Annotated in this window: 52 protein-coding genes (2 of these 52 only partly in view); 20 read left to right on the top strand and 32 right to left on the bottom strand. The window is 72.7% G+C overall.

Annotation, left to right across the window (positions count from 1 at the left end):
- Positions 1 to 1222: the 3' portion of an AMP-binding protein gene (locus G7063_RS02355; RefSeq protein WP_240916162.1), read on the top strand. It extends 29 nt beyond the left edge of the window; the window shows 1222 of its 1251 coding nt (coding positions 30-1251); its start codon lies beyond the left edge, outside the window; its stop codon occupies positions 1220 to 1222.
- Positions 1223 to 1299: 77 nt separating this feature from the next.
- Complete coding sequence (locus tag G7063_RS02350; RefSeq protein ID WP_166412914.1) at positions 1300 to 2169, top strand: 1,4-dihydroxy-2-naphthoate polyprenyltransferase; 870 nt, start codon at positions 1300 to 1302, stop codon at positions 2167 to 2169.
- Positions 2170 to 2250: 81 nt separating this feature from the next.
- On the opposite strand, the gene G7063_RS02345 is transcribed toward G7063_RS02350, so the two are convergent.
- Complete coding sequence (locus G7063_RS02345; protein ID WP_166412913.1) at positions 2251 to 2517, bottom strand: DUF4229 domain-containing protein; 267 nt, start codon at positions 2515 to 2517, stop codon at positions 2251 to 2253.
- Between the two features lie 31 nt (positions 2518 to 2548).
- On the opposite strand from G7063_RS02345, the gene G7063_RS02340 reads away from it, so the two are divergent.
- A complete protein-coding gene (locus G7063_RS02340; RefSeq protein ID WP_166412912.1) occupies positions 2549 to 2932 on the top strand; it encodes a PLD nuclease N-terminal domain-containing protein in 384 nt (127 codons plus the stop codon).
- Positions 2933 to 3036: 104 nt separating this feature from the next.
- The gene (locus tag G7063_RS02335) at positions 3037 to 3705 is read left to right on the top strand and encodes an AIM24 family protein (protein WP_166412911.1); all 669 of its coding nucleotides are present in this window, start codon (positions 3037 to 3039) and stop codon (positions 3703 to 3705) included.
- A 286-nt stretch (positions 3706 to 3991) separates the two neighbouring features.
- Here G7063_RS02335 and ccsB read toward each other — a convergent pair whose 3' ends face one another.
- The 6 genes from ccsB to G7063_RS02305 form a co-directional block, all read right to left on the bottom strand.
- Positions 3992 to 5041: a c-type cytochrome biogenesis protein CcsB gene (gene ccsB, locus G7063_RS02330; RefSeq protein ID WP_166412910.1), complete on the bottom strand. Its 1050-nt coding sequence runs from the start codon at positions 5039 to 5041 to the stop codon at positions 3992 to 3994.
- A complete protein-coding gene (locus G7063_RS02325; protein ID WP_370520729.1) occupies positions 5038 to 6756 on the bottom strand; it encodes a cytochrome c biogenesis protein ResB in 1719 nt (572 codons plus the stop codon). The genes ccsB and G7063_RS02325 overlap by 4 nt, the downstream gene beginning before the upstream one ends.
- Positions 6753 to 7568 (bottom strand): cytochrome c biogenesis protein CcdA, encoded by an 816-nt coding sequence (locus G7063_RS02320; protein WP_240916161.1) that lies wholly within the window; start codon positions 7566 to 7568, stop codon positions 6753 to 6755. Before G7063_RS02320 ends, G7063_RS02325 begins: the two co-directional genes overlap by 4 nt.
- The gene (locus G7063_RS02315) at positions 7565 to 8152 is read right to left on the bottom strand and encodes a TlpA disulfide reductase family protein (protein WP_240916160.1); all 588 of its coding nucleotides are present in this window, start codon (positions 8150 to 8152) and stop codon (positions 7565 to 7567) included. The genes G7063_RS02320 and G7063_RS02315 overlap by 4 nt, the downstream gene beginning before the upstream one ends.
- Positions 8149 to 8829 carry a histidine phosphatase family protein gene (locus G7063_RS02310; RefSeq protein ID WP_166412909.1) on the bottom strand — a complete coding sequence of 227 codons (681 nt, stop codon included), beginning with the start codon at positions 8827 to 8829 and terminating at the stop codon, positions 8149 to 8151. The genes G7063_RS02315 and G7063_RS02310 overlap by 4 nt, the downstream gene beginning before the upstream one ends.
- A gap of 131 nt (positions 8830 to 8960) precedes the next feature.
- The gene (locus G7063_RS02305) at positions 8961 to 9419 is read right to left on the bottom strand and encodes a MarR family winged helix-turn-helix transcriptional regulator (protein ID WP_166412908.1); all 459 of its coding nucleotides are present in this window, start codon (positions 9417 to 9419) and stop codon (positions 8961 to 8963) included.
- Between the two features lie 139 nt (positions 9420 to 9558).
- On the opposite strand from G7063_RS02305, the gene G7063_RS02300 reads away from it, so the two are divergent.
- Both G7063_RS02300 and G7063_RS02295 read left to right on the top strand, forming a co-directional pair.
- Positions 9559 to 10107 (top strand): YceI family protein, encoded by a 549-nt coding sequence (locus G7063_RS02300; protein WP_166412907.1) that lies wholly within the window; start codon positions 9559 to 9561, stop codon positions 10105 to 10107.
- A gap of 298 nt (positions 10108 to 10405) precedes the next feature.
- On the top strand, positions 10406 to 13777 hold the full coding sequence (locus G7063_RS02295; RefSeq protein ID WP_166412906.1) for a S8 family serine peptidase: 3372 nt from the start codon (positions 10406 to 10408) through the stop codon (positions 13775 to 13777).
- A 90-nt stretch (positions 13778 to 13867) separates the two neighbouring features.
- Here the strand turns inward: G7063_RS02295 and G7063_RS02290 are convergent, their stop codons facing one another.
- From G7063_RS02290 to G7063_RS02280, 3 genes are all read right to left on the bottom strand, one after another.
- Positions 13868 to 15895 (bottom strand): anthranilate synthase family protein, encoded by a 2028-nt coding sequence (locus tag G7063_RS02290; RefSeq protein ID WP_166412905.1) that lies wholly within the window; start codon positions 15893 to 15895, stop codon positions 13868 to 13870.
- Positions 15896 to 16119: 224 nt separating this feature from the next.
- Entirely contained in the window at positions 16120 to 16761 is a 642-nt protein-coding gene (locus G7063_RS02285; protein WP_166412904.1) for a redox-sensing transcriptional repressor Rex, read from the bottom strand.
- A complete protein-coding gene (locus G7063_RS02280; protein ID WP_166412903.1) occupies positions 16758 to 17009 on the bottom strand; it encodes a glutaredoxin family protein in 252 nt (83 codons plus the stop codon). Before G7063_RS02280 ends, G7063_RS02285 begins: the two co-directional genes overlap by 4 nt.
- 37 nt (positions 17010 to 17046) lie before the next feature.
- Between G7063_RS02280 and G7063_RS02275 the strand changes: the two genes are divergently transcribed.
- The gene (locus tag G7063_RS02275; protein WP_166412902.1) at positions 17047 to 17910 is read left to right on the top strand and encodes an HAD family phosphatase; all 864 of its coding nucleotides are present in this window, start codon (positions 17047 to 17049) and stop codon (positions 17908 to 17910) included.
- 151 nt (positions 17911 to 18061) lie between these two features.
- Here the strand turns inward: G7063_RS02275 and G7063_RS02270 are convergent, their stop codons facing one another.
- From G7063_RS02270 to G7063_RS02260, 3 genes are all read right to left on the bottom strand, one after another.
- Positions 18062 to 18160 (bottom strand): 30S ribosomal protein bS22, encoded by a 99-nt coding sequence (locus G7063_RS02270; RefSeq protein WP_003792170.1) that lies wholly within the window; start codon positions 18158 to 18160, stop codon positions 18062 to 18064.
- Between the two features lie 150 nt (positions 18161 to 18310).
- The gene (locus G7063_RS02265; RefSeq protein ID WP_166412901.1) at positions 18311 to 18517 is read right to left on the bottom strand and encodes a helix-turn-helix domain-containing protein; all 207 of its coding nucleotides are present in this window, start codon (positions 18515 to 18517) and stop codon (positions 18311 to 18313) included.
- A 136-nt stretch (positions 18518 to 18653) separates the two neighbouring features.
- Positions 18654 to 19853: an acetoin utilization protein AcuC gene (locus G7063_RS02260; RefSeq protein WP_166412900.1), complete on the bottom strand. Its 1200-nt coding sequence runs from the start codon at positions 19851 to 19853 to the stop codon at positions 18654 to 18656.
- 191 nt (positions 19854 to 20044) lie between these two features.
- Here G7063_RS02260 and G7063_RS02255 point away from each other — a divergent pair, with 191 nt between their 5' ends.
- The 3 genes from G7063_RS02255 to G7063_RS02245 all read left to right on the top strand — a co-directional run bounded on the left by G7063_RS02255 (position 20045) and on the right by G7063_RS02245 (position 22736).
- Positions 20045 to 21427 carry a TrkH family potassium uptake protein gene (locus tag G7063_RS02255; protein WP_240916159.1) on the top strand — a complete coding sequence of 461 codons (1383 nt, stop codon included), beginning with the start codon at positions 20045 to 20047 and terminating at the stop codon, positions 21425 to 21427.
- 67 nt (positions 21428 to 21494) lie between these two features.
- The gene (locus tag G7063_RS02250; RefSeq protein WP_166415153.1) at positions 21495 to 22130 is read left to right on the top strand and encodes a TrkA family potassium uptake protein; all 636 of its coding nucleotides are present in this window, start codon (positions 21495 to 21497) and stop codon (positions 22128 to 22130) included.
- Positions 22131 to 22304: 174 nt separating this feature from the next.
- Positions 22305 to 22736 (top strand): hypothetical protein, encoded by a 432-nt coding sequence (locus G7063_RS02245; protein WP_166412899.1) that lies wholly within the window; start codon positions 22305 to 22307, stop codon positions 22734 to 22736.
- Positions 22737 to 22835: 99 nt separating this feature from the next.
- Here the strand turns inward: G7063_RS02245 and G7063_RS02240 are convergent, their stop codons facing one another.
- The 11 genes from G7063_RS02240 to G7063_RS02190 form a co-directional block, all read right to left on the bottom strand.
- On the bottom strand, positions 22836 to 23567 hold the full coding sequence (locus tag G7063_RS02240; RefSeq protein ID WP_166412898.1) for an ABC transporter permease: 732 nt from the start codon (positions 23565 to 23567) through the stop codon (positions 22836 to 22838).
- Positions 23564 to 24283 carry an ABC transporter ATP-binding protein gene (locus G7063_RS02235; protein WP_166412897.1) on the bottom strand — a complete coding sequence of 240 codons (720 nt, stop codon included), beginning with the start codon at positions 24281 to 24283 and terminating at the stop codon, positions 23564 to 23566. The genes G7063_RS02240 and G7063_RS02235 overlap by 4 nt, the downstream gene beginning before the upstream one ends.
- Positions 24284 to 24399: 116 nt before the next feature.
- On the bottom strand, positions 24400 to 25134 hold the full coding sequence (locus G7063_RS02230) for a hypothetical protein (RefSeq protein WP_166412896.1): 735 nt from the start codon (positions 25132 to 25134) through the stop codon (positions 24400 to 24402).
- A 178-nt stretch (positions 25135 to 25312) separates the two neighbouring features.
- On the bottom strand, positions 25313 to 26362 hold the full coding sequence (locus tag G7063_RS02225) for a sugar ABC transporter permease YjfF (protein ID WP_166412895.1): 1050 nt from the start codon (positions 26360 to 26362) through the stop codon (positions 25313 to 25315).
- Positions 26359 to 27468 (bottom strand): ABC transporter permease, encoded by a 1110-nt coding sequence (locus G7063_RS02220; protein WP_166412894.1) that lies wholly within the window; start codon positions 27466 to 27468, stop codon positions 26359 to 26361. Before G7063_RS02220 ends, G7063_RS02225 begins: the two co-directional genes overlap by 4 nt.
- A 1-nt stretch (position 27469) precedes the next feature.
- Entirely contained in the window at positions 27470 to 29011 is a 1542-nt protein-coding gene (locus tag G7063_RS02215; protein ID WP_166412893.1) for a sugar ABC transporter ATP-binding protein, read from the bottom strand.
- Positions 29012 to 29086: 75 nt separating this feature from the next.
- Entirely contained in the window at positions 29087 to 30073 is a 987-nt protein-coding gene (locus G7063_RS02210; protein ID WP_166412892.1) for an ABC transporter substrate-binding protein, read from the bottom strand.
- A 225-nt stretch (positions 30074 to 30298) separates the two neighbouring features.
- Positions 30299 to 31804: an L-arabinose isomerase gene (gene araA / locus G7063_RS02205; protein ID WP_166412891.1), complete on the bottom strand. Its 1506-nt coding sequence runs from the start codon at positions 31802 to 31804 to the stop codon at positions 30299 to 30301.
- 23 nt (positions 31805 to 31827) lie between these two features.
- Positions 31828 to 32526: an L-ribulose-5-phosphate 4-epimerase gene (locus G7063_RS02200; RefSeq protein WP_166412890.1), complete on the bottom strand. Its 699-nt coding sequence runs from the start codon at positions 32524 to 32526 to the stop codon at positions 31828 to 31830.
- Complete coding sequence (locus G7063_RS02195; protein ID WP_166412889.1) at positions 32523 to 34211, bottom strand: FGGY-family carbohydrate kinase; 1689 nt, start codon at positions 34209 to 34211, stop codon at positions 32523 to 32525. The genes G7063_RS02200 and G7063_RS02195 overlap by 4 nt, the downstream gene beginning before the upstream one ends.
- Before the next feature lie 263 nt (positions 34212 to 34474).
- On the bottom strand, positions 34475 to 35512 hold the full coding sequence (locus G7063_RS02190; protein ID WP_240916158.1) for a LacI family DNA-binding transcriptional regulator: 1038 nt from the start codon (positions 35510 to 35512) through the stop codon (positions 34475 to 34477).
- A 99-nt stretch (positions 35513 to 35611) separates the two neighbouring features.
- Here G7063_RS02190 and radA point away from each other — a divergent pair, with 99 nt between their 5' ends.
- Both radA and disA read left to right on the top strand, forming a co-directional pair.
- Positions 35612 to 37015 (top strand): DNA repair protein RadA, encoded by a 1404-nt coding sequence (gene radA, locus G7063_RS02185; RefSeq protein ID WP_166412888.1) that lies wholly within the window; start codon positions 35612 to 35614, stop codon positions 37013 to 37015.
- 52 nt (positions 37016 to 37067) lie between these two features.
- Positions 37068 to 38132: a DNA integrity scanning diadenylate cyclase DisA gene (gene disA, locus G7063_RS02180; protein WP_166415151.1), complete on the top strand. Its 1065-nt coding sequence runs from the start codon at positions 37068 to 37070 to the stop codon at positions 38130 to 38132.
- A gap of 102 nt (positions 38133 to 38234) precedes the next feature.
- Here the strand turns inward: disA and G7063_RS02175 are convergent, their stop codons facing one another.
- Together G7063_RS02175 and G7063_RS02170 are read right to left on the bottom strand one after the other, a co-directional pair.
- A complete protein-coding gene (locus tag G7063_RS02175; protein WP_166412887.1) occupies positions 38235 to 38825 on the bottom strand; it encodes a hypothetical protein in 591 nt (196 codons plus the stop codon).
- A gap of 111 nt (positions 38826 to 38936) precedes the next feature.
- Positions 38937 to 40724, bottom strand: a complete 1788-nt coding sequence (locus G7063_RS02170) for an Ig-like domain-containing protein (protein WP_166412886.1) — start codon at positions 40722 to 40724, stop codon at positions 38937 to 38939.
- 328 nt (positions 40725 to 41052) lie between these two features.
- Between G7063_RS02170 and G7063_RS02165 the strand changes: the two genes are divergently transcribed.
- On the top strand, positions 41053 to 41937 hold the full coding sequence (locus G7063_RS02165; protein ID WP_304610653.1) for an A/G-specific adenine glycosylase: 885 nt from the start codon (positions 41053 to 41055) through the stop codon (positions 41935 to 41937).
- Positions 41938 to 42052: 115 nt separating this feature from the next.
- Here the strand turns inward: G7063_RS02165 and G7063_RS02160 are convergent, their stop codons facing one another.
- Positions 42053 to 42568, bottom strand: coding sequence for an amino-acid N-acetyltransferase (locus G7063_RS02160; RefSeq protein ID WP_166412885.1), 516 nt, complete (start codon positions 42566 to 42568; stop codon positions 42053 to 42055).
- Positions 42569 to 42686: 118 nt separating this feature from the next.
- Here G7063_RS02160 and G7063_RS02155 point away from each other — a divergent pair, with 118 nt between their 5' ends.
- Positions 42687 to 42965 (top strand): hypothetical protein, encoded by a 279-nt coding sequence (locus tag G7063_RS02155; protein WP_166412884.1) that lies wholly within the window; start codon positions 42687 to 42689, stop codon positions 42963 to 42965.
- Positions 42966 to 43044: 79 nt separating this feature from the next.
- On the opposite strand, the gene G7063_RS02150 is transcribed toward G7063_RS02155, so the two are convergent.
- Positions 43045 to 44058: a sugar-binding transcriptional regulator gene (locus G7063_RS02150; RefSeq protein WP_166412883.1), complete on the bottom strand. Its 1014-nt coding sequence runs from the start codon at positions 44056 to 44058 to the stop codon at positions 43045 to 43047.
- A gap of 151 nt (positions 44059 to 44209) precedes the next feature.
- Between G7063_RS02150 and G7063_RS02145 the strand changes: the two genes are divergently transcribed.
- The 3 genes from G7063_RS02145 to glpK all read left to right on the top strand — a co-directional run bounded on the left by G7063_RS02145 (position 44210) and on the right by glpK (position 48479).
- The gene (locus G7063_RS02145; RefSeq protein WP_166412882.1) at positions 44210 to 45961 is read left to right on the top strand and encodes a glycerol-3-phosphate dehydrogenase/oxidase; all 1752 of its coding nucleotides are present in this window, start codon (positions 44210 to 44212) and stop codon (positions 45959 to 45961) included.
- A gap of 152 nt (positions 45962 to 46113) precedes the next feature.
- Positions 46114 to 46848 carry an MIP/aquaporin family protein gene (locus tag G7063_RS02140; RefSeq protein ID WP_166412881.1) on the top strand — a complete coding sequence of 245 codons (735 nt, stop codon included), beginning with the start codon at positions 46114 to 46116 and terminating at the stop codon, positions 46846 to 46848.
- Between the two features lie 113 nt (positions 46849 to 46961).
- Positions 46962 to 48479, top strand: coding sequence for a glycerol kinase GlpK (glpK, locus tag G7063_RS02135; RefSeq protein WP_166412880.1), 1518 nt, complete (start codon positions 46962 to 46964; stop codon positions 48477 to 48479).
- 69 nt (positions 48480 to 48548) lie between these two features.
- On the opposite strand, the gene G7063_RS02130 is transcribed toward glpK, so the two are convergent.
- Complete coding sequence (locus tag G7063_RS02130; protein WP_166412879.1) at positions 48549 to 49469, bottom strand: hypothetical protein; 921 nt, start codon at positions 49467 to 49469, stop codon at positions 48549 to 48551.
- Between the two features lie 102 nt (positions 49470 to 49571).
- Between G7063_RS02130 and G7063_RS15195 the strand changes: the two genes are divergently transcribed.
- Together G7063_RS15195 and G7063_RS02120 are read left to right on the top strand one after the other, a co-directional pair.
- The gene (locus tag G7063_RS15195) at positions 49572 to 50717 is read left to right on the top strand and encodes a hypothetical protein (protein ID WP_166412878.1); all 1146 of its coding nucleotides are present in this window, start codon (positions 49572 to 49574) and stop codon (positions 50715 to 50717) included.
- A gap of 89 nt (positions 50718 to 50806) precedes the next feature.
- Positions 50807 to 52114, top strand: coding sequence for an alpha/beta fold hydrolase (locus G7063_RS02120; RefSeq protein WP_166412877.1), 1308 nt, complete (start codon positions 50807 to 50809; stop codon positions 52112 to 52114).
- A gap of 194 nt (positions 52115 to 52308) precedes the next feature.
- On the opposite strand, the gene G7063_RS02115 is transcribed toward G7063_RS02120, so the two are convergent.
- From G7063_RS02115 to G7063_RS02105, 3 genes are all read right to left on the bottom strand, one after another.
- The gene (locus tag G7063_RS02115) at positions 52309 to 52998 is read right to left on the bottom strand and encodes a hypothetical protein (RefSeq protein WP_166412876.1); all 690 of its coding nucleotides are present in this window, start codon (positions 52996 to 52998) and stop codon (positions 52309 to 52311) included.
- 45 nt (positions 52999 to 53043) lie between these two features.
- A complete protein-coding gene (locus tag G7063_RS02110; protein WP_166412875.1) occupies positions 53044 to 53493 on the bottom strand; it encodes a hypothetical protein in 450 nt (149 codons plus the stop codon).
- Positions 53494 to 53682: 189 nt separating this feature from the next.
- Positions 53683 to 55119, bottom strand: a complete 1437-nt coding sequence (locus G7063_RS02105) for an XRE family transcriptional regulator (protein ID WP_166412874.1) — start codon at positions 55117 to 55119, stop codon at positions 53683 to 53685.
- Positions 55120 to 55256: 137 nt separating this feature from the next.
- On the opposite strand from G7063_RS02105, the gene G7063_RS02100 reads away from it, so the two are divergent.
- Positions 55257 to 56861, top strand: partial view of a phosphoenolpyruvate carboxykinase (GTP) gene (locus G7063_RS02100; RefSeq protein WP_166412873.1) — the 5' portion only. The gene runs 300 nt beyond the window's last position; the window shows 1605 of its 1905 coding nt (coding positions 1-1605); it begins with the start codon at positions 55257 to 55259; its stop codon lies off the right edge, out of view.

Here is a 56861-nt window from a genome sequence, read left to right as displayed (position 1 = left end):
CTCAGGATTCTCGGACCACTCGCTGCCCGACCTCCTGCGGGCGGCCCTCGACGGCTCGGGGCCTGCACTTCTCGCTCAGCCGGTGCCCCCCTCCGACGCTCTGGCGGCCTCGGCCACGGCCCCTGCGGGTGTTCCCGAGGACGTCGCGCTCATCGTCGGCACGTCCGGTTCGACGGGGCTGCCGCGGCGCGTCATGCTCACGGCTGCCGCCCTGCGTGCGTCGGCCGCGGCGAGCGCCGAGCGGCTCGGGGGGCAGGGTTCCTGGCTCCTCGCGCTGCCGACGACGCACGTCGCAGGCATGCAGGTCGTCGTGCGCTCGGTCCTCGCGGGGACGACGCCGACGCTCCTCGAGGGCCCGTTCCGTGCGGCGGCGTTCGTCGAGGCCGTCGGACGCATGCCGGCCCGCACGGCCGCGCCGGGCGGCGGGCGGTTCACGTCGCTCGTGCCGACGCAGCTCCACCGGCTCCTCGAGCCGGGGCCCGACGCCCCCGCGGCGCTCGAGGCCCTGCGGTCGTTCGACGCGATCCTCGTGGGCGGCGCCGCGCTCGCACCCGAGCTTGCGGCGCGCGCCGCCGCCGCGGGCGTCCGCGTCGTCACGACGTATGGCATGTCCGAGACGTGCGGCGGCTGCGTGTACGACGGGATCCCGCTCACGGGCGTGCGCATCCGCACGTCTGCCGAGGGGCACGTCCTCGTCTCCGGTCGCGTCCTGTCGATCGGCTACCTCGACGACGACATCGCTGACGCGCAGTCGTACACGACGATCCACGGCGGCCGCTGGCTGCGCACGCGAGACCTCGGCACGCTCGAGCTGTCCGAGGACACGTCGTTCCTCACCCTCACCGTCCACGGCCGCTCGGACGACGTCATCGTCACGGGCGGCGAGAAGGTCGTCGCGGGTGCCGTCGAGGCGGCGCTCGCCGGCTGGCGGGGGCTCGGCGAGGTCGCCGTCGTCGGGGTGCCCGACGACGAGTGGGGCACGGCCGTCGTCGCCGTCGCGACCCTCGCCCCCGGCGCGGCCGCACCGACGCTCGACGAGGTGCGCGCGCACGTCCGCGCGACCGTCGCCCCGCCCGCCGCTCCCCGCGCGCTCGAGATCGTCGACGCCGTGCCGACTCTCGGCATCGGCAAGCCCGACCGTGACGCGGTGCGCGACCTCGTCGTCGGGCGCCGGCCCGGCACCGTGACGCCGCTGCCGACGCAGGACCTCGGCGACGCCTGAGCGTCGTCGCGCACGTCACGCGGCCAGCACGTACCCGCCTGCCGGGGCACGCGCGACGTGCCGATAGTCTCGGGACCATGGCCACACCAGCGCAGTGGGTCGCCGGAGCGCGTCCCCGCACACTGCCCGCAGCCGCCGCCCCCGTCCTCGTCGGCTCGGGCGCCGCCGCCCACGCGGGCGCGTTCGACGGCGGTCGTGCGCTCCTCGCCCTCGGCGTCGCGCTCGCGCTCCAGGTGGGCGTCAACTACGCGAACGACTACTCCGACGGCATCCGCGGCACGGACACCGACCGGGTCGGCCCGCTGCGCCTCACGGCGTCGCTGCTCGCGCCCGCGAAGCACGTCAAGCGCGCTGCGTTCCTCGCGTTCGGCATCGGCGCTCTCCTCGGCCTGTGGCTCGTCGCGCTCACAGGGCAGTGGTGGCTCGTCGCGGTCGGCGCCGCGTGCGTCGCCGCCGGCTGGTTCTACACGGGCGGGAAGAAGCCGTACGGGTACCTCGGGCTCGGCGAGATCTTCGTCTTCGTGTTCTTCGGGCTCGTCGCGACGATCGGTACGACGTACACGCAGGTCGGCCACGTCACGTGGCCGTCCGTCGTCGGCGCCGTCGCGATCGGTCTCGTCGCGTGCGCGATCCTCATGGTCAACAACATCCGCGACATCCCCACCGACGTCGTCGCGGGCAAGCGCACCCTCGCGGTGCGGTTCGGCGACCGTCGTGCGCGGCGCGCGTACGTCGGGATGATCGCCGGGTCGTGGCTGCTCGCGCTCTCGCTCGCGCTCGCGTCGCCGTGGGTGCTCGTCGTCGGGCTGCTCGGGCTGCCCGTCGTGCTGCTGTGCCTGCCCGTGCTCGCGGGTGCGCGCGGCAAGCTGCTCGTGCCGGTCCTCGGCGGGACGGGCATGTACGAGCTCGCGCTCGGCGCGCTCGTGGCCCTGGGCCTGGCTCTGTAGCGCACCCGGCCCGGCTCTCCGGACGGATTGACGGCTTCCCACCATTGAACGGTCGGAAGCCGTCAATCCGTGGGACGCGGGTCAGAGGTTGTCGGTCTCGGCGTCCTCGGCCTGTGCGTCCGGGTCGTCGGTGCCGTCGGCGATCTTCTGCTTGCGCGCCTCCGCGCGCTCAGCGAGCCACAGCGACGCGCGGTCCCGCTGCGGGCGCAGCACGAGCAGCGAGACGAGGAACGTCAGCACGACGGCGAGCAGCGGCCACAGGACGTCACGAGCTCCGACGAGCCACAGCAGCGGCATGAGCACGACGAAGATGAGCACACGCCACAGCGTGTAGGCGACGAGAGGCACGGCACCAGCCTAGGCGCACTAGGCTGGCCCCATGCGCTACGTCGGGTTCCTGCTGCTCGTCGCCGTCGTCGTCTACACGGTCACGGACATCATCAACGCTCCCGACGAGGACCTCCACGGCCTGCCCCGCGGCATCTGGATCGTCCTCGTCGTCCTCATCCCCGTGCTCGGCTCCGTCGTGTGGTTCGCCGTGAGCCTCAACGGCCGCCGCAGCCGCGGCGAGGCCCTCGGCGGCCCCCGTGGCGGCATGCGCACCGCCCCCGGCGGCGCACCCGCACCCGGTCGCCAGGGACCCGTCGCGCCTGACGACGACCCCGAGTTCCTCTGGCGCCTCGAGCAGGAGCGTCGTCGTCGTGCCGGTGAGGCCGGGACCGACGGCACGACCCCGCCCACCGCGGACGACAGCCCGCGCTGACCTGCGGACGCACCGCACGGGGCGTCCCCGCGCGCATCCACCCCCCGCGTCGATATCTTGTCGACGGAGGTCCCGCACGGGGACCGCGACCCAGGGGGTGCAGCATGACGCTCTACGGAGCCCTGTTCCAGCAGTTCGCCGAGAACACCTCGCAGGACCAGTTCAGCCTGCAGGGCAGCAAGATGCTCAAGATCAACATGGGCTTCGGGCCCGTCTGGTCGCGGTCGGGCGCCATGGTCGCCTACCAGGGCGATGTGCGCTTCGAGAAGAAGAGCCAAGGTGCCGCCCGCTTCCTCAAGTCCGCCGTCACCGGCGAGGGCCTCGACCTCATGAAGTGCTCCGGCGCGGGCCAGCTCTTCCTCGCGGACAGCGCCTCGAACGTCCAGATCATCTACCTCGAGAACGACATGATCTCGATCAACGGCGCCAGCGTCCTCGCGATCTCCGACTCGATCCAGTGGGACATCAAGATGATCAAGCCCGGCGCCGGCATGGCCGCGGGCGGGCTCTCGAACGTCGTCTGCCAGGGCACGGGCTACGTCGCCGTGACGACGGCAGGCGAGCCCGTCGCGCTCAACGTCGCCGAGGCGCCGACGTTCGGCGACCCGCAGGCCGTCGTCCTGTGGACCTCGGGCGTGCAGATGAACGTCAAGGTCGACACGGGCGGCCTCGGTTCGATGCTCCGCGGCGGGTCCGGCGAGACGTTCCAGCTCGCGTTCGGCGGGCAGGGCGTCGTCGTCGTCCAGCCGAGCGAGGGCTTCCACCTCGGTTGAAGGGACCGTCGCCGCGGCGACGGGATCGACCTCCCGTTCGAGGCGATCGGCGAGGCCGCAGGGCACGTGCTCGGCGGGGCGACGAGGGTCGCCGGGCGCGCGGTCGAGGGCCTCGGCGACCTCGTGCCGTAGCGATCCCGCGCGGCGTCGCCTGTCGTCGCGACTCGTAGGTCTGGAGCACCGTCCGATGGTGCTCCAGACCTACGAGTCACCAGGGGCCAGCGACTCGTAGGGCCCCAGCGCCATCGAACGGTGCTGGGGCCCTACGAGTCGTGGAAGTGGGTTGTCAGACGCCCGAGTAGGAGTGCTTGCCGCTGAAGAGGATGTTGACGCCCGTGAAGTTGAACAGGACGCACAGGTAGCCGACGACGACGAACCACGCCGCCCGACGCCCGGACCAGCCGCGCGTCGTCCGCGCGTGCAGGTACGCCGCGTAGACGACCCAGATGACGAACGACCAGACCTCCTTGGGGTCCCAGCCCCAGTAGCGGCCCCACGCGTCCTCTGCCCACACGGAGCCCGAGACGAGCGTGAACGTCCACAGGACGAAGCCGACCGCGTTGATGCGGAAGCTCAGCAGCTCGAGCTGCGCAGCCGTCGGCACCTGGTCGAGCCACGACCACATGCGCGACGCGAGCATCGGCGAACCCTCGTCGCGCGACTCCCGCAGCAGCTGCGTGACCGACGCCGCGAACGCGACCGTGAAGATGCCCGTCGCGAACACCGCGATGCCCACGTGGATGACGAGCCAGTACGACTGCAGCGCGGGCTGCACGCCGGCGGCCGCGACGTGGAACGCGTTGAGCGCGACGACGATCGCGAGCGTCACGAGCCCCGAGACGATGACGCCGAGGAAGCGGATGTCCCAGCGCCGCTGCACGACGAGGAACACTCCCATCGCGAAGAACGCGCCCACGAGCACGAACTCGTAGAGGTTCGCCCACGGCGCGCGCCCGGCGGCGACGCCGCGCGTGACGATGGCGGCGAGGTGCAGCGCGAGGCCCATCCACGCGACCGACATCGCGATGCCGAGCGGCTTCGAGACGCTCCACGCCTTCCACGGGGAGGTGAGGGACGCGGCGCGCCGGGCCGTGGCCTCGGAGACCGCGCCGGCGCTCGTCGTGTCACGGACCGCAGGGTCGACGACGTCCGTGGCGACGGTCGACGCCCCGGACGTCGGCGTCGCGGTTGCAGCGCCGACCGCGACCTCCTCACGGGCGACGGAGCGGACGCCGAGGCGTCCGGAGAGGTCGATCGCGAAGGCGACGAACGCGATGGCATAGGCGCTCGCGGTCCCCCAGGCGAGGAGGTCGCTCATCTCACCGACGGTGGTCATGGGGTGTCTCCAGGGTCGTCGGTCGTCGGACGGGTATCCGGCGCAGGATCATGGGCATCGAGGTACGCGAGCAGGGCGTCTACCTCGGGTTGCAGGCCGGCATCGTCCGTGCGCGCCAGGCCTGCGGTCTCGACCACTGTACGCGCGGTGCCGTCCGCGTCGGAACGGGTGCTCACGCGCAGCCACACGCGGCGGCGCGGCGTGAAGAGCGACAGCATGAGCCCGCCGATCGCAGAGAACGCGAAGATCGCGATCCACGTGAGCGCCGGGTCGTGGCGCAGGTCGAGGGCCACGAAGCGCGGGATGTCCTCGAGCGTGAGCGTGCCGAGGCCGTCAGGCAGGTCGAGCGTCTGCCCCGGCGTGAGCATGAGCGTCACGGGCTCGCCGTCGGACGTTCGCGCCTGCGTCATGTCCTTCGTCTCGAGCTCGTAGACGTTCTGCGGCACGCCGTCGTCGAGACCCAGGTCGCCCGTCCACACGGTGAGGACGACGACGGGGTTGAGCAGGCCCGGGTGCAGCGACCGGACGCCCTGAGCCGTGAGCTGGGCGGTCGGCAGGAGGTAGCCGACGAGGCCGATCTGCTCGCCCGTGACGACGTCGGGCACCTTGACGACGCCGCGCGACGTGTACACCTGGTCCTCGGGGATGAACGGCACCGTGCCCGCGAACGTCACGTTGCCGTCGGCGTCCTTGACCGTGAGGCGCGGCGCGTAGCCGTTGCCCTGGAGGTAGACCTTGGCGCCCTCGATCTTCAGCGGGTGGTTGACCTTCACCGTCTCGGGGCGCGTGCCGGCCGGGTCCGTCACGGAGACGAACGCCGTGAAGTCCTTCGCGACGGGCACGGGGTCGTCCGTGAACGTCGACGTGAACTCGTCGAGCACCATCGTGAACGGCGGCAGGCTCTCCTCGCGGAACCACGGGCCCTTCGCGAAGGTGTCGTACGCGCTCACGGAGTTCGCGAAGCCGCGGCCCTGGACGACGATCGCCTGGCCCCGGTACTGGAACGCCTGCCCGAGCCCCACCGAGATGAGCAGACCGACGAGGGCGAGGTGGAAGAGGATGTTGCCGGTCTCGCGCAGGTAGCCGCGCTCGGCGGCGACGACGTGGACGGGCCCGGGCTCGCCCTCGGGAGCGCGCACGCCGGGGCTCGTCTCGGTGCCGCGCTCGACGCGGAAGCGCGGCAGCGGGCCGCGGCCCCGCAGGTGCGCGGCGGCGGCCTCGGCGACCTGGTCCGGCGTGTACTCGGCCGCGTACGTGCGCGCCCCCTGCGCTGGGTAGCGCCCCAGGCGGCGCGGGGTGCGGGGCGGGCGCGCGCGCAGCGCGACCCAGTGGACCTTCGCGCGCGGCAGGATGCAACCGACGAGCGAGACGAAGAGCAGCAGGTAGATCGCCGAGAACCACACCGAGCCGTAGACGTCGAACATCTGCAGCTTGTCGAGCCACGGTGCGACGTCCGGGTTCTTGTCGAAGAACTCCACGACCTTCGACGGGTCCTGCGGGCGCTGCGGGATGGTCGAGCCGGGCACGGCCGCGACCGCGAGGAGCATGAGGAGCAGGAGCGCAACCCGCATGCTCGTCAGCTGGCGCCAGCCCCAGCGGATCCAGCCGACGACGCCGAGCGCGGGCAGCTCGCCCGAGCCCTTCGACGTGCGCTGCGGCGCGGCGCCGTCCTCGGTGAACGCGTCGTCGATGCCCTCGGGGCGGTACGCGTTCACAGGAGTGTCTCGAATCCGCCGATGGTCCCGGCGAGGGACTGCGTCCAGCTCGCCCACAGGCCTGTGACGAGCGCGAGGCCGATGAGGACGAGCATCACCCCACCCGCCCGGGAGATGCCGACGCGGTGCGCGCGCATGAGCTCCACCATCTTCTTCGAGGAGTCGAGGCCGAGGGCGATGCCGAGGAACGGCAGGCCCAGGCCGAGGCAGTAGGCGATCGCGAGGATCGCGCCACGCGCGGCCGTCCCCTGCTCGAGGGACAGCGCGGAGATCGCGACGAGGGTGGGCCCCATGCAGGGCGTCCAGCCGAGACCGAAGACGACGCCGAGCAGGGGGGCGCCGCCGAGGCCCGCGGTCGGGACGACGGGGAGGCGCACCGTGCGCTGGAGGGGCGCGAACGCCCCGAGGAACGCAAGACCCATGAGGATGACGATCGCGCCGAGCCAGCGGGTGATCGTCGTCTGGTGCTGCGCGAGCTGCGCGCCGACCTGGCCGAAGAGCGCGCCGTACGCGACGAAGACAATGGTGAAGCCGAGGACGAACAGCGCGACGCCGAGCAGGAGTCGGCCGCGCCGCGGGGCCGCGACGGCAAGGGTGCCGTCGGCCGCAGGAACGGGGCGCGCCGCGCCCTGCCCGGCCATGCCGCCGAGGAACCCGAGGTAGCCCGGCAGGAGCGGCAGCACGCACGGCGACGCGAACGACACGACACCCGCGAGGAGCGCGATCGGCAGGGCGAGCAGGAGCGAGCCGGAGAAGACCGTCGTGCCCGCCGACGCGAGGACCGTCGTCACGGCGTCCGCGGGCACGCTCACGCCTGCTCGGCGAGGACGTCGTCGATGAGTGCGTCGAGCGTCGTGCGGTCGAGGAGACCGAGGACGCGGGCCGCGACACGGCCCTGACGGTCGAGGACGAGCGTCGTCGGCGTCGCCGCGATCGGCGCGACGCCCTGGAGCGCGGCGGTCGCAGTGCCCTCGCGGTCGTCGATCGTCGGGTAGGGGATCTCGAACTTCTTCTCGAACGCCTGGGCCGCGCCCGCGTCGTCGGTGCGGTTGATCCCCACGAGGTGGACGCCGTCAGCGGCACGGTCGGCCGCGATCGCGGCGAGGTCGGGCGCCTCGACGCGGCACGGCGGGCACGCCGCGAACCACGTGTTGACGACGACGACGTCGCCGCGCCACGCGCTCGTGTCGACAGGGTCGCCCGCGTAGTCGGTCCCGGTGAGCGTCACGGGCTCGCCGCGCTCGGCGACCGCCCACTGACGCGTCGAACCGTCGCCCGAGACGTAACCCTGGTTGGCGACCTGCTCGCCCACGTCGCCGTCGGCCGTGCAGCCGGCGAGCACGAGCGCGCCGGCCGCGAACGCTGCCGCGAGCGCGAGGGTCCGGCGGCGGCTCACGCCCCGGCGACCTTGTTCGCGCCAGGGAGGAGGTCCGCGGCGGGCTCGGTGTAGCTGAGGCCCACGAAGCGGTCGCCGTCGAAGCGCAGCGACGTCACCGAGGCGAGCGAGCACTCGCGCTTGCGCGGGTCGTGGAAGTAGCGGCGGCCCTCGAACGAGGAGCGCGTGATCCACACGGGCAGCTGGTGAGAGACGAGGACGGCCTCGTGGCCCTCGGCGAGCGCTCGGGCGTCGTCGATCGCGGCGCGCATGCGCGCGACCTGGTCCTTGTAGGCCTCGCCCCACGACGGGCGCCACGGGTTCCACAGCTTGGGCCAGTGCTGGGGGTGGCGCAGGGAGCCGTCGCCGACGCCGAACGTCATGCCCTCGAAGTAGTTGCCGGCCTCGATGAGACGCTCGTCGGTGCCGAGCTCGAGCCCGAAGGCCGCGGCGATGGGGGTCGCGGTCTCCTGGGCGCGCTGGAGCGGGGACGCGATGACGTGCGTGATGTCGTGCCGGATCGGCTTGACGTCGTCGGGGGTCGTCGCGACGCGCTCGCCCGCGAGGTGGGCGGCGACCGTGCGGGCCATCGCGTGGCCGCGCTCGGACAGGTGGTAGCCGGGCAGGCGTCCGTAGAGGATGCCCTCGGGGTTGTGGACCTCACCGTGACGCATGAGGTGGACCGTCGTCAGTGCCATGTCTCCATGCTTCCAGAGTTCGAGGGACCTCGGTCCCGGACGGGGTGTGACGTGGGACGCGTCCGAGGTCCTCAAGCCTGAACGAACGGGACGCGCGGGGGTTCCCGGGTGCGCCGCGGGCGGGGCGCGGCTCAGCGGGCCGAGTCCGCCACGCGGCGCATGATCTCCGTCAGTATCGCCGCCTCGGCGGGCTCGAGGAGGTCGACGAGGTGGCGTCGCACGGACGCGACGTGGCCAGGTGCGGCAGCGACGAGCGCGGCGCGGCCCGCGTCGGTGAGCTCGCAGTTGACGCCGCGACCGTCCGCCTGGCACGCGACACGTCTCACGAGGTCCCGGGACTCGAGGCGGCGGACGGTGTGCGTGATGCGGCTGCGGGAGTGGGCGAGGGAGTCGGCGAGCTCGGACATGCGCAGGGTCTGCTCGGGCGACTCGTCGAGGCGCACGAGGACGGCGTACTCGCCGAGGGTGAGGCCGTGGTCGGTCTCGAGCTGGCGTGTGAGGGCCTCCGCGAGGCGCATCGAGCCCTCGAGGTAGGCGCGCCACGTGGACTGCTCGGCCTCGTCGAGCCAGGGCCCGGTGGTGTCGGGCATGAGGCCTCCGGAAGAAGTTTCGGGCAAATCCGGTCCCAGTGTTGCGGACTCGAGCCGCGCGGGCTAATCTGATTGAAGATTCACTTGAAGCAACAACCGATGCAGGTGGATCGACCACCGCATCTTCCAGGAGGACCCCATGACCGCACTGCCCACGAACCTCACCGCCGGCACCTACGTCGCCGACCCGACCCACACCCAGGCCGGCTTCACCGTCCGCCACGCGGGCATCTCCAAGGTCCGTGGCACCGTGCCCGTCACCACCGCGACGATCGTCGTCGGCGACGACATCGAGTCGTCCTCCGTCACCGCGACGCTCGACGCCGCGGGCATCACCACGGGCGACGCGAACCGCGACGGCCACCTCCGCTCGGCCGACTTCTTCTCGACCGACGAGCACAACACCTGGACCTTCGCCTCGACCTCCGTCACGGCGGACGGCGACGACTACGAGGTCGTCGGCGACCTCACGATCGCCGGCGTGACCAAGCCCGCGACGCTCGCGCTCGAGTACACCGGCTCCGCCACCGACCCGTTCGGCAACCCGCGCGCAGCCTTCGAGGCCACGACGACGATCTCCCGCAAGGAGTGGGGCATCACGTGGAACGCGGCCCTCGAGGCCGGCGGCGTGCTCGTCTCCGACAAGGTCGTCATCGCGCTCGACGTCTCGGCCATCAAGCAGGCCTGACGCACCGCAGCAGCACCGCCGCAGCCCCCCGCACCGTCCGCGTGCGGGGGGCTGCGGCGCGCCCGGGCCCGGACGCGCGGCCACCCGCCCGTCGCGGCCGCGCTCTCACGATCACCCCGCAGGTCATCCTGCCGGGCCGACCGTTCCGATTGCGGGCCCCGAGGGCAGGGCGCACGCTCGACTCGGGACCGGGTGCCCGACGTCGTGCACCCGGGCGCTTCGGCGTGGCTGCGCCGATGCACCCTCGCGCGTGCCCCCTGCGCCCGCGACGGTCCCGCTGACCGACCGGGAGGACCGCATGACTGCTCGCACCTCACGGCGCCCAGGCGCCTGGCTCGTCACCACCGTCACCGCAGCGCTCGCCGTCGGCACCGTCGGTGCCGCCGCCACCGCGACCGCCGCCGACGACCCCGGGGGCACCGCGTCCCCCGTCCCCGCCGCAGCGCCCCGCGCCCTCGGCAAGAACGCGAAGATCCTCGGCGGGCTCGGCACGCTCACCGGGACCCGCTCCGTCTTCGTCCAGCTCGCGGGCGACGGGGCGGCCGACGCCGCCGCGTCCGCCACGGGCACCACCGCCAAGCGCAAGGCCGTCAAGGACCGCCGCGCGGCCGTGAGCCGCACGGCCGACGCGGTCCTCAAGGAGGCCCGCCGCACCGACAAGCGCGCGACGGCGCTCTACGAGGTCGCCAACGCCGTGCCCGGCGTCGCGATCCGCGCCGACGTCGACACGCTCGTGCAGCTCGCCGAGCGCACGGACGTCGTCGCGATCCTGCCGATCATCCCCAAGGAGCCGTCCAACGCCGGCGCGACGTCCCTCACCCGGGCGCTGCAGACCTGGCAGGCCCTCGGCGAGACCGGCAAGGGCATGACGATCGGGGTCATCGACACCGGCATCGACTACACCCACGCGGGCTTCGGCGGCGCCGGGACCGTCGCCGCGTACGAGGCCGCGCTCGCGACGTCGTCGGACGCCTGGACCCCGACAGCCAAGGTCGTCGGCGGCTGGGACTTCGTCGGCGACAACTACAACGCCGACCCCGACGCGGACGACTACCAACCCGTCCCCCATCCCGACCCCAACCCGCTCGACTGCCAGGGCCACGGCTCCCACGTCGCCGGCACCGCCGCCGGGCAGGGCGTCCTCGCCAACGGCTCGACGTTCACGGGCAACTACTCGAAGCTCACCCCGGCCGCGCTGCTCGACATGACCGTGGGGCCGGGCGTCGCGCCCGCCGCAAGCCTCTACGCCCTCAAGGTCTTCGGCTGCACGGGCTCCACGAACGAGGTCATCGCCGCCCTCGACCGCGCGCTCGACCCGAACGGCGACGGCGACCTCTCCGACAAGCTCGACGTCGTCAACCTCTCGCTCGGCTCCGACTACGGCGTCGCCGACGACCCCGAGAACCTCGTCATCGACAAGCTCGCGCGGCACGGCGTCATGCCGGTCCTCTCCGCGGGCAACAACGGCGACCTCACCGACACGGGCGGCTCCCCCGGCAACGCCGTGCGCGGCCTCGCCGTCGCCAGCTCCGTCGACCCCTACCAGCTCCGCGACGGCCTCGTGGTCGACGCCCCCGCGAACGTCGCCGGCACCGCGTCCGGCCAGTTCTCGGTCGCGTACGACTGGTCGAGCGCACCGGTGAGCGGCGACGTCGTCGTCCTCGGCGGGGCGAACGCCGACGGCTGCGCGGCCCTGAGCGCCGCAGACGCCGCGAAGGTCGCGGGCAAGATCGCGTGGCTCACGTGGGACGACAACGACGCGACGCGACGCTGCGGCTCCGCAGGACGCGCCAACAACGTCACGGCCGCCGGCGCGATCGGCTCGATCTTCACCTCGGGCCTCGACGTCTTCGGGGCCGGGATCTCCGGCAACGCGGCGATCCCGATCATCCAGCTGCCTGCCGCGCAGACGGCCCGCCTCCAGCCCGCCGCCTCGGCCGGCACGCTCCGCGTGACCTTCGACGGCTCGCTCCAGGGCACGATCAAGGACGTCACGCCGTCGATCGCCGACACGATCAGCTCGTTCACGTCGCGCGGCGTCCACGGCTCGCTCGGCGTCGTCAAGCCCGACGTCACCGCCCCCGGCGACACGATCACCTCGGTCGGCATGGGCACGGGCTCCGGCTCGATGACGATCAACGGCACGTCGATGGCCGCACCGCACGTCGCGGGCATCGCCGCGCTCGTCCGCGCGACGCACCCCTCGTGGGACGTCGAGCGCGTCAAGGCAGCGATCATGAACACCGCGACGCACGACCTGCACACGTCGGACGGCACGATCTACGGCCCCGCCCGCGTGGGCGCCGGCCGCGTCGACGCGCTGTCCGCCGTGACGACCGACCTCGTCGCGTACGCCTCGGCAGGCTCGGGCGCCGTCTCGGCGTCGTTCGGCGTCGTCGCCGCGCCCATCACGAAGAGCAAGGTCACCGAGCGTCGCACCGTGACGGTCCGCAACACCGGACGCACGACGAAGGACGTCCGCGTCACCTACGAGGCCGCGACGACCCAGCCGGGCGTCAGGTACACGGTCTCGCCGTCCAGCGTGCGCGTGCGCGCGGGCGGCACCGCGAAGGTCACCGTGACGATGACGGTGCAGCCCTCGAAGCTGCGTCGCACGATCGACCCGACGATGGACGCCACGCAGGTCAACCCGTACACGGGCGGCACCGAGGCACGGCAGTTCGTCGCCGACGCGTCGGGCCGCATCGTCCTCACCGCACGGGGCGACGAGCTCCGCGTGCCCGTCTACGGCGCCGCCAAGCCGACCTCGCAGACCACTGCGACCGTGCAGACGTCGAAGAAGGCCGACCCGGTGATCCGCCTGCGCGGCACCGGCATCGACCAGGGCTCCGGCTCGAGCGCGTACACCTCGCTCGCGTCCGTCCTCACGCTCGGCGAGACCTCGGGCAAGCTGCCGAGGTGCACGGCCAAGGTGACGACCGGCTGCGTGTCGATCGCCTCCGAGCGCGCGGGCGACCTGCGGTACGTCGGCGCCGGTTCCGTGGCGGGGTCCGGCGGCTACGCCGACGGCCTGCTCTGGTTCGGCATCGCCACGTGGGGCGACTGGGCGACCATCGGCAACACGACCATCCCGTACGTCGACCTCGACGTCGACGGCGACGGCCGGGCCGACTACGAGGTGTACGTGCAGAACGCCCCGAGCACCGACCTCCTCGAGGCGCTGCTCGTCGACCTCCGCACGGGCGCGCCGGTCTCGATCATCCCGGCGAACCTCGCCGAGGGTGACACCGACACCAACGTGTTCGACTCCAACGTGCTGCTCATCCCCGTCGACCCGGCGGCGATCGGCATGCCCGCGGGGGCCACGTCGTTCCCGGTGACCTACCAGGTCGGCATGTACTCCGGGTACACGGGCGAGGACGTCGACACGTCGGGTGCGATCGCGTACGACGCGGCCGACCCCGACATCGTCGTCGACTCCCCGCTCTACGTCGACGCACCCGGAACCATCGGGTACAAGCTCGGCTCGGGCGTGGCGAAGGGCGCGAAGGCGCTCGTCCTCCACCTCCACGGCGAGGAGGGCGAGCGGGCCCAGGTGCTCACCATGCCCGCGGCGTCGTCGCCGACGAAGCCGCCGAAGGGCAAGAAGCACCACAAGCACCGTGACCACATCACGCGGTCGAAGGGTCACCACTCGTTCGTGAGGTGACCTCGTAGCGCACGGCGCCCCCGCACCCCTTCGAGGGTGCGGGGGCGCCGTGCTGCGCCGGAGGTCCGAGGTGCGACGCTCGGCGGCTCGTCAGACCGCCGGCACGCCAGGTCGCACAGCGAGCGCGTGCCCGACGAGCGTGCGCAGCACCGCGAGGCCGTCGCGCGAGAGGACCGACTCGAGATGGCCCTGGACGCTCGCGAACGCCTCCCCGCGCAGCACGTGGACCTCGCCCGCCGCGCCCGCCGCGACGCGCACCTCGCCGACGTCCGTCGTCAGCGCCTCCGTGCCCGGGGCGACGTACGCCGCGAAGGTGTTGTAGAAGCCGACGAGCGCCTGCTGCCCGTCGAGTTCGATCTCGAGCGGAATCCCCTGCCGCGGCGCGGGCAGCGGCTCGACGGGCAGCCCGAGCCGGTGCGCGACCACCTGGTGGCTCAGGCACACCGCGAGCAGCGGCCTGCGCTGCGCGAGCCGGCGCCCGACGACGTCGTGGAGCCGCGTGAGGCGCGGCGAGCCGTCGCGGGGATCGCCCGGGCCGGGGCCGGCGACGACGAGGTCGGCCGCGTCGAGATCGTCGTCCGTCACGGCGTCCCAGGGCACGACGACGGCCTCGAGGCCGAGGTGACGGAGCTGGTGGGCGAGCATCGTCGTGAAGGCGTCCTCCGCGTCGACGACGACAGCGCGCGTCGGCCTGCCCACAGGCACCGTCGTGGCCGGTGCGTCCACAGGACCGGCCGTCGCGGGTGCGCCCTGGTCCTCGAGCCAGAAGGATGCGAGGCGGGCGTTGCGGGCCGCGAGCGCGGTGAGCACGCCCGGGTCCGTGTGCGCCCCGTCCCGGGACGGGGCGCGCACGGGCCGCGGCACGACACCGAGCGCCCCGAGGACGCCCGACGCCTTCGCGGTCGTCTCCGCCGTCTCCGAGGCGGGGTCGGAGTGGCGCACGATCGTCGCGGCCGCCGGCACCGTGAGCCGGCCGCCCGCGAGGTACGCGGTGCGGATGAGGATCGGGGCGTCGAGGTCGTGGGAGGCGGCGGCCCCCTCGGCGCCCGGGCGCGGCGTGAAGAGCGCCGCGACGCCCGAGTAGTAGCCGCGCCCACGTCCCTCGTGCCGCGTGAGGACCGTGCACGCCGAACGCATGGGCGAGCCCGTGACGGTCGGCGCGAACATCGTCGCGCGCAGCACGTCCCGCGGGTCGAGGTGCGTACGGCCCGTGAGCGCGTACTCCGTGTGCGTGAGGCGCGACATCGGCCGCAGGAACGGTCCCGAGACGCGCCCGCCGTCCGGGCAGACCGCGCTCATCATCTTGAGCTCCTCGTCGACGACCATGAAGAGCTCCTCGGTCTCCTTGGTCGACGCGAGAAACTCGAGCATCTGCTCGCGCGTCGGTGGCTCGGCACCGTGCCGGAGCGTCCCCGAGATCGGCGTCATCGTCACCTCGCCGTCGCGCACCGACACGTGGACCTCGGGCGTCGCACCGACCGCGACGTGCCCCTCCGTGACGATCGCGAACGTCCAGTACGCGCCCGTCTCCGTCGCGAGCAGGCTGCGGAACCACGTGAGCGCCGCGGTCACGGCGTCCGCGTCGACGCGCCCCCGGCGGTCACGGCGCACGACGAAGCTCGAGCCCGACCCACGCCCGATCTCGTCGGTCACGACCCGCCGCACGGTCTGCGCGTACGCGTCGTCGTCGATGTCGAAGCCCTCGTCGACCACGTCGACGGGCTCCGCGGGCAACGCCGCGAGCGCGTCGGCCCGCACAAGGACGCGGCGCTCGTCGACGACGAGGCAGCGCAGCGGGGCGTCGTCGTCGACCGCGTCGAAGCCGAGCTCACGCACCTGCCGGAACGGCACGAGCGCGAGCACCTCCCGCGGACGGCCGGCCGCGTCGTGCAGCGGGATCTCGTCGAGCAGGTCGACGTCGACCGCGGTGCCCGTGAGCACCTCGACGTCGCCGCCCTCGCGGGCGAGGAGCGCGAACGGCGGGCGGAGACTCGCGACGACCGACGCCGGGTCGGCGCCGGGCGCGGGCTCGGCCTCGAGCACGCGGGCATCGCCCGACACACCGGGAGGGGTGGGCTGCGCGGATGCGTCGTCGGCAGGAACGTCGGTCCTGGTCATCATGTCTCCTGGGGTCGGACGGAGGGCCCAGGAACGCACAAGGACCGCCCGTCAGGGGGCGGTCCTTGCTCGTGAGAAGTCGCGAACGCACCGCCTAGAGGCGGTGCCACCAGCTGGTCGTCGCGAACATGTCGGCCAACCTACCCGTGCCCGTCGCCGCACGCCCAGGGCGGTCCCATCCCGTGAGACCGCACGGGCGCGCCAGGGAGTCGGCCGGGACGACGTCAGGGAGCGGTGCGCGGCGGCGACGCCGCGTAGAACGAGAGGATCTGCAGCTCCGCCGCGACGTCGACGATGCGCAGCGCGACCCCGTCGGGCACCACGAGCTGCCCCGGGACGAAGCTGAGGACCGAGCGCACGCCCGCCGCAGCGAGCGCGTCGAGCGACGGCTGCGCGGCGTCCGACGGGACCGCGAGCACCGCCATCGTCGCGGCCGTCGACCGCACGACGTCCGCCAGCTCGTCCTCGTGCCGCACCCTCACGCCGCCGACGACCGTCCCGACGACCTCCGGGTCGACGTCCGTGAGCGCGACGACCTCGAAGCCTCGGGCCCTCAGGCCCCCGTAGCGCGCGACAGCCTGCCCCAGGTGGCCGGCCCCCACGACGACGACGCGGTGCGCGTCCGAGAGGTGCAGCGCCCGACGCACGTGCGCCGCGAGATCCACGACGTCGTAGCCGACGCCCCGCGTGCCGTACGTGCCGAGACGCGAGAGGTCCTTGCGCACCTGTGCGGGCGCGACGCCCGCCAGCTCGGCGACACGCGACGACGACGTCGTCGTCTCACCCTGCCGCGCGAGCTCGTCGAGCACCCGCACGTAGACGGGCAGCCGCTCGAGCGTCGGCGGCGGGAGCGACCGCTCGCTCACCGCAGACCCTGGACGAACAGTCGCAGCCGCTTCTCCGGGATGCGCCAGAAACCCACCTGATGGCCGTCGACGAGCACGACCGGCACGTGCTCGCCGTGCTCCGCGAGGAGGACCGGGTCCTCGTCGACGTCGAGCTCCTCCCACGCGACGCCCTCGTCGGCGCACACGGCGGCCACCGTCTCGCGTGCGGTGTCGCACAACGAGCACGTCGAACGGGTGATGAGACGAACCCTGACCTCGGTCTGCATGAGCCAACCCTACGGAGCGGTCACTAGAGTGGTCGACATGGCACGCACCGAACCCCCGAGCTCGGCCGACGTGCCCCCGGTCCCGGGCGAGGATCCGCGGGGCGTCGTCCCCGAGGCACCAGCGCCCGGCAGCGTCGTCGCCGCGTTCTTCGACGTCGACAACACGATCATCCGAGGCGCGTCGTCCTTCCACCTCGCGATCGGCCTCTACAAGCGCGAGTTCTTCCGCGTCCGCGACATCGTCTTCGCCTCGATGCAGCAGATGCGCTACCTCGCCGTCGGCGAGAACAACGAGCAGATCGGCACCGTGCGGGACCGCGCGCTCCTCCTCATCAAGGGGCACTCCGTCGCCGAGGTCACGGCCGTCGGCGAGGAGGTCTACGAGCAGGCGCTCGTCTCACGGATCTTCCCGGGCACGCGCAAGATCCTCGACGCGCACCTCGCCGCGGGTCACGAGGTCTGGCTCGTCACGGCCGCCCCCATCGAGATCGGTGCGCTCATCGCCCAGCGTCTCGGCACGACCGGCGCGCTCGGCTCGATCGCCGAGCACGTCGACGGCGTCTACACGGGCCGGCTCGTCGGCGAGCTCATGCACCGTGAGTCGAAGGCCGACGGCGTGCTCGCCCTCGCCGAGAAGCGGGGCATCGACCTCGCCGCCTCCTACGCGTACGGCGACTCCGCGAACGACATCCCGCTGCTGTCGACCGTCGGGTTCCCGTGCGCGATCAACCCCGAGCCGCGGCTGCGACGCTTCGCGAGGGAGCGCGGCTGGCCCATGCGCGAGTTCCGTGGCAAGCGTCGGATCGCGAAGAGGTCGCTCAAGACGGCGTCGTGGGCCGGCGCCGCCTGGGTGCTCGGGCTCGTCGCCCGCTCCCTCACGCGCACGGTGCGCGGGCGCTGAGCGCACCCGCCCTCCCGCCGCTGCACGTGGGCCGCGCCTGCGCGCGGTCGAGGAACCCTGTGCCCCGGCACCTCCGCGGCCCTCGCGAGAACGACGACGGCCTCCGTCCCGGTGGGGACGGAGGCCGTCTGTCACGCGCTGAGGCGTGAGGTCACTTCTTGTTACGACGCTGGTGGCGCGTCTTGCGAAGCAGCTTGCGGTGCTTCTTCTTCGCCATACGCTTGCGGCGCTTCTTGATCACGGAGCCCATGGCGTCCCTCGCAGTGTCTCGTCGGATGTGCACGCGCGGCACACCGTGCGGCCACCACGCTGGAAAAAAGTCCTTGTCGATCCTACCTCGCGCGCAGGGGTGCCCGCGACATGCCGCCCAGGGACCGCTCGGCAGGAGCGGGACCGCAGGTCAGGACGTCAGGCGATCCTGGTCGAGCGTCGCCTGGGCGAGGTACTGCTCGAGCGCCGACGCCGGCACGCGGAAGGACTTCCCGACGCGGATCGCTGGCATCTCACCGGCGTGCACGAGCCGGTAGACCGTCATGCGGGAGACCCGCATGGCGTCGGCGACCTCGGCGACGGTGAGGAAGGAAGGACGCGCGGTGGCGTCGGTCATCTGGCCCCTCCTGAGACGGTCGTCGGCCGCACCCAGCGGCCGTTCAGCGACTCACTCTAGGGCCTCGCGCACGCGGGCGGTAGCCCGTCTCACCTGCAACGTCGTGCACAGTCGTCACACGCGTCCCGGCGCTCGCTCAGTGGTCGTCAGGCAGAAGACCCAGGTGCGGGAAGACCGCGGCACGCGTCGCGCGCACCGCCCTGTCGATCGGGTCCGCGGGGTCGTAGCCGCTGTCCCACGACCGGTGGTCCGGGCCGCTCGCTAGGTCCGCGACGTCGTCCCCTCCCATGCGGGAGGGCGCCTCGACGAGGAACTCCTCGAGGACCCGCGCCCGCCACGGCGCCGGCACGGGCGTCTCGGGCGCGACAGGACGGTGCGAGACGACGCCCAGCAGGTTCGTCCACGCAACCGGCACGACGCCGACGATCGCGTAGCCGCCGCCCCCGAGCGCGACCCAACGGCCGTCGCACACCTCGTGCGCAAGCTCGTGCATCCACTCCGCCGCGTGCCGCTGCGCCCTGATACCGACGCGCAGCTCCGAGAGCGGGTCGCGGCCGTGCGCGTCGCAGCCGTGCTGCGTGACGAGCAGCGCAGGCTCGAACGCCCGCACGGCAGGCAGCACCGTCGCCTCGACCGCCCGCAGCCAGCCTGCGCCCTCCGTCCGCGGCGGCAGCGCGACGTTGACGGCCGTGCCCTCGGCGGCAGGCCCACCGACCTCGGTCGGGTAGCCCGTGCCCGGGAAGAGGGTCGCCGGCGACTGGTGCACCGACACCGTGAGAACACGCGGGTCGTCCCAGAACGTGCGTTCGACGCCGTCGCCGTGGTGCGCGTCGAGATCGACGTACGCGACGCGCTCCACGCCCGCGTCGAGCGCGTCCTGGATCGCGACCGCCGCGTCGTTGAACACGCAGAATCCCGACGCGCCGCCCGGCATCGCATGGTGCATGCCGCCCGCGACGTTGATGCCGTGGGCCGCCCGCCCGCTCACGACCGCCCGCACCGCGTCGACGGTGCCGCCGACGATCCGCGCCGCGGCGTCGTACATCCGCGGGAAGATCGGGTCGTCCTCCGTGCCCAGCCCGCGCACCGGGTCCGGGATCCCGCGCTCCGCGGCCGCCCGCACCGCATCGAGGTACGCCTGCTCGTGGACGAGCCCCAGGAGGGCGTCGTCCGCCGGCTCGGGCTCGACGACGAGCGCGTCCGCACCCTCGAGCACGCCGAGCTCGCGCGCAAGCTCGACCGTGAGCCGCAGCCGCACGGGCGACATGGGGTGGCCGAGCCCGAAGTCGTACCCGAGGAGCTGCGGCGACCAGGCCACGTGGACGGTTGCGGACATGTCGTCACCGTAACGTGCGTCACACCGCCCCGCCGTCGTGTCCACGTCCCGTCCACCCGCTGACCGCGCGCCGCGGACGCCGACGCGTCCGCACGGACGCACCGGTCATGTCGGCGCGCGGGCCCCGCAGGTGGCATCGTTGACCAGTGCGGCCCCGTCGGACCGCAGCGCAGAGCAAGGACGGAGACGGCGTGGACGTGGGGCAGAAGCTCAAGGCCGTGGCCTGGGCGGGCCGCGAGCTCGTCGACAGGCTCGCCCGGCACTCCCCCGCGCGCCTCGCGATCATCACGTTCGGCGGCGTCATCCTCGTCTTCACCGGACTGCTCTGCCTGCCCGCCGCGACGTCGACCGGCGTGCGCGCACCCTTCGTCGACGCGTTCTTCACCGCGACCTCGGCCGTGTGCGTCACCGGCCTCGTCACCGTCCCCACCGGCACCTACTGGTCGGGCTTCGGGCAGGGCGTCATCCTCCTCGGCATGCAGGTCGGCGGCCTCGGCGTCATGACGCTCGCATCGATCCTCGGCGCCGCAGTGTCCCGGCGCATCGGCCTCACCCAGAAGCTCCTCACGGCCTCGGAGACCAAGACGACACGGCTCGGCGAGGTCGGCTCGCTCATCCAGGTCGTCGTCATCACGTCGCTGACGCTCGAGGCCGCGATCGCCGTCCTGCTCATGCCGCGCTTCCTCATGCTCAACGAGTCGTTCGGCGAGGCGCTCTGGCACTCCGTGTTCTACGCGGTGTCCGCGTTCAACAACGCAGGCTTCATCCCCACCGCCGAGGGGCTCGCGCCGCACGTCGGCGACTGGGCCCTCCTCCTGCCGATCATCCTCGGGGTGTTCATCGGCTCGCTCGGCTTCCCCGTCATCCTCAACATCGCCCGGCAGGGCCGACGCTTCAGCCGCTGGAACCTCCACGCCAAGCTCACCGTGACGATGTCCGCGACGCTCGTCCTCGTCGGCACCATCGCGTTCGCCGCCCTCGAGTGGCGCAACAAGGACACGTTCGGGCCGCTCGGCTGGGCCGACAAGCTGCTCGCGTCGCTCTTCGCCGGCGTCATGCCACGCTCCGGAGGATTCTCGACCGTCGACGTCGGGTCGATGCACGAGTCGAGCTGGCTCGTCACCGACGCCCTCATGTTCGTCGGTGGCGGCTCCGCGTCGACCGCGGGCGGCATCAAGGTGACGACGCTCGCCGTCATGCTCCTCGCGATCATCTCCGAGGCCCGCGGCGACCGCGACGTCGAGGCGTTCGGGCGCCGCATCCCGCGCGACACCCTGCGCCTGTCCGTCGCCGTCGTCTTCGTCGGCGCGACGACGATCCTCGTCGCCTGCCTCGCACTGCTCGAGATCACCGGATGGACCCTCGACGTCGTCCTCTTCGAGGCGATCTCCGCCTTCGCGACCGTCGGCCTCTCGACAGGCGGCACCCACCTGCTTCCCGACGCCGGGAAGTTCGTGCTCATCGCCTTGATGTTCATCGGGCGCACAGGCACGATGACACTCGCTGCGGCGCTCGCGCTGCGCGACCGGAGCCGCGTCATCCGGCTCCCCGAAGAAAGGCCGATCATTGGCTGACAGGTACACGCAGACGCACGCGAGCCGCTCCGCGACGACCCCCAAGCGGTCCGGCGCGGGCGACGGCATCCTCGTCATCGGCCTCGGCCGGTTCGGCTCCGCGCTCGCCGCGACGCTCGACAGGCTCGGCCAGGACGTCCTCGCCGTCGAGCGCAACACCATGCTCGCCCAGCAGTGGGCCGGCCGGATCCCCCTCGTCGAGGCCGACGCGACCAACCCCGAGGCCCTCGAGCAGCTCGGCGCACGCGACTTCCCCGTCGCCGTCGTCGGCGTCGGATCCTCCCTCGAGGCCTCCGTCCTCATCACCGGCAACCTCGTCGACATGGGCACGCCCCAGATCTGGGCGAAGGCCGTCTCCGCCGAGCACGGCCGCATCCTCCAGCGCATCGGCGCGCACCACGTCGTCTTTCCGGAGGCCGACGCGGGCAACCGTGTCGCCCACCTCGTCTCCGGCAAGCTCATGGACTACATCGAGGTCGAGGACGGCTTCACGATCGTCAAGATGCGCCCGCCGAAGGAGATGCAGGGCTTCACCGTCGAGCAGTCGAAGGTGCGCACCCGCTACGGCGTCACCGTCATCGGCGTGAAGCCTCCGGGCCAGGAGTTCATCTACGCGACGCCGCAGACGCGCATCTCCGCGAACGACCTCCTCGTCGTCTCGGGGCACTCCGAGCTCCTCGAGCGCTTCGCGGCCCGCCCGTAGCCTCGCCCTTCCCTCTCCCCGCTCCACCCTCCCGCCCCTTCCCTCCCGCCCCTTCTCGACGGATTGACGCCTTCCGACCGTTCGATGGTCGGAAGGCGTCAATCCGTGCGGGAGTGGCGGGGCGTGGGGCGTCGGGCGGCGGTTGCTGCTCCGAACCTCAGGGATGATGGAGGGGTGAGCACCGCCGTCGAGATCGTCACGACGATCGCCCTCCTGGCGTCGTCCGTCCTCATGATCGCGGTCGCCGCGACCATGTTCTCCGGCGAACGTCGACGCCGCCCGCGCCCGGTCTCGCGCAAGCTCGCCCCGCTCCTCCAGCCCAAGAGGCCCGAGGACGAGCGTCCGCCCGCGCAGCACGGGATCACGTGGACGACGGTCGCGTACGTCGCGAGCGCGGGGCTCGTCGGGCTCGCGATCGGCATCATCGTCGGGCAGCCGCCGTTCGCCGCGGTCGTCGGCGGGATCATCCTCGGCGGAGTCGTCCCCGTCCTCGGCGGCGTGTGCGGGCTCTACCTCGCCGGCCCAAAGCGGTCGACGGTCCCCGTCGTCGCCACCGTCGCGGGGCTGGTGCTCCTCACGTCGCTCACCGTGATCATCCCGGCCTGAGCGGGACTCGGCGGCTGATTGCGTCCTGGCACCCCTGAGGGGGGCGTGGACGCAAGGAACTCGGAGGGGTCGAGCGAGCGCAGGACCCCGCGCCCCGGACTACGGCGTGCGGCGGCGGAGCGTCACGACGCCGAGGACGATCGCGCCGACGACGAACAACGCGATCGCACCGATCGCCCCACGGACGTCGGCCCACCCTGCGCCGAGCGCCAGGTGCTGCATCGCCTCGATGCCGTACGTGAGCGGCATCGCGCGCGAGAACCACTCGAGCACCTGCGGCAGGTCCGCGCGCGGCATAAGGATCCCGCACACGAGCAGCTGCGGGAAGATCACCGCGGGCATGAGCTGCACCGCCTGGAACTCGGTCCGCGCGAGCGCCGACGCCCCGAGCCCCAGCGCCGAGCCGAGCACCGCGTCGAGCACCGCGACGAGCACGACGAGGCCGAGGGACCCCGCGACGTCCATGCCGAGCACCCACGTCGTGAACCCGACGAGCACTAGCCCCTGCACCGTCGCGAGCAGCGCGAACGCGAGCGCGTACCCGACGACGACGTCGGCCCGCCCGACCGGCAGCGTCATGAGCCGCTCGAGCGTCCCCGACTGCCGCTCGCGCAGCATCGCGACGCTCGTCACGAGGAACATCACGAGCATGGGGAACATGCCGACGAGCATCGGCCCCCAGTGGTCGAGCGTCGGGGTGCCCGAGAACATCCACGCGACGATGCTCAGCAGGAGGCACGGCAGGACGATGACGAGGCCGATCGTCCGACGGTCGTGCCGCAGCTGATGCAGCACGCGCGCGGCCGTCACGAAGGTGCGCTGGAGGGTCATCGGTCGCTCCCCTCGACGAGCGCGAGGAACGCGCCCTCGACGTCGGTGGCGCCGGTCGCGCCGAGCAGGCCGGGCACGGTGTCGTCGGCGAGCAGCTCGCCGCCTCGCAGCAGGAGGACGCGGTCGCAGCGCTCGGCCTCGTCCATGACGTGGCTCGAGACGAGGAGCGTCGTGCCGCGGTCGCACAGCGAGCGGAACAGCGCCCACAGGTCGCGGCGCAGGACCGGGTCGAGGCCGACGGTCGGCTCGTCGAGGACGAGCAGCGGCGGCGACCCGAGCAGCCCGACGCCGAGCGAGACGCGCGCGGCCTCACCGCCCGAGAGCTCGGCGACGAGCGTGTCGCGGTGCCGCACGAGGTCGACGTCCGCGAGCACCCGCTCGACCTCGTCGCGCCCGGCGCCGAGGAGGCCCGCGCCGTGCCGGAGGTTCTCGACGACGGTGAGGTCCGCGTACACCGACGGCCGCTGCGACACGTAGCCGACGCGTCCGCGCAGCTCCCGCACGCCCGCGGGCCGCCCGAGCACCGTGATGTCGCCGCCCGCGACGACCTGGACGCCGACGATCGCCCGCATGAGCGTCGTCTTGCCCGAGCCGGACGGGCCGAGCAGGCCGACGACCTGACCGGCGGGGACGGTGAGCGAGAGCCCGTCGAGCACGGGGGTGCGCCCGCGCACGACGCGCAGGGCCCGGACGTCGACGGCGAGGTCATCGGTCATACGGCCCATCCAACACCCGCCGGGCACGCGCGGACCCCTCCGGGGCCCGTGTCATCGGGGAAGACGCCCGCCCGCCCGACATGCTGCCTCGGGCGGGGCGCACGCTCCGCCGGTACTCACATGGGGAACGCGAGGAAGAAGCTCTCGATCGCCGCGCCGGGGCCCGTCGCACGGAACGACGTCGTGCCGTTGGTCCAGTACGCGAGGCCAACCTCTCCGCCCGTCGCGATCGACGCCGTCCCGACCTCGGTCGTCCCGACGAGAACAGGGAGCTCGGCGACCGTCGATCCGGCGCTCAGGGGAGTCTCGTCGTCCGCGGCCTGCGTCGACGCCTTGACCGCGGCCTCGACCGTGCGGGTCTGGACGACGTCGACCGTGACGGTTCCGCCAGCCCCGTCGGTGTAGGTGAGGCGGTAGGACTCGAGGGGCTTCTTCGCGACCTTGGTGCGCTCCTGCGTCGCGACGGTCCACTGGAGGACTGCGTCGGGGAACGCCTTCTCGAGGGGCCTCTTCGTCTCCCGCTCGGCGGGCGTGCCGACGGGGGTCGGCAGGGGGTTCGTGATCGTCACCGCGGGCGGCGTCGTCGGGGCGGCGACGGGCTCCTCAGGCTGGTTGAGGACGATCGCGACGACCGTCGCTGCGACGACGAGAACGGCCGCGCCCGCGGCGATCCACAGGGCACGGCCCTTGCTCCCGGAGCTCTGCGCGTGAGCGGATCCCTCGCGCGCAGCGGTGCCGTCCGCCGCCGCTCCGGCCGACGCTCCGACCGCTGCCGCGGCGGTCTCGTCGGCCGCGGCGTCGGCCGTCGGCTCCTCGGGCGGGTTCGCGTGCGCGTCGTCGTGCGTGGTCATCGTGCGTCCTTCCTCCGGTGCTCACGGAAGCGTACGCCGCGACGCACCCGCACGCCCGCAGGCCGGCGTTCCGTCCACGACGCGCGCGGGCGCCCGTCCCCCCAACCGGGACGGGCGCCCGCGCGCAGCGCCGACGACGGGCCCGCAGGACCCGTCGCCGGCGTCCGCGGACGCGGCGCTATGCGCGCCGACGCACCGCGATGACCCGCTGGAGGACGACGAACACCAGCAGGACGACACCGATGAACACCTTGGTCCACCACGAGTCGAGGCCCTCGCGCGCGATGAGCACCTGGATGAGCCCGTAGACGAGGACGCCGACGCCCGTGCCGAGCACGAACCCGCCGCCGCCCGCGAGGAGCGTGCCGCCGATGACGACCGCCGCGATCGCGTCGAGCTCCATGCCGACGCCCGTGAGGTTGAACCCGGACTTCGTGTAGAACGCGAAGAGGATGCCCGCGACGCCCGCGCACGTGCCCGAGATGATGTACACCCACAGGCGCGTCCGGCCGGCCTTGAGGCCCACGAGCTGGATCGCGTTGCCGCGGTCACCGACCCCCACGCCGTACACGGTGCGCCCGAAGCGCGTGTGGTGGAGGACGACGTACGCGACCGCGAGGACGAGCACGGCGACGATCATCGAGAGGTTGATCTTCCAGATGTCGCGGCCCTCGCCGAACTTCAGGCTCCAGCCGGCGAGCGCACCGAAGCCCTTGTCCTTGATCGCGAGCGACTGGACTGAGACGACGTTGCACAGGCCGCGTGCGAGGAACATCGCGGCGAGCGACGCGATGAAGGGTTGGATGTCGAAGTACTCGACGAGCACGCCGATGAGCAGGCCGAACACCGTGCCGATGAGGACGCCGAGGACAAGGACGACCGGCAGCGGCACGCCGAGCGGCAGGAGCGTCGCGATGACGAGGCCGACGAGCGCGACGACCGCACCGACGGACAGGTCGATCCCTCCCGTGATGACGACGAACGTCATGCCGACCGCGAGGACAAGCAGGTACGCGTTGTCCTGGAGCAGGTTGGAGAACAGCTTGGGCGAGACGAACCCGCGCGCGCCGCCGTACCGGACCTCGCCGACGACGAGCATGAGGACGAGCGTGAGGACCGTGCCGGCGATCGGCAGGTACTCGGGCGCGAGATAGCGACGCAGGCCGCCGAGCCGGGTGCGGGACGCGCGCACGGGCGCAGGGGCGGGGGGCTGGACGGTCGTCGTCATGACGCCACCTCCGGGAGGGCGCGGGGCCGCAGTCGCGCGAGACCGTCACGCAGGATCTCCCGCAGCCGCGGGGACTGGGCGACGCACACGACGATGATGACGAGGGCCTTGAACAGGGGCGTGATCTGCGAGGGCACGTGGAAGATGACGACGGCCCGCTCGATCGTCGAGAGGATGAGGGCGCCGACGACGGTCCCGGAGAGGTAGAACTTGCCACCCGCGAGCGCGGTGCCGCCCAGGACGACGCACATGATGGCGTCCATCTCCTTCATGAGGCCGATGTTGTTGGCGTCGGCCGCCATGGTGGGGGCTCCGTAGACGATGCCGGCGAGGCCCGCGAGCAGCGCGCACACGATGTAGACGAGCCACGTGATGTTCCGGGACTGGACGCCCGCGAGGCGCGAGGCCTCGCGGTTGATGCCGATCGACTCGAGGAGCATGCCGAGCGCGGTGCGGCGCACGAGGACCGCGACGAGCACGAGCATGACGAGCGCGACGATGACGGGCGTCGGGACGCCGAGGACGAAGCCGGAGCCGAGGAACTTGAACGGGGCGCTCGTCACGGTCGTGATCTGGCCCTGCGTGATGAGCATCGCGATGCCGCGTCCGGCGACCATGAGGATCATCGTCGCGATGAACGGTTGGATGCCGAGGACGGAGACCATGAAGCCGTTGAAGACTCCCGCGAGGAGCGCGACGGCGACGCCGAGGAGCACGGCGACGGCTGCGGTCCCGACCGAGGCGGGGTTCGCGGCGCCGTCGAGGTAGGTGAGCGACACGGCGAGGGAGATCGCCATGACGGCACCGACCGAGAGGTCGATGCCGCCCGTCGCGATGACGAGCGCCATGCCGAGCGCGAGCAGCAGGGGGGTCGCGGACATGCGGGCGATGTCGACGAGCTGCCCGAAGAGGTTGCCGTCGCGCAGCTCGATCGTGAGGAACGTCGGGTTCTTGAGGCCGCACAGGACGACGAGCGCGACGAGCGCGACGACGGGCCAGAACAGCTGGTGGTGGGTGATCCGGCGCACGAGCCCGGGGGCGGGAGCTGCGGCGGGTGCGGGTCGGCTCGCCCTGTCGGGGGTGAGCTCGACGGTGGGGCCCGTCATGTCAGGCCACCTCCTTCGTGGCGATGGCCTCGAGGATCGTGTCCTGGTCGACGTCCGGGCCGTTGGTGAGGGTCTCGACGATGCGGCGGTCGCGCAGGACGTCGATGCGGTGGCTCACGCGGAGCACCTCCTCGAACTCCGAGGAGATGAAGACGACGGACATGCCGTCGGCGGCGAGCTCCGCGACGAGCTTCTGGATGTCGGTCTTCGCGCCGATGTCGATGCCGCGCGTGGGCTCGTCGAGGATGAGCAGGCGGGGCGCGGTCGCGAGCCACCGGGCGAGCAGCACCTTCTGCTGGTTGCCGCCCGAGAGGTTCTTGACGAGCTGGTTCGGGTTGGCGGGCCGGATGTCGAGCGCCTCGACGTACTTCGCGACGAGCTCGTCGAGCTCCCTGCGCGGGACGGGGCGCCACACGCCGCGGACCGTCTGGATGGCGAGGGCGATGTTCTCGCGGACCGTGAGGTCGCCGACGACGTCCTCCTTCTTGCGGTCCTCGGAGGAGAACGCGATGCCGTGCCGCAGGCCCGTGAGCGGGTCGGCGATGCGGATGCGCTCGCCGCCGAGGAGGAGCTCGCCCTCCTCGGGGCGGTCGGCGCCGCACAGGAGGCGCACGGCCTCGGTGCGGCCCGAGCCGAGGAGCCCCGCGAGCCCGACGATCTCGCCGGGGCGGACCGTGAGGTCGAACGGCTGGATGCGGCCGTGGCGGCCGAGCCCGGCGGCCTCGATGGTCGGCGTGGCGTCGTCGTCGGCGGTGAACGCCTGCTGGGCGCGTCCCTCGATCGCGTCGAGGGCGGCGCCCTCGCGGCCGATCATGAGGCCGATGAGCTCGCGCCGGGGCAGCTCGGCGGCGAGGTGCTCGCCGACGAGCCGGCCGTTGCGCAGGATCGTCAGGCGGTCGGAGATCTCGTAGACCTGGTCGAGGAAGTGGGAGACGAAGAGGATCGCGACGCCTGCGTCGCGCAGCTCGCGGACGACGGCGAAGAGCTCGTCGACCTCGGCCTTCTGGAGGCTCGAGGTGGGCTCGTCGAGGATGAGGACCTTGGCCTCACGGACGGTGGCGCGGGCGATGGCGCACAGCTGCTGGACGGCGATCGAGTGCGCGGAGAGGCGCGAGGCGGGGTCGATGTCGACGTGGAGGCGTGCGAGGTGCTCGGCGGCCTGCCGACGCATGCGCCGCCACGAGAGGAAGGGGCCTGTGCGCGGCTCGTGGCCGAGCATGACGTTCTCCGCGACCGAGAGGTTCGCGCAGAGGTTGACCTCCTGGTAGACGGTCGAGATGCCGGCGCCCTGGGCCTCGTCGGGGCCGGAGAAGCGGTGCTCGACGCCGTCGACGGTCATGGTGCCGCCGTCGATCTGGTAGACGCCCGTGAGCGCCTTGATGAGCGTCGACTTGCCGGCACCGTTCTCTCCCATGAGCGAGTGGACCTCGCCGGGGAACAGCCGCAGGTCGACTCCGTCGAGCGCCTTGACCCCCGGGAAGGTGATCGTGATGTCTCGCATCTCGACGACGGGGGTGGGTGCCTGGGGGGCGGGGGTGGTCATGACGTGCGCCTCTTCCTGCTCGCGGTTCTGACGGCGGCGTCCGGCCCGCGGGGACGGGCCGGACGCCGGGTGGGGTCAGAAGGTGCGGGCGTCGATGAACTCCTGCGTGATCGTCTGGTCGAAGGCCTCGTCGATGACGATGGTCTCCTTCGGCACGGACTCGCCGGCCTTGACGGAGCGGATGAGGTCGGCGAGCTGGTTGCCGAACGCGGGGTTGCACTCGACGACGTAGTTGAACTTGCCGTCCTTGAGGGCCTGGAGGCCGTCGCGGACCCCGTCGACGGTGACGATCTTCACGTCGACGCCGGGCTTCTTGCCGGCGGCCTCGAGGGCCTCGATGGCGCCGAGGCCCATGTCGTCGTTGTGGGCGAAGATGAGGTCCAGGTCCTTGTACGCGGCGAGCGCGCCCTCGACGGCGGCCTTGCCCTCGGCCCGCGTGAAGTTGCCGGATGCCTCACCGATGACGTTGTCGCCGATGACCTCGCGGAAGCCTTCCTGGCGGTTGGTCTGGGCGCCCGAGCCCATGGTGCCCTGGAGCTCGAAGATCTTGGCGTCGGGGAAGTTCTTCTTCACCCACTCGCCGGCAGTGCGGCCTTCCTGGGTGAAGTCGGCGCCGATCCAGGTGACGTAGGGGTCGGCGACGGTCGTGTCGACGGTGCGGTCGACGAGGACGAGCGGGATCCCGGCGTCCTTGATGTCCTGGAGGACCTCGTCCCAGCCGGTCTCGATGACGGGCGAGAACGCGATGACGTCGACGTCCTGGTCGATGAAGTCGCGCAGGGCCTTGATCTGGTTCTCCTGCTTCTGCTGGGCGTCGACGAACGTGAGGTCGAAGCCCTTGTCGGCGGTGAGGTTGGCCTTGACGGACTCGGTGTTGGCGGTGCGCCAGCCGGACTCGGCGCCGAGCTGGGAGAAGCCGACCTTGATGTTGCCGGCCTTGTCGCCGCCGCCTGCGGTGGTGCCGCCGTCGCCGGCGTCGTCGCCGCCGCACGCGGTGAGGGTGGCGAGGGACAGGGTGGCGAGGGCCGCGATGGTGAGGCGACCGAGCTTCGAGTGACGCATTTTCTCTCCTCCTTGAGATGCCGGGCCGTCTGTGGTCCAGCGGTGCGCGGAGTCGTCAGCGACTCCTGCCTGATTGAATGTTAGCGCTCACAACACGCGGTGCGAAGGGCTACGTGTCACCTTTTGATCACGATCCCCCGCGTACCGCGCCCGCCCCGGGCAACCGGGGCGTGGACCTGCCGCTCCCCCGAGGACGGGGTCGCGGCAGGTCCGGTCCGGACGGCGTCAGAGCCCCTGGGCCATCCGGAAGTACACCTGGTTCCACCGCACCTGGTCGGCAAAACCACGACGCGTCGTGCTCTCGTCGATGACGAGCAGCTCCGTCCGCGCGATCTGCGCGAAGACCTCGAAGGCCTCGACGCCGGCAGCCGTCGACAGCACCGTGTGGTGCGCGCCGCCCGCCGTGAGCCACGCCTCCGCCGACGTCGACAGGTCCGGCCGAGGCCGCCACACCGCACGCGCCACCGGCAGGTGGGGCAGCGGCGGGTGCTCGACGAGGTCGACGACGTTCGCCGTGAGGCGGAAGCGGTCACGCATGTCCGCGAGCGAGACGACGACGCCCACCCCCGGGTCCGTGTCGAACACCATGCGCACCGGGTCCTCCTTGCCCCCGATGCCGAGCGGGTGGATCTCCACGCGCGGCGTCGACGTCGTGAGCGACGGGCAGATCTCGAGCATGTGCGCCCCGAGGATCCGCTCGTCGCCCGGCGTGAGGTCGTACGTGTAGTCCTCCATGAGCGAGGCGCCGCCCGGCAGCCCCTCCCCCATGACCTTCGCGGCGCGCACGAGCACCGCCGTCTTCCAGTCGCCCTCGGCGCCGAAGCCGTAGCCCTTCGACATGAGGCGCTGCACCGCGAGGCCCGGCAGCTGACGCAGCCCGCCGAGGTCCTCGAAGTTCGTCGTGAACGCCTTCGCCCCCAGGCTCGTGAGCATCCGCTCGAGGCCGATCTCCTGGCGCGCGGCATAGCGCAGCGCGTCGTGACGGCCGCCCCCGCGCCGCAGCTCCGCAGCGACGTCGTAGAGCGCCTCGTACTCCGCGACGAGCGCATCGACCTCGTCGTCCGCGGCCGCGTCGACGACGGCGACGAGGTCGTTGACGCCCCACGTGCTCACCGACACCCCGAACCGCAGCTGCGCCTCGGTCTTGTCGCCCTCAGTCACCGCGACGTCACGCATGTTGTCGCCGAAGCGCGCGAGCCGCAGCTCGTGCGTCGCCGCCCAGCCCGCCGCGCCACGCACCCACGTGCCGACGCGCGCCGTCACTGCGGGGTTCGACACGTGCCCGACGACCGTCGTGCGCGCGAGCCCGAGACGCGTCTGGATGTACGCGTGCTCGCGGTCGCCGTGCGCCGCCTGGTTGAGGTTCATGAAGTCGAAGTCGATCGTGTCCCACGGCAGCTCGACGTTCGCCTGCGTGTGCAGGTGGAGCAGCGGCTTGCGCAGCAGGTCGAGGCCCGTGATCCACATCTTCGACGGGCTGAACGTGTGCGCCCACGTGACGACGCCGAGCACGCGGTCGTCGGCGTTGGCGTCGAGCATGACGCGTCGGATCGCGTCAGCGGTCGTGAGGACCGGCTTCCACACGACGCGCGCGGGCACGTCGGGCGAGGCGTCGAGGACGCGCGCGACCTCCTGGGACTGCTGCGCGACCTGCGCGAGGGTGTCCGGCCCGTAGAGCTCCTGGCTCCCGGTGAGGAACCAGATCTCGCGGTCGGCGTAGGGCTTCGTCATGGTGTGCTCCGTGGTGGCCGGCGTCAGTGCTGGCCGTAGACGTTCTGGTAGCGGGCGTAGAGGGCGTCGACGTGCGAGTCGGCGATGAGGTCGGGCTCGCCGAGCTGGCGGGCGATGTGGATCGTGCGCGCGACCTCCTCGACCATGACCGCGGCCTTGACGGCTGCGGTCGCGTCGCGACCGATCGTGAACGGGCCGTGGTTGCGCATGAGGACGGCCGGGCTGCGTGAGCCCGTGAGCGTGTCGACGATGCCGCGACCGATCGAGTCGTCGCCGATGAGCGCGAAGGGCCCGACGGGCACGGGCCCGCCGAACTCGTCGGCCATCATCGTGAGCGCGCACGGGATCTCCTCCCCGCGCGCGGCCCAGGCCGTCGCGTAGGTCGAGTGCGTGTGGACGACGCCCCCGACCTCGGGCATGTGCCGGTACACGTAGGCGTGCGCGGCGGTGTCCGAGGAGGGGGCGCGGTCGCCGTCGACGAGCACGCCGTCGAGGTCGCACACGACCATCGCGTCCGCGGTGAGCTCGTCGTACGTGACGCCCGACGGCTTGATGACGAGCAGGTCCTCGCCGCCGGGGACGCGCACGCGCTCCGAGACGTTGCCGGCGGTCCAGACGACGAGCCCCCAGCGGGGCAGCTCGGCGTGGAGACGGGCGACCTTCGCCCGTACGCGCGCGACCTCGTCGCGGACGTCGGCGGGCAGGGCGTCGAGCGTGGTCATGCGTCGGTCCTTCCGGAGGTCGCGGCACCCGCCGCGACGAGGGCGTCGGCCGTGGGCGGCGGGGGCGTGAGGGTCCGGGCCGCGACCCGGACCGCCTCGAGCCCAGCCTCGTACCGGGCGAGGTAGGTCGCGTATCCCGCGGCGTCGACGGGGTCGGGCTCGACGACGGACGTCGCGGAGCGCGCGCCGACGACGCGGTCGAGGTGGTCGCCGAGGTCGGGGACGATGCCCGCACCCGAGGCGACCTCGCGGCGCAGGTCGGCGAGCACGGCCATGCCCCACGCGCCGCCCTCGCCCGCGGTCTCGCCGACGACGACGGGCGCGCCGACCGCGGCCGCGCAGAAGCGCTGCGCGACGCCGGCCGTGCGGAAGATCCCGCCGTGCGCACGCAGGGAGTCGATGACGACGCCCTCCTCCGCGAGGGCCCGCAGCCCGAGGCTCAGCGTCGCGAAGACGCCGTAGGCCTGGGCGCGCGCGAGGTTCGCGAGCGTGAGGCGGCTGCCGGGTGTGCGGACGACGAGCGGCGCCCCGGCGTCGAGGTGGGCGACGGGCTCGCCCGAGACCTGGTTGTACGCGACGATGCCGCCCGCGTCGGGCTCACCACCCGGGGCCGCGCCGAGGAGCGCCGCGAAGACGTCGTCGGACGTGGCGGGCGTGCCGAGCGCGGACGTGAGCTCGCCGAGCAGCGCAGCCCAGGCGCCGAGCTCGCTCGCGCCGTTGTTGCAGTGGACCATCGCGACGAGGTCGCCCGCGGGCGTCGTGACGACGTCGATCTCCGGGTGGACGCGCGCGAGGGGCTGCTCGAGGACGACCATCGCGAAGATCGACGTGCCGACGGAGACGTTGCCCGTGCGCGGTCGCACGGCGGCCGTCGCGACCATGCCTGTGCCGGCGTCACCCTCGGGCGCCGCGACGGGCACGCCGGCCCGCAGGGTCCCGGTCGGGTCGAGGTAGCGCGCGCCGGCCTCGGTGAGCGTGCCCGCGTCCGCACCGGCGACGAGGGGCGTCGGGAGCAGCTCGGCGAGCCGCAGCGCGTGGCCGTGCTCGGCGAGCAGGGCATCGGTCGCCGCGAGGCGGTCCGCGTCGTAGCCGCGCGTGACGGGGTCGACGGGGAACATGCCCGACGCGTCGCCCACGCCGAGCACGTGGCGGCCGGTGAGGCGGTGGTGGACGTAGCCCGCGAGCGTCGTGAGCCGTGCGAGGCGCGCGAGGTGGGGCTCGTCGTCGAGGACCGCCTGGACGAGGTGGGCGACGGACCAGCGCAGGGGGATGTTGACGCCGAGGCGCGCGGTGAGCTCCGCGGCGGCCGGCCCGGTCGAGGTGTTGCGCCACGTGCGGAAGGGGACGAGGAGCTCGCCGGCGGCGTCGAGCGCGACGTAGCCGTGCATCATCGCGGAGACGCCGAGCGCCCCGAGGGTGCTCGGGCGGACGCCGTGGCGGGCCTCGGCGTCCGCGAGGACGGAGGCGACGGCGGCCTGCAGGCCGGTCTCGACGGCGTCGAGCGGGTAGGTCCAGGTGCCGTCCGCGAGGTCGTTCTCCCACGCGTGGGAACCCTGCGCGAGGGGGGTGAGGTCGGCGTCGACGAGGACGGCCTTGATGCGCGTCGAGCCGAGCTCGATGCCGAGGACGGCGCGCCCCTCGGTGAGGGTGCGGGCCGCATCGGTGCGGGGGCTTCCTTGCTCCATGCTGGGAATGTTAGCGCTCACAATTGCGAGATCGCAAGACGTGGATCGGCCTCTCCGCCAGCCCCGGCCCACGCGGGGCGGGATTCTGCGGCAGCGGTGGGCGCGACGCCTGGGCTCGTCGGGCGCTACGCGGGCCGTGCGTCGGGCGTTGCGCCAGCGGCGCGTCGGGCGCTGCACCGGGCGCACGTCAGGCGCTACGCCAGGGGAACGCCGGCCGCAACACAGCCCGCGCGTCGGGCCCTGCGCCAGGGGTGTGCCCGGCGCTACGCCGGGCGCGCCGTCGAGGCGCGCACCACGAGCTCCGGGACGAGCGGCGACGAGTCCGGCTCCCCGCCCGTCACCATCGCGTCCGTCGCCGCGAGCGCACGACGCCCGAGCGCTACGAAGTCCTGCCGCACCGTCGTGAGCGGCGGGATGAAGTGGTCCGCACCCGCGACGTCGTCGAAGCCCACGAGCGAGACGTCCCGCGGCACGACGACGCCCCGCTCCCAGAACGCCCGCAGCATGCCGAGCGCGATCTGGTCGTTCGCCGCGAACACCGCCGACGGCAGACCCTCTCGGACGAGCCGCAGCCCGAGCTCGTAGCCGACGTCCGCCGTCCAGTCGCCCTGCACGAGCTCCCCCGTCGCGCCGGGCGCCGCGTCGAGAGCCGCCCGCCAGCCGACCAGGCGCGCCCGCGCGTCGAACCAGTCCTGCGGTCCCGCGACGTGCAGGACGTCGCGGTGCCCGAGCCCCAGCAGGTGCTCCGTCGCGAGACGCCCGCCCGCGACCTGGTCGACGCCCACCGACCGCACCGCGGACGCACCCGCGCCGCGCGCGTCGACCGACGACGAGGACACCATGACGATCGGCACCGGCGCGCCGAGCTCGAGGATCGCGCGCGTCGCGTCGACCTGCGGCGCGACGACGATGATCCCCTCGACGCGCTGCTCGAGGAACTGCTCGACGGTCGCCGACATAGTCGCCGGCTCGAACGACGTCACCGTCGCGACCGTGACGACATAGCCGTGCTCGCGCGCCGCGAGCTCGATCCCGAGGAGCGTCGAGGACGGGCCGTACAGCGCCGAGCCCGTCGTCACGACGCCGAGGACGCCCGAGCGCCGCGTGACGAGCGCGCGGGCCGCGCTGTTGCGCCGGTAGCCGAGCTGCTCGATCGCGCTCAGGACCGCGGCCCGCGTCTGAGGGCGCACGTTCGGGTGGTCGTTGAGCACGCGCGACACGGTCTGGTGCGAGACCCCGGCGACCTGCGCGACGTCGGCCATCGACGGCGCGCGGTCCGGCGTCCGTCCGTCCTCGGACATGGCGACCCTCCTCCGGCCCGCGCCACGCGGACCAGGCCCCACTATCGCAGGTGCTCGGCCCGACTCCGCGATGTCGGTGGCCCCGGCTACCGTGTCGCCATGGCCGCCCGCACACCCCGTCCCCGCCCCGCGTTCCGCTGCACCGAGTGCGGCTGGACCACCGTGAAGTGGGTCGGGCGCTGCGGCGAGTGCCAGGAGTGGGGCACCGTTGCGGAGGCCGAGGCCCCTGCGGGGCCTCGCACCGCCGCGACCTCGCCCGCACGCACCCCCGCCGTGCCGATCTCCGAGGTCCCGGTCGACGCGGCGCGCGCCGTGCCGACGGGCGTCGACGAGCTCGACCGGGTCCTCGGCGGAGGACTCGTGCCCGGCGCCGTCGTCCTCCTCGCCGGGGAGCCCGGCGTGGGCAAGTCGACCCTCCTGCTCGACGTCGCGGCAATCGCCGCGATGGGCGGCCGCACCGTCCTCTACGTCTCGGGCGAGGAGTCCGCGGGGCAGGTGCGCCTGCGCGCCGAGCGCATCGGGGCGCTCGCACCCTCGCTGCTCCTCGCCTCGGAGACCGACCTCGGCACCGTCCTCGGGCACGTCGAGGCGAGCGAGCCCGACCTCCTCGTGCTCGACTCGGTGCAGACGATCGCCTCCACGGCGGTCGAGGGCGGGCCGGGCGGAGTCGCCCAGGTGCGGGAGGTCGCCTCCTCGATCATCCAGGCCGCCAAGTCCCGCAACATGCCCGTGCTGCTCGTCGGTCACGTCACCAAGGACGGCTCTGTCGCAGGCCCGCGCACGCTCGAGCACCTCGTCGACGTCGTCTGCACGTTCGAGGGCGACCGGCACTCGAGCCTGCGGCTCGTGCGCGCCGTGAAGAACCGTTACGGACCGACGGACGAGGTCGGGTGCTTCGAGCTCACCGAGGGCGGCATCGTCGGTCTCGCCGACCCCTCGGGGCTCTTCGTCTCCGCGGCCGTCCAGGACGTCCCCGGCACGTGCGTCACCGTGACCCTCGAGGGCCGCCGGCCGCTTCCGCTCGAGGTCCAGGCGCTCGCCGTCCCGTCGACGGTCCCCAACCCCCGGCGCACGACGAACGGCCTCGACTCCTCGCGTCTCGCCATGCTGCTCGCCGTCATGCACCGTTTCGCGGGGCTGCGCCTCGACCAGCAGGACGTCTACGCGTCGACCGTCGGCGGCCTGCGCGTCTCCGAGCCCGCCGCGGACCTCGCTGTCGCGCTCGCCGTCATGAGCGCCGCCCGCCACCGCGCGCTACCGCGCGGCACGTTCGCGATCGGCGAGGTCGGGCTCTCGGGTGAGCTACGACCCGTCGCGGCGCTCGCGCGGAGGCTCGGTGAGGCCGCCCGCCTCGGGCTGCGCACGGCCGTCGTGCCCGCGGCCTCCGCCTCCCAGCTCGACCCCGCCCGGCTGCCCGCAGGGCTCACGATCCGGCCCGTCCACCATGTCGCCGAGGCCGCCGAGCTGTACTTCGCCGACGCCGACGAGCGCGCCACCCGCTGAGAACCGCGGGCCTGACAGATAGGATCGCGACGTGCCCCAGATCTCCGCCCACATGGACGCCCAGCTGCGCGACACCCTCATGGCCGTCGCGCCCGGCACCGAGCTCCGTGACGGGCTCGAACGCATCCTCCGCGGACGCACGGGCGCTCTCATCGTCATGGGCATGGACCCCGTCGTCGAGTCCCTGTGCTCGGGCGGCTTCGAGCTCGAGGTCGACTTCTCCGCGACCCGCCTGCGCGAGCTCGCGAAGATGGATGGCGCGATCGTCCTCGACCCGCGCAGCTCGCGCATCGTGCGCGCTGCGGTCCAGCTCCTCCCGGACGCCACCATCCCCACGTCGGAGTCCGGCACGCGTCACCGCACCGCCGAGCGCGTCGCCAAGCAGACCGGATTCCCCGTGATCTCCGTGTCGCAGTCCATGCGCATCGTCGCCGTCTACACCAACGGCGGACGCCACGTCCTCGAGGACACCGAGGTCATCCAGTCCCGCGCCAACCAGGCCCTCTCGACGCTCGAGCGCTACCGCGCCCGCCTCGACGAGGTCTCCGGGACGCTATCCGCGCTCGAGATCGAGGACCTCGTCACCGTCCGCGACGTGTGCGCCGTCGTCCAGCGCCTCGAGATGGTCTCCCGCATCCACGAGGAGATCGCCGGCTACGTCATCGAGCTCGGCACCGACGGCCGCCTCCTCGCGCTCCAGCTCGACGAGCTCGTCGGCGGCCTCGGCTCCGACCGCGACGCCGTCATCCGCGACTACGTCGAGCTGCGCGCCAAGGACCGTTCGATCTCCGACGTCCTCCAGGCGCTCTCGCTGCTCGACTCGACGCAGCTCCTCGACCTCTCGCAGATCGGCCGCGTGCTCGGCCTGCCCGGCGGCGGCGACGCCCTCGACGCGGCCGTCGCGCCGCACGGCTACCGCCTGCTCTCGAAGGTCCCGCGCCTGCCCGGCGCGATCGTCGAGCGGCTCGTCACCCACTTCGGCGGGCTGCAGCGCCTGCTCGCAGCGACGATCGAGGAGCTCATGGGTGTCGACGGCGTCGGCGAGCAGCGCGCCCGCGCCGTGCGCGAGGGTCTCTCACGCCTCGCGGAGTCGAGCATCCTCGAGCGGTACGTCTGAGCATCCGCGCCGCCCGAGCGCCCGCAGCGTCTGCGCGACTGCAGCTTCTGAGCCGCGTCCCCTCGTCGGTGCCGAGCACCGCCACCGGGCGGTGTGGCCGCCTCACTTGAGGACGAAGGAGATCTCCTTCGACGCCGCGCCCAGAACCGTCGCCGTCGCCTTGTAGGTCCCGGCCTTCGCCACGACACCCGTCCGGGGGCAGCCCTCCTCGGAGCGCGTGCGGTCCCACGTGAGCGTCGACGCCTCGGACTTGCCGGCGCCGACGAGCAGCGTCTTCGGCTTGCTCGACTTCACGCAGTCACCGCTGCCCCACACGCGGGCGGGCCCTGACGTCACGGTGACGACCCGGGTCTCGTGGGAGACGTCGACGAGGCAGGGAACCTTCGACGTGTTCGTCATCGTCACCGTGAACGCGGGCTCGGCGCCGGCCGCGAACTCGCTGCCGTTCGCCTCGAGCTTCGTCGCCAGGACGTCCTTCGTGCAGATGGGGACGCCCGCCGACGGCGTCTCGGAGGGCGACGACGTGGCCCCGGCCGCCGGCTTGTCCTTGGGTGTCGACGGGCCGTCGCCGATCTTCTGGACGACGACGACAGCGAGCGCGACGACCGCCACGAGGACGACGAGCACGACGAGGCGGCGACGCCAGTAGACGCGTGGCGGCAATGACCCTGTGGGTCTCAGCAGCGTGCTCACCGGTCCTCCTCGCTCGGTCCTGCGACCCACGGTAGTGCGGGCCACCGACACCGGAGGGGCAGGCGCGCCGGATCGTGCGACCCGGGCGCGCCTGCCCCTCCCGCGAAGCGCTCAGCGCACGCGCACCGTCGTCGTCACCGTCCGCGCCGTCGTCGAGACCTTCGTCGAGCCCGACGGCGAGAACGTCACCGTCACCTTGTGGGTGCCGCGCTTGGAGATCTTCGGGAGCGTCACCCTCACCTTGCCCTTCGCCTTCGCCGAGACCGTGACCCGGACGGTCTTCCCGGCGACCTTCACCGTGACGGTGCCGGTCGGGCGGGAGGTCGCCGACGTCGCCACGGACACCGAGAGCCGGGCCGTCGCGCCACTCTTCACGGTCACCTTCGACGCCGTGACCTTCGGTGTGAGACGCGCGACCGTCACCTTCGCGGACGTCGAGCTCGCGGGAAGGTACCCCGAGCGCGAGCCCGCGACGCGCACCGTGAGCGGACGCCCCGCGTCGGACGGGCGCACGACGTACGTGCGTGCCGTCGCACCCGTGATCGCCTTGCCGGACCGGAACCACTGGTACGTGAGCCGCGCCCCGGACGTCCACGTGCCGGGGACCGCCGTGAGCCGCTTGCCGACCTTCGCAGCTCCCGACACCCGCGGCCGGGCTGCCGTCACCACCGGGTCGAGGCGCAGGCGGTACTCCTTGCCCCACACGGCGTCGGAATCCTTCGCCTCGACGAGGACGTAGAGGTTCCCCGAGGTCGCGGGGACGATCGCCCGCGACGCCCACGCCCCCGAGGCGTCGGCTCCCGTGAGGGCCTTCGACCAGACGAGCCGCTGGGAGTCGTCGTACACCGAGACCGTGTAGGCGGCCCCCGCCAGACCCGTCGGGAACGTCAGGCCGACCCGCACGCGCGTCGCGCTCGCGAGCCGCGTCACCGTGTAGTCACGGTCGTACCACGACGTCCCGTAGACCGAGCCGAGGACGGTCGTCCCGAGGGGCAGCACGTCAGCGACCGACGAGTTGTCGTTCGACTCCGTCTCCACGAAGCCCGGCGTCGCGTCGAGCCGCAACGCGTACTCCTTGCCCCACACCGCGTCCGTGTTCTGCGCCTCGACGAGCATCGTCACCGGGCCCGCGGGGACGAAGATCGCCTGCGCGCTCCGCCACGCACCCGCCGAGTCCGACCCCTCGAGGGCCCACGACCCGCGCGCCCGACCCGAGGAGTCGTACAGCGTCACGTCGTACGCGCCACCGACGAGGCCCGAGGGGAACGTCAGCGTCGGCGTGACGCGCGAGTCCTTGGGGATGTTCGTCACGTAGTAGTCGCGGTCGTACCACTGCGTCCCATAGGTCGAGCCGCGGATGACCGTCGCGAGGGGCAGCGCGTCAGCGACCGACGAGTTGTCGTTCCCCTCCGTCTCGACGAACCCCGGCGTCGCGTCGAGCCGCAGCGTGTACTCCTTGCCCCACACGGCGTCCGTGCTCTGCGCCTCGACGAGGACCCTGACCTTGCCCGCCGGCACGAAGATCGCTTGCGCCCTCCCCCACGCGCCCGCCGAGTCAGTCCCCTCGAGCTCCCACGACCCGCGCCTCCCTCCGGAGCCGTCGTAGAGCGTCACCTCGTACGCGCCGCCGACGAGACCCGACGGGAACACCATCTGGAGCGTGAGCCGCGAGTCCTTCGGGATCGTCGTCTCGAAGTAGTCGCGGTCGTACGTCCACCGGTCGGACCACGACGAGCCTCGGATCGTCGTCGCGAGCGGCAGCGCGTCCGCCACCGACGTGTTGTCGTTCGGCTCGGACTCGACGAGCTCCGCAGCGTGCGCCGGGCTCGCGACGAGCACGGCCGGCAGGGCGAGGGCGAGTGCCCCGAGGAGGGCGATGGTCCGGTGGTGCAGGCGCATGACGGCTCCCGTCGGTCGGAGCCGGGCACCGTGGCCCGGCGGTCCTGCCAGCCGACCAGCGTTCACTGTGGCACGCCAGGGATCGCCCTGGACGTCACCCGGCACCCGTCCGCAGGTCGTGAGGGGGTGAGGTGCCAGGACCCCTCGACCCGAGGACTCTCACCCGCGATGCCACCCTCCGGGTCGCGATCCGGCCCTCGGCGCCTGTCCGCCGACCTAGTCCCCTCGGCGCGAGACAGGGCGCGCCGGCGACTGTCTCGCGTCGAGAGGACTAGCTCGCGGGCCGTGCGCGACGGGCCGACGGCCCGCCGGGTGCGACCATGGCTCCGTGCCCACCACCTCCCCCGCCCTCCTGCGCGCCCGCACGGTCGAGTGGTTCGCGCGCGAGGCGCGGCCCCTGCCGTGGCGGGCGCCCGACCGCACGCCCTGGGGCGTGCTCGTCTCCGAGGTGATGTCGCAGCAGACGCCCGTCGCACGCGTCGAACCGTCGTGGCGCGCGTGGCTCGAGAGGTGGCCCGGCCCGGCCGAGCTTGCGGCCGCGGAGGCCGCCGACGTCCTGCGGATGTGGGGCACGCTCGGCTACCCGCGGCGTGCGCTGCGGCTGCAGGACTGCGCGCGGACGATCGTCGAGCGGCACGGCGGCGAGGTGCCGTCCACCTCCGAGGAGCTGCTCGCGCTGCCGGGCATCGGCCCGTACACGACGGGGGCGGTGCTGGCGTTCGCGTTCGGGCGTCGGGCCGTCGTCCTCGACACGAACGTGCGGCGCGTGCTCGCGCGCGCCGTCGCGGGCACGGCGCTGCCGCACCCGCACCAGACGGCCGGGGAGGTGCGGCTCGCGGAGCAGGTCCTGCCCGACGACGACGCGTCCGCGGCCGCGTGGGCCGCCGCGTCGATGGAGCTCGGGGCGCTCGTCTGCACGGCTCGAGCGCCGCGCTGCGGCGAGTGCCCGGTCGCGGACCTGTGCGCGTGGCGTCTCGCAGGGTCGCCGCCCGACGAGCACGCCGGCCGACGTCGGACGCAGGCGTGGGAGGGCACCGACCGGCAGTGCCGCGGCCGCGTCATGGGCGCGCTGCGCGCTGCCTCCGTGCCGGTCCCGCGCGCGGAGCTCGCGGAGCTCTGGCCCGACGCGGCCCAGCTGGAACGCTGCATCGCGACCCTCGTCGAGGACCACCTGGCGGAGGAGTCGCCCGGCGGCCTCCACCTCCCGACCTGACAGTCCCTCACGTGCTCGCGAGATAGTCCCTACGACGCGAGACAGTCCTTGGCACGCCCTATCTCGCGTCGTAGGGGCTATCTCGGCGTATCGGGCCGGGCCCGGCGGGCAGCCCTCAGAGGCGGAGGAGCATGCGGGTGTTGCCGAGGGTGTTCGGCTTGACCCGCGCGAGGTCGAGGAACTCCGCGACGCCGTCGTCGTGCGAGCGCAGCAGCTCGGCGTAGACGTCGGTCGTGACGACCGTGCCCTCGATCTCCTCGAACCCGTGGCGCGCGAAGAAGTCGACCTCGAACGTCAGGCAGAACACGCGCTCGAGCCCGAGCGCCCGCGCGCGCTCGACGAGCGTGTCGAGGATCGCGTGCCCGACACCCGCGCCGACCCAGCCCGGCCCGACGGCCAGCGTGCGGATCTCCGCGAGGTCCGACCACATGACGTGCAGCGCACCGCACCCGATGACCGTGGCCGCGCCGTCGACCGCGACGACGAACTCCTGCACCGCCTCGTAGTAGGTGACCTGCTCCTTCGCGATGAGGATGCGTCGGTGCGCGTACGGCTCGACGAGCTCGCGGATCGCGCGGACGTCGGCGGGCAGGGCGGGACGGACGGTAAAGGCAGGAAGGGCGGAGCTCACGCGAGAACGCTACTCCCCCGTGCTCGGCGGCAGCGCGCCGAGCATATCGCGACATATCGTGAGAGCGAGATCTTTGCTCTAGAGTGGACAGCTTCACGCCGCCGAGAGGGGAACACTCATGGCCGACGCCGTCGCAGCACCGCCCGTCACGTCAAGAACCCAGGACCGTTGGTTCGCCGCGATGCTCGCCCTCACAGGGATCCTCGCTCCCTTCGCGCTCGTCGGACCGCTCGCCGCGCTCGCGACGCCGCTCCGGAGCTCCCCCCGGAAGATGAGGGCGCTGTGGATCCTCGCAACCGCGCTGGTCCTCGTCCTGTGGGGCGCCGCGCTCTTCGCGTCGTCGGAGCTGTGGCCGGACTGGCTGATCCTCGACAGCGAGGAGAACGCGGCGGCCTGACCGGCGGCCCTTCCGCCCCGACTGCCGACTCGTCGCATCGATGCACGCTCGTAGCGAGCATCACCAGCGTGGAGGAGCGCTACGAGCCGCGGAGGGGATGGGGGTCACCGACGGGAGTCCAGGTCGGGTCGTCGTCGACGTCATCGTCGAGCTCGAGGAGCCGCTGCGCCGTGAGCTCGTCCGTGATGAGGTGCGTCGGGATGCCCGCGAGCAGCGCCGCACGCAGCGGCACGGCCTTCGTGTCGCCCGCGACCGCACACACGCGCCGCGGGATCTCGCGGAGCTGCGTGGGCGTCGGCCCGGTCGCGCGCGCGTTGATCGCGATGTCGGAGAACGAGCCGTCGGCCCGCAGGAACACCGTGCACACGTCGCCGACGACGCCCTCGACCCCGAGCATCTCGACGTCCGACGGCTCGAGGTAGCCGGCCGAGTAGACGTGGCTCGGCAGCTCGCCCTCGAGCGCGCCGACGGAGAACAGCGCGATGTCCGCGCGCCGCTGGACGTCGAGCACGCGGCGCACGGAGCGTTCGCGCCACATGGCGTCGCGTGTCTCGGCGAAGTCGAAGAACGCCGGCACGGGGAAGTGGTGGACGTGCGCACCGAAGGCCCGGCCGTAGCCGGAGATGAGGTCGCCCGCGTAGTCGACGCCGCTCGAGCGGGTGTTGGCGGCGCCGTTGAGCTGGACGACGGCGGAACCGCGCGTGGGCTTGCGCTGGAGGTGCTCGGCGATCGCGTGGATCGTCGTGCCCCACGCGATCGCGAGGACCATCTCGGAGTCGAACCACGAGCCGACGAGGCGCGCGGCCGCGCGTGCGACGTGGTCGAGGCGGTCGGCCTGGGACGCGGAGTCGGGCACGGGGGCGACGTACGCGTCGATGCCGTAGCGGTCGCGGATGCGTTGGGTGAGGCCGGGGGCGCGTGACTGCGTGGGACGCAGCGTGATCTCGACGACGCCGGTCTCGCGCGCCTCCTTGATGAGCCGGGAGACGGTCGAGCGCGACGTGCCGAGCTGGCGAGCGATCGTCTCCATCGTCATGTCCTGCAGGTAGTACATCGACGCCGCTGCGAGGACGTCCCTCCCACGTGCACGCATGGCCACCTCTTGACCCTTCCTGCTCCGCACCCGGGGGTTTGTCCCGGGGATCTAGGTCCTAGCCTTGCACATCTGTGCACCCCGGTTGCGCGTCCGTGCCGTCGCTGGTTGCGTGGACGTCACCAGGTCGACGACGACGAAAGGTGACCCCATGTCCGTCTCCGGTTCCGCATCCCGCCTCACCCCGGCGACCCGTCGCGCCTCGCTCGACGCCCTCCGCGCGTCGGTCACCGAGCCGCTCGACGTCCTCGTCGTCGGCGGCGGTGTCACTGGCGCCGGCATCGCTCTCGACGCCGTGAGCCGCGGCCTGACGACCGCGATCGTCGAGAGCCAGGACTGGGCGTCCGGCACGTCGTCACGCTCCTCCAAGCTCGTCCACGGCGGCCTGCGCTACCTGCAGATGCTCGACTTCCACCTCGTCAAGGAGGCGCTCACCGAGCGCGACCTCCTCATCAAGAAGCTCGCGCCGCACCTCGTCAAGCCCGTCTCCTTCCTCTTCCCGCTCGAGCACCACGTGTGGCAGCGCGCGTACATCGGCGCGGGCGTCGCCCTCTACGACGGCCTCGCGACCCTCGCTCCCGGCTCGCGCGCCATGCCCTGGCACCGCCACCTCACGCGCACCGGCATGGAGAAGCTCTTCCCCGACCTGCGCCACGACGCCGCGGTCGGCGCCCTGCGCTACTGGGACGCGTCCGTCGACGACGCCCGCCTCGTCCTCACGCTCGTCCGCACCGCCTCGGAGTACGGCGCGCACGCCGCGACCCGCACACAGGTCGTCGAGCTCACGTCGAGCCCGTCGGGCCGGGTCGACGGCGCCGTCCTCGAGGACCTCGAGACGGGCGAGCGCTTCCCTGTCAAGGCGCGCCACGTCATCAACGCGACGGGCGTGTGGACCGAGGAGACCGAGTCCCTCGCCGGCTCCGACGGCGGCCTGCGCGTCCTCGCATCCAAGGGCATCCACATCGTCGTGCCCCGCGAGCGCATCCGCGGCACCGTCGGCCTGATCCTCCAGACCGAGAAGTCCGTGCTCTTCGTCATCCCGTGGTCGCGCTACTGGGTCATCGGCACGACCGACACCCCGTGGGAGCAGGAGCTCACGCACCCCGTCGCGACGAGCGCGGACATCGACTACGTGCTCGAGCACGCCAACGCAGTCCTCGCCGACCCGCTCACGCGGGACGACATCATCGGCACGTGGGCCGGCCTGCGACCCCTCCTCCAGCCCGGGACCAAGGAGGGCACAAGCTCCGCGAAGGTCTCCCGCGAGCACACCGTCGCCTCGCCGACCCCCGGGCTCACCGTCATCGCGGGCGGCAAGCTCACGACGTACCGGGTCATGGCGGAGGACGCGGTCGACTTCGCGCTCGGCGTCGAGGCCCGCACCCGGCCGTCGGTCACGGCGCAGACACCGCTGCTCGGAGCCGTCGGGCTCGACGCGCAGCGCAACTGGGCCCGCCGCCACGCCCGCACCTACGGCTGGGACCGCGCGATGCTCGACCACCTCTTCCACCGCTACGGCTCGCTCGTCGGCGACCTCGTCGCGCTGTGCGAGGCGCAGCCCGACCTCGCCCGCCCGCTCGAGCACGCCCCCGCGTACCTCCGTGCCGAGATCGCGTACGCGGTCGAGGCCGAAGGAGTCCTCCACCTCGAGGACGTCCTGCTCCACCGCACCCGACTCAACTACGAGATCCGCGACCGCGGGCTCGCCGCGCTCGAGGAGATCTCCCGCATCGCCGCGGACCGCCTCGGCTGGGACGAGCCCCGACGCCTCGACGAGGTCACCTCGTACACCGCTCGCGCAGAGGCTGAGGCCGCGGCGGAGCGCCAGCCCGACGACGCGTCGGCCGAGCGCACCCGCCTCGCCGCCGCCGACGTCGCACCCCTGCGGCCGCTCGGTCGCTGAACCTGGGGCGGCGCCCCGGCACCGCACCGAAAACCGGACAGCACCACCCTGCTCCACCCTTCCTGCCCCGCCCACCCGGGCGGCGCCCACCCGACCGCACCGACGCGGCCGGGGCGTGACAACGAAGTCCACCCCTGAAAGTGAGCACCCTCATGCTGATGGACGCCTTCTGGTCCGAGGTTCTCGGCACCGCCATCCTTCTGCTCCTCGGTGGCGGTGTCGTCGCCACCGTCCTCCTGCCGAAGTCCAAGGGCTTCGACGGCGGATGGCTCCTCATCAACTTCGGCTGGGGCCTCGCGGTCTTCGCCGGTGTGTATGTCGCCTTCAAGTCCGGCGCCCACCTCAACCCGGCCGTGACCCTCGGGCTCTTCGCCGCCGACAAGCCGTTCTTCACGAGTGACGCCGGCGTGATCGACCCGACCGTCGGGAACATGTTCGTCTACTTCGCCGCAGAGCTGCTCGGCGCCTTCCTCGGCGCCGTCCTCATGTTCCTCGCGTTCAAGAAGCACTTCGACGAGGACGCCGACCCGGGCGCCAAGCTCGGCGTCTTCTCGACGGGCCCCGGCATCCGCTCCTACGGCTGGAACGTCATCACCGAGGTCATCGCGACCTTCGTCCTCGTCTTCTGGGTCGTCGTCTCCAGCCAGACCCCCTCGGGCCTCGGCCCGCTCGGCGTCGCCCTCATCGTCGTCGGCATCGGTGCCTCCCTCGGAGGCCCGACCGGGTACGCCATCAACCCCGCCCGTGACCTCGGCCCGCGCATCGCGCACGCCCTGCTGCCCATCAAGGGCAAGGGCTCGAGCGACTGGGGCTATGCGTGGGTGCCGATCGTCGGCCCGCTCCTCGGTGGCCTCATCGGTGGCCTCGTCGGCGCCGCATACATCTGACCTGCCGCGGGCGGCGCGCGTGCGCGCCGCCCGCATCCCGACCGCGCCCGGCCCGGGCGCCACCGCACCACCTCCGCAGCCCTCCGACCACGACGACGTGAAGGAACCCCACCATGGAGAAGAAGTACGTCCTGGCGATCGACCAGGGAACGACCAGCTCGCGCGCGATCCTCTTCACGCACGACGGCACGATCCACTCTGTCGGCCAGCTCGAGCACGACCAGATCTTCCCGCAGGCCGGCTGGGTCGAGCACAACCCCGAGCAGATCTGGAACAACGTCCGCGAGGCCGTCGGCATCGCGCTCTCGCGCGGCAACGCGACGCACGAGGACATCGCCGCCGTCGGCATCACCAACCAGCGCGAGACGGCCGTCGTGTGGGACCGCACCACCGGCAAGCCCGTCTACAACGCGATCGTCTGGCAGGACACCCGCACGCAGAAGATCGTCGAGGAGCTCGGCGGCGACGAGGGGGCCGAGAAGTACAAGGCCATCGTCGGCCTGCCCCTCGCGACCTACTTCTCCGGCCCCAAGGTCAAGTGGATCCTCGACAACGTCGAGGGTGCCCGCGAGGCCGCCGAGCGCGGCGACCTCGTCTTCGGCAACACCGACACGTGGGTGCTGTGGAACATGACCGGCGGCGTCGAGGGCGGCGTGCACATCACCGACGTCACCAACGCCTCGCGCACCATGCTCATGAACATCGACTCCCTCACGTGGAACGAGGACATCGCCAAGGACATGGGCATCCCGATGTCGATGCTCCCCGAGATCCGCTCCTCCTCCGAGGTGTACGGGCACGGACGGGCTCGCGGCATGCTCCCCGGCGTGCCGATCTCCGGCATCCTCGGCGACCAGCAGGCCGCGACCTTCGGCCAGGCGTGCTTCGAGCCGGGCACCGCGAAGAACACCTACGGCACCGGCAACTTCATGCTCCTCAACACGGGCACCGAGCCGGTCCGGTCCGAGAACGGCCTCCTCACGACCGTCTGCTACAAGATCGGCGACCAGCCGACCGTGTACGCGCTCGAGGGGTCGATCGCCGTGACGGGCTCGCTCGTCCAGTGGCTGCGCGACAACCTCGGCTTCTTCGAGGACGCCCCCGACATCGAGCACTACGCCCGCAAGGTCAAGGACTCGGGAGGCGCCTACATCGTCCCCGCGTTCTCCGGCCTCTTCGCCCCGCACTGGCGGGCCGACGCACGCGGCGCGATCGTCGGACTCACGCGGTACGTCAACAAGAACCACCTCGCCCGCGCCGCGCTCGAGGCCACGGCCTTCCAGACGCGCGAGGTGCTCGACGCCATGAACGCCGACTCGGGCGTCCCGCTCACCGAGCTCAAGGTCGACGGCGGCATGGTGTCCAACGAGCTGCTCATGCAGTTCCAGGCGGACATCCTCGACGTCGAGGTCGTCCGGCCCAAGGTCGCCGAGACCACCGCGCTCGGCGCGGCCTACGCCGCGGGCATCGCCGTCGGCTTCTGGTCCGGCGAGCAGGACGTCCGCGACAACTGGGCCGAGGGCGGCCGCTGGAAGCCGACCATGGACGCCGACGAGCGCGACCGCCAGTACCGCCTGTGGAAGAAGGCCGTCTCCAAGACCCTCGACTGGGTCGACGACGACGTGCTCTGACCCCCGTCCCGGGGGAACGGCCCCCGTCCGCCGCCTCGAGCGGCGGGCGGGGGCCGTCGTCGTGCCCCGCTACTGGTCAGGGCGACACGCACCGGCACCGAGCACGGCGAGGCCCGCGCGATCGCCGTCTGCGTACGTCCGGACTCCCCACTGCCACGCATGCATGATCTGCATCGGGTCCTCGACGTGGTCAAGACCGACAAGATGACCGAGCTCGTGCCGGAGGACGCCCGTCCAGGCCATCTCGCCAGCCACCGGCTCGAGGTCGAGGACGCTCGGGTCGAGGACGATCGTGCCGCTCACGTACCCGAGAGCCTCGTCGTACGCCGCGCCGTGCGCCACGTCGAAGCCGACGTCGTCGAGCGGGTCCCACCCGTCCCAGGCGTCCTCGAGCTCGGTCGATGAACGTGTGAGGTTCTGCGCGAGGCCCAGGAAGTCGACGCCGTGCTCGTCGAGCTCCCCGAAGCCGATGAGGACCGGGGCCCAGCGTCCGCCGTACATCTGGGGCTGGTAGTCGTCCCGGTCGATGTCGACCCGCTCCGCGGTGACGCCGTCGTAGACGAAGACCAGTCCTGTCGCATCGCTCAGCTCCTCGAGCAGGAGGAGCGTCTTCGCCTCGAACGCACGGGGGGCTGACCCGGGGTTGATGACGACGTGGATCCCCCGGCACGGCGACCACCGCACGGGCGCGTCGGTGTGCTGCTCGAGAAACGCGAACTGCTCGTCCGTCGCCGCGGCCTCGACGGCGGGACGCAGCCGGTCCACGGACTCCGCGAGCCCCGGCGCGGGACGGAGGTCATGGACGACGTCAGGGCGGAGCATCGCCGTCGGGGTGGAGGCCGGCGACACTGACGGGACCGGAGAGGGCTCGTCGCGGCTGGGGAGGAGCGGGGCGAGAACGAGGAAGAGGACGGCAGCGGTCCCGACGACGGCGAGCGTTCGAGGCAGCGTCACCATCGAGCGTCTCGGCGCATCGGGTGTGAAGGTCACGGCCGCATCCTGCTGCCTCGCGCGCCTGGGTGGCAACACCCCACGCGGCTTTTCGATGCCGCGCGTGGTCCGATGTCGGTGGCGTGCGGCACGATGAGTCCCGTGACGACGCCCGAGGGCCCTCCCGACGACGCAGCGCCCCGCGGGCGCCATGCGGCGGACCCGTCCCACCCGTCACCCCTCAGCCCGCCCTCGGGGACGCCGCGGTCGCCGTACGACCCGCCCGTCTCCCCCGACGACGCCGTACCCGTGATCCTGCCCGACGCTCCCGTGTCATGGTCGCCCCAGCCCGGGCCTGGCGTGCCGCAGCTGTCCGACGAGGCCTACGCGCGCGCCTTCGCCGAGATCGAGCGGGCCGCGGCCTCGTGGGACCCTCCGGCGCAGCGGCACCCGTACCCTGCGCCGCGCCTCGTGTACTCCGCGGCGTCCGACCCAAACCGCCGGACGCGGTCCGTACCCCGCCGTCGCGGCGGGTGGCTCTCGCTCGTCCTCGTCCTCGTCGTCACGGTCGTCGGTCTCGATCGCTTCCTCGGGCCTGATCGCCTCTCCCCGACGCTCGACGTGCCGCGCGTACAGTGGCTGGGTGAGCCGCCTGGCCTCGGCGGCGACTGGCCCCGGCCCGGGGTCGACGCCGAGAAGGACCGCATCCTGCCCGCCGTCACCCCGAGCAGGATCGGCCCGCACGAGATGCTCTCCGACGTCGCGACATGGTCGCCGTGCCGCACGATCCGCGTCGTCATCGACCCCACGGGCGCGCCCAAGGGTTTCGAGGGCTGGCTCGGGCAGGTGCTCGCCGAGGCATCGGCGCTCAGCGGCCTGTCGATCGCCATCGAGGGAACCACCGACGAGCGCGTGAGCTTCGACCGCGAGCCCTACCAGCCGAGCCGCTACGGCGACCGGTGGGCGCCCGCGATCGTCGGCTGGGCAACGCCCGAGCAGATCCCCGAGCTTGCCGGCAACGTCGCGGGGCTCGGCGGCGCGCAGTACGTGTCCCGCGGGAACCAGACCGGGTACGTCACGGGTGGCATCGCGCTCGACCTCGAGCTGCTCGACGCGGCACGGCAGGCGGGCGAGCCCGCGTACGTGGGTGTGCTGCGGCACGAGGTCGGGCACCTGCTCGGGCTCGGGCACGTCGACGCGCCCGAGACGCTCATGTACGGCGGCGCGAACAGCGTCTCGGCGTGGGGGCCGGGCGAGATCGAGGGGCTTGCGGCCCTCGGTGCGGGGCGGTGCACGCCGCACCTGTGACGGCTCGGCCCGACGCCCAGGTGGGCGGGCCGGGCAGGGCGCCGGATCACGGCAGGTGGCAAGGCGCGGGCGGGTGGGACGATGTCCCTGTGAGCACCCTCCACCGTCTTCCCGGCGTCCGCGTGACCGACCACGTCGTCACCGTCCCCCTCGTCCACGGCGATCCCTCGGACCCTCGCACGATCCAGGTCCTCGCGCGCGAGGTCGTCACGGCGGCGCGCGCGGGCGACGACCTTCCGCTCCTCCTGTTCCTCCAGGGCGGCCCGGGCGGCCGTTCGCCGCGTCCGCTGGGCGCGGAGGGCTGGGTCGGCACCGCGCTCGAGCGCTTCCGCGTCGTGCTGCTCGACCAGCGCGGCACGGGCCGCTCGACCCCGGTGACCGCGGCGACGATGGCAACGCTCGCCGCCGGCCGCTCGCAGGCGGAGGCGACGGCCGCGCAGGCCGAGTACCTCGCGCACTTCCGCGCGGACGCGATCATCGCGGACGCAGAGGCGGTGCGCGCGCAGGTGTTCGGCGGTCGCACGTGGTCGACGCTCGGCCAGTCGTACGGCGGCTTCCTCACGCTCGCCTACCTCTCGCAGCACCCCGAGGCCCTCGAGGCGTGCCTCGTCACGGGCGGCCTCGCGAGCCTGCGCCCGGACGCGACGGCGCTCTACACGAACACGTGGGCGCGCACGCGCGGCAAGAACGCGGCGCTCCGCGCACGCCACCCGGAGGACGTCGCGCTGCTCGCGCGGGTCGCGGACGTGCTCGACGCGGGTACGACGACGCTCCCGAACGGCGACGTCGTCTCGACGCGCCGCGTGCAGTCGCTCGGCATGGACCTCGGCATGAAGCAGGGCGCGGACCGCATCCACTGGCTGCTCGACGACGCGTTCCTGCCCGACGGCTCCCCCGACGCGGGCGAACGGCTCTCCGACACGTTCCTTGCGGGGCTCGAGGCGGCGACGGGCTTCCGCACGAACCCCATGTACGCGGTGCTGCACGAGTCGATCTACGCGAGCGGCGACGACGTGCGGCCGTGGGCCGCGCACGCGACGATGCCGGACGACTTCGCGCCGGACGCGCGTCCGCTGCAGCTCACGGGCGAGATGATCCTGCCCTGGATGTTCGAGGAGATGAGCGAGCTGCGGCCGTTCCGTGCCGCGACGGAGGCGCTGCACGCGCGCACGGAGTGGCCGTCGCTCTACGACGTCGACCGGCTCGCGTCGAACGACGTGCCCGTCGTCGCGGCCGTCTACCACGACGACATGTTCGTGCCGGCGGACCTCTCGCTCGCGACGGCGTCGGACGTCGGCAACGTGCGGACGTGGGTGACGAACGAGCACGAGCACGACGGCCTGCGCGTCGGCGGCACGCTCACGCACCTGCTCGACCTCCTCGACGAAGCCCTCTGACCCGTCCGCGAGATAGGGGTACAGCACCGAGACAGGGGTCTGCAGACCCCTGTCTCGGGCTCCCGCCCCTATCTCGCGGGGGGCGGGGGATAGGGTCGGGGTTGGTTGGTCGACCTGGCGGTAAGGCGGTACACGGGTTGTCCCCTTCGGGGGTTCAAGAAGGTCAGGAAGTAGACCCCGGTATCGCACCAGCCTCACGCCGACGTCGCGTCGGGGGCAGTTCCCGCAGCTCCGTGGGACGTCGCCCGCACGAGTGCGAGAACGAGCCCCGCGACGACGACGAGCAACCCGACGATGACGCTCGTCGCCCCGACGTTCGCGGCGAACGCCCCGGCCTGCTCGGTCTCGAGGTGCAGGTACGGGATCGTGCCGCCCTCAGCAGGCTCGGTCGGGAGAAGCCGCGCGCCGACCGCGGGCAGGACGTCGCCCCGCAGGAGCGCGGCGATCGCGGACGCCACGAGCTGCCCGACGCCCACCGCGACGACCCCGACCCACACGGCCGTGCGACGGCCTGACGCGTGCCGGACGAGGAGGACGCTCGTGAGCAGGAGCAGCCCGGGCACCCACACGACGTCGAGGAGGTGCGCCACTATGAGCCAGGCCCGCTCACTCTCGGAGAGCGCGACCCACCGGAGCGACACGGCGCTCACCGATCCCTCGGCCTGCGTGAGGGCACCGCTCACGGGAAACGTCAGCGTGGCGCCGCCACCCTCGTAACGGTGGCCGCCGACGACCGCCGTCGCACCGAGCGCCGCGATACCGGCGAGCGCCGAGAGAACTGCGGCAAGCAGTGCGAGCAGCCGGCGCGCAGGGGCGGGGCGGGTCAGGGTGCGCGCGCTGCCGCCCCGGGTCGGGCGATCGTTCGTGCGGTCTGTCGTCGTCATCGTCGCCCCCATCGCGAGCGCTAGGGTGCGCCGCTGCGACCGATGCTAGGAGAGTCCCTCCTGCGCGGGCGTCAGACCACGGGAGGATCCGCGTCGACCCCACCTCTCGGCCACGACGCCGCCGACGACGGCGAGCGCGGCCGCACCCAGAGGCACGGCAACCTCACCGAACGCCGAGCCGAGCGTCGGGCGGAACCTCGTCGGGAGCCCCGCGCCGCCCACGTCGTCGACGTAGAACCCGGGCCACAGCGTCGGCACGAGCCACACGCGCAGCGCAACAGTGACGAGAACCGCGACGACGACGAGCGATCCGACCCAGATGCCGGCGCGCGCAACCCGGCAACCGCGCCGACGCGCGCAGACCGCGACGGCGAGCAGCGCGAGCGGGACGAGCACGAGCCACGACGCGGCGAGGACGTCGGCGACGCGCAGCCACGCCTCATCCTCGGGCGGGAGCAGCAGGACGTCCGCGGGGACCACGGCGGACGACGGCATGGCGGCCCCTCCTCACGGGGGCGGCGGTCGCCCTCCACCGTGCCTGTGTCGCGCACGTCGTCCGGCTTGCACCCTGCACGACCTAGTCCTTCTGGTGCGACCTAGGACTGCTGCCGCCCTAGGTCGCACCAGGAGGACCAGGTCGCGGGAAGGTGACGATCTCGCGGACGCGGGCGCTCACCGCTTCCGTCAGTCGTCGGTCACCGGCGCGTGGCGGTCGAGGAAGCGATAGACCTCGGCGTCGTCGACGCCCGGGAAGCGGCCCGTCGGGAGCGCCGCGAGGACGTGCTGGTGCATCTTCGCGCTCGGCCATGCGGCGTCGGCCCACCGCTCCTCGAGCGCGGCGGCAGGCCGCTGGCAGCATGCGGCGTCGGGGCACGTCGACGTCATGCGTCGGCCGGTCTCACGGCCCCGGAACCAGCGGACGTCCGCGAAGGGCACGCCGACGGAGATGGAGAACTCGCCGTTCTCCGCGGTGCCCGTCTGCGTCGAGCACCAGTACGTGCCGCCGGGCTTGTCGGTGTACTGGTAGTACTCGCTCGTGCGGTCGCGGGACGTGAACGCCTGCCGGGCCGCCCAGCTGCGGCACACCGTCTGGCCCTCGATCGCGCCGGTGACGTCCCTCGGGAAGCGCACCCCGTCGTTCTCGTAGCCGCGCAGGAGCGTCCCCTCGCCCGTGACGCGCAGGTAGTGCAGGTGGATGCCGAGGTCGACGGTCGCGAGGTTCGTGAAGCGTTGCGCCGCCGCGTCGTGCGAGACGCCGAACGCGTCGCGGAAGTCGGAGACCGCGAGGTCGCGCTCCTTCTTGCGCTCGGTCAGCCACGGCACCGCGACCGAGCGCGGCACGAGGCACGCGGACGCGAAGTAGTTGATCTCGAGACGCTGCCGCAGAAAGTCGGCGTACGACTCGGGGCGGCTGTGCGCCAGCACGCGGTGCGCGAGGGCCTGGAGCGCGAGCGAACGCAGCCCGTGACCGCCGGGGATCGACGCGGGCGGGAGGTAGATGCGGCCCGACGCGAGGTCCGTGACGGTGCGCGTCGAGCGCGGCAGCTCGCCCGAGTGGAGGATCTCGAAGCCGAGGAGCTCCGCGGCGCGCGCGACCGTGCGGTGCGTGAGAGGCCCGCCGACGTAGCCCGCGCGACGCACGAGGTCCTCGGCCGCAGACTCGATCTCTGGCAGGTGGTTGTCGCGGTCGCGCATCGCGGTGCGCAGCTCGAGGTTCGCGGCGCGCGCGGCCTCGGGGGTCGCGACGGCCTCGCGGTCACGTCGGGCGAGCTCGCGGTGGAGGCCGACGAGGCTCTCGAGGACGGGCTGCGGAAGCTTGGCCGACGCCTTGACCTCGGGCAGCCCGAGGCGGCCGTACGTCGAGCCGCGCTGCGCCCGGTCGAGCTCGACCTCGAGCGCGGCGCGCGGCGACGGCGGCTCCTCCGCGAGGAGGTCCTGGACCGTCACCCCGAACGCGGCCGCGAGCGCGCCGAGCGCTGAGATGCGCGGTTCGCGCTTGCCGTTCTCGATCTGGGAGAGCTGCGAGGGCGCAAGTCCGGTGACGCCCGCGACGTCGTCGAGCGTGAGGTCCGCGGCGGTGCGGAAGTGCCGGATGCGTCGGCCCAGGATGAGGAGGTCCATCGCTTCACCCTAGTGAAAGATCGGCGATTCTTTCCAGGGATCGCGCGGTGAAACCGTGCACGGGCAGGGCGAGAGTGGGAGCACGGCGAGGCTCAGGCCTCCGCCACGAGCCCGACATCGACGACGAGGAGAGGCCGATGAGCATCACCGCCCCCGCACCCACGCTGCCCCCGACGACGACGTGCGACGGCCGCCAGCTCGCGGCACGTGCCTGGGTCTCCGCCGTCGCCGACCTCCTCGAGCCCGACGAGATCGTCTGGTGCGACGGCTCCGCCGACGAGCGCACCCGCCTCACCGCGCTCATGGTCGAGGCGGGCACCCTCCTCCCGCTCGACCCGGCCAGGCGGCCCGGCTCCTACCTCGCGCGCTCCGACCCGTCCGACGTCGCACGCATCGAGTCGCGCACGTTCATCTGCTCGGACGACGAGGCCGACGCGGGCCCGACGAACCTCTGGCGCGACCCGACCTCGATGCGGCGAGAGCTCCACGGCGTCGTCCGCGGCGCGATGCGCGGCCGCACGATGTACGTCGTCCCGTTCTCCATGGGGCCGCTCGGCGGGCCGATCTCGCAGGTCGGCATCGAGATCACCGACTCCCTGTACGTCGTCGTCTCCATGCACGTCATGACGCGCGTCTCGCGCGAGGTGCTCCGCATGATCGACCACGGCGCGTCGTACGTACCGGCCGTCCACACGCTCGGTGCGCCGCTCGAGCCCGGGCAGGCCGACGTGCCGTGGCCGTGCAGCCCGACGAAGTACATCGCCCACTTCCCCCGGACCCGCGAGATCTGGTCGTACGGCTCGGGCTACGGCGGCAACGCGCTGCTCGGCAAGAAGTGCTTCGCGCTGCGCATCGCCTCGACGATGGGCCGCGCCGAGGGCTGGCTCGCCGAGCACATGCTCATCGTCCGCGCGACGAGCCCCCAGGGCCACGACTACCACCTCGCCGCCGCGTTCCCGTCGGCGTGCGGCAAGACGAACCTCGCGATGCTCGAGCCGACGGTCCCCGGGTGGAGCGTCGAGACCATCGGCGACGACATCGCGTGGATGCGCCCCGGTCCCGACGGCCGGCTGCGCGCCATCAACCCCGAGGCCGGGTTCTTCGGCGTCGCGCCCGGCACGGGCTGGTCGACGAACCCGACGGCCATGCGCACGGTCGCGCGCGACACGATCTTCACGAACGTCGCCCTCACGGACGACGGCGACGTGTGGTGGGAGGGCATGACGGAGGAGCCGCCCGCACACCTCACCGACTGGCAGGGGCAGGACTGGACGCCGGGCTGCGGCCGGCCCGCCGCGCACCCCAACGCGCGCTTCACCGTCGCAGCCGCGCAGTGCCCGACGATCGCACACGACTGGGAGGACCCCGACGGCGTCGCCCTCGACGCGATCGTCCTCGGCGGGCGCCGCGCGTCGAACGTGCCGCTCGTCGCCGAGGCGTACTCGTGGCAGCACGGCGTGCTCATGGGCGCGACCGTCTCCTCCGAGCAGACGGCGGCAGCCGAGGGCACCGTCGGCGAGCTGCGTCGCGACCCGTTCGCGATGCTGCCGTTCTGCGGGATGAACATGGCCGACCACTGGCAGCACTGGCTCGACGTCGGGGCGCGCCTCGACCCGGCGCGGCGGCCGGTGATCTTCCAGGTCAACTGGTTCCGCAAGGGCGCCGACGGCAGCTTCCTGTGGCCGGGCTTCGGCGAGAACTCGCGCGTCGTCGAGTGGCTGCTGCGGCGCACGGACCTGCGC

The organism is Sanguibacter sp. HDW7, assembly GCF_011300875.1.
Lineage (GTDB): Bacteria > Actinomycetota > Actinomycetes > Actinomycetales > Cellulomonadaceae > Flavimobilis.
The sequence above is the reverse complement of the archived record's forward strand: the minus strand, read 5'-3'. Positions and strand labels throughout refer to the sequence as shown.

Coding starts and splice junctions, on each gene's coding strand:
- G7063_RS02350 (WP_166412914.1), top strand. CDS start 1,300: ATGGCCACACCAGCGCAGTGGGTCGCCGGAGCGCGTCCCCGCACACTG.
- G7063_RS02340 (WP_166412912.1), top strand. CDS start 2,549: ATGCGCTACGTCGGGTTCCTGCTGCTCGTCGCCGTCGTCGTCTACACG.
- G7063_RS02335 (WP_166412911.1), top strand. CDS start 3,037: ATGACGCTCTACGGAGCCCTGTTCCAGCAGTTCGCCGAGAACACCTCG.
- ccsB (WP_166412910.1), bottom strand. CDS start 5,041: ATGACCACCGTCGGTGAGATGAGCGACCTCCTCGCCTGGGGGACCGCG.
- G7063_RS02310 (WP_166412909.1), bottom strand. CDS start 8,829: ATGGCACTGACGACGGTCCACCTCATGCGTCACGGTGAGGTCCACAAC.
- G7063_RS02305 (WP_166412908.1), bottom strand. CDS start 9,419: ATGCCCGACACCACCGGGCCCTGGCTCGACGAGGCCGAGCAGTCCACG.
- G7063_RS02300 (WP_166412907.1), top strand. CDS start 9,559: ATGACCGCACTGCCCACGAACCTCACCGCCGGCACCTACGTCGCCGAC.
- G7063_RS02295 (WP_166412906.1), top strand. CDS start 10,406: ATGACTGCTCGCACCTCACGGCGCCCAGGCGCCTGGCTCGTCACCACC.
- G7063_RS02290 (WP_166412905.1), bottom strand. CDS start 15,895: ATGACCAGGACCGACGTTCCTGCCGACGACGCATCCGCGCAGCCCACC.
- G7063_RS02280 (WP_166412903.1), bottom strand. CDS start 17,009: ATGCAGACCGAGGTCAGGGTTCGTCTCATCACCCGTTCGACGTGCTCG.
- G7063_RS02275 (WP_166412902.1), top strand. CDS start 17,047: ATGGCACGCACCGAACCCCCGAGCTCGGCCGACGTGCCCCCGGTCCCG.
- G7063_RS02270 (WP_003792170.1), bottom strand. CDS start 18,160: ATGGGCTCCGTGATCAAGAAGCGCCGCAAGCGTATGGCGAAGAAGAAG.
- G7063_RS02265 (WP_166412901.1), bottom strand. CDS start 18,517: ATGACCGACGCCACCGCGCGTCCTTCCTTCCTCACCGTCGCCGAGGTC.
- G7063_RS02260 (WP_166412900.1), bottom strand. CDS start 19,853: ATGTCCGCAACCGTCCACGTGGCCTGGTCGCCGCAGCTCCTCGGGTAC.
- G7063_RS02240 (WP_166412898.1), bottom strand. CDS start 23,567: ATGACCCTCCAGCGCACCTTCGTGACGGCCGCGCGCGTGCTGCATCAG.
- G7063_RS02235 (WP_166412897.1), bottom strand. CDS start 24,283: ATGACCGATGACCTCGCCGTCGACGTCCGGGCCCTGCGCGTCGTGCGC.
- G7063_RS02230 (WP_166412896.1), bottom strand. CDS start 25,134: ATGACCACGCACGACGACGCGCACGCGAACCCGCCCGAGGAGCCGACG.
- G7063_RS02225 (WP_166412895.1), bottom strand. CDS start 26,362: ATGACGACGACCGTCCAGCCCCCCGCCCCTGCGCCCGTGCGCGCGTCC.
- G7063_RS02220 (WP_166412894.1), bottom strand. CDS start 27,468: ATGACGGGCCCCACCGTCGAGCTCACCCCCGACAGGGCGAGCCGACCC.
- G7063_RS02215 (WP_166412893.1), bottom strand. CDS start 29,011: ATGACCACCCCCGCCCCCCAGGCACCCACCCCCGTCGTCGAGATGCGA.
- G7063_RS02210 (WP_166412892.1), bottom strand. CDS start 30,073: ATGCGTCACTCGAAGCTCGGTCGCCTCACCATCGCGGCCCTCGCCACC.
- araA (WP_166412891.1), bottom strand. CDS start 31,804: ATGACGAAGCCCTACGCCGACCGCGAGATCTGGTTCCTCACCGGGAGC.
- G7063_RS02200 (WP_166412890.1), bottom strand. CDS start 32,526: ATGACCACGCTCGACGCCCTGCCCGCCGACGTCCGCGACGAGGTCGCG.
- G7063_RS02195 (WP_166412889.1), bottom strand. CDS start 34,211: ATGGAGCAAGGAAGCCCCCGCACCGATGCGGCCCGCACCCTCACCGAG.
- G7063_RS02190 (WP_240916158.1), bottom strand. CDS start 35,512: ATGTCCGAGGACGGACGGACGCCGGACCGCGCGCCGTCGATGGCCGAC.
- radA (WP_166412888.1), top strand. CDS start 35,612: ATGGCCGCCCGCACACCCCGTCCCCGCCCCGCGTTCCGCTGCACCGAG.
- disA (WP_166415151.1), top strand. CDS start 37,068: ATGGACGCCCAGCTGCGCGACACCCTCATGGCCGTCGCGCCCGGCACC.
- G7063_RS02170 (WP_166412886.1), bottom strand. CDS start 40,724: ATGCGCCTGCACCACCGGACCATCGCCCTCCTCGGGGCACTCGCCCTC.
- G7063_RS02155 (WP_166412884.1), top strand. CDS start 42,687: ATGGCCGACGCCGTCGCAGCACCGCCCGTCACGTCAAGAACCCAGGAC.
- G7063_RS02150 (WP_166412883.1), bottom strand. CDS start 44,058: ATGCGTGCACGTGGGAGGGACGTCCTCGCAGCGGCGTCGATGTACTAC.
- G7063_RS02145 (WP_166412882.1), top strand. CDS start 44,210: ATGTCCGTCTCCGGTTCCGCATCCCGCCTCACCCCGGCGACCCGTCGC.
- G7063_RS02140 (WP_166412881.1), top strand. CDS start 46,114: ATGCTGATGGACGCCTTCTGGTCCGAGGTTCTCGGCACCGCCATCCTT.
- glpK (WP_166412880.1), top strand. CDS start 46,962: ATGGAGAAGAAGTACGTCCTGGCGATCGACCAGGGAACGACCAGCTCG.
- G7063_RS02115 (WP_166412876.1), bottom strand. CDS start 52,998: ATGACGACGACAGACCGCACGAACGATCGCCCGACCCGGGGCGGCAGC.
- G7063_RS02110 (WP_166412875.1), bottom strand. CDS start 53,493: ATGCCGTCGTCCGCCGTGGTCCCCGCGGACGTCCTGCTGCTCCCGCCC.
- G7063_RS02105 (WP_166412874.1), bottom strand. CDS start 55,119: ATGGACCTCCTCATCCTGGGCCGACGCATCCGGCACTTCCGCACCGCC.